The organism is Rhodoglobus aureus, assembly GCF_039527955.1.
Lineage (GTDB): Bacteria > Actinomycetota > Actinomycetes > Actinomycetales > Microbacteriaceae > Rhodoglobus > Rhodoglobus aureus.
The window spans coordinates 1-57,671 of the sequence record NZ_BAAAKW010000035.1; the positions used below are offsets into that span (position 1 = coordinate 1).

The window sequence follows — 57,671 nt, forward strand, 5'->3', positions numbered from 1 at the left end:
CATCAAATGTCGGTATTGTGCGGTCAAGGAAGTGCAACCCTTCTCGGAGTGATCTCAATAACCACAACTTAGAAGGTGTTGCACTTCCGACTAGAACCCGGGGACGAAGTAGCGAAGCGCCCACAGCGCGTAAGCTGAAGGGCTATGTCCGCTTCCGAGGTCCACTCCGCCAGCACCGCAGCACCGCTGCCTGCTGGCGTAGCGATAACGTTCCCGCCTGAGCTGCCCGTCAGCCAGCGCCGGGATGACATTGCGAAGGCCATCCGCGAAAACCAGGTGGTGATCATTGCGGGGGCCACCGGTAGCGGAAAGACCACCCAGCTGCCCAAGATTCTGCTGGAACTGGGCAAGACATCCATTGGCCACACCCAGCCTCGTAGGATTGCTGCCCGCACTGTTGCGGAGCGCATTGCCGAAGAACTCGGCAGCGAGCTTGGCGACGTCGTCGGATATCAGGTGCGGTTCACCGACCGCGTGGGCAAAAACACCCGCGTGAAGTTGATGACCGACGGCATTCTGCTGAACGAAATTCACCGCGACCGCGACCTCACAAAATACGACGCGATCATCATCGACGAGGCCCACGAACGCAGCCTCACCGTCGACTTTCTGCTCGGCTACCTCAAGCAACTTCGCGCACGTCGCCCCGATCTCAGCATCATCATCACGAGTGCCACGATCGACCCCGAAAGCTTCTCGAAGCACTTCGATGGCGCGCCCATCATTGAGGTGTCTGGTCGCACCTTCCCCGTCGAGATCCGGTACCGTCCGCTCGTCGCCGAAGATGTGTCTTCTGAACAGCTTGAGGCTGAGGATGCCGAAGAAGCAGCCGCGAACCGCGTCGACCGCGACTACCTCGAAGGCATCAACGACGCCCTCGACGAACTGGCTCGCGAGAGCGATGGCGACGTGCTCGTGTTTCTCTCTGGTGAGACCGAGATTCGGGATGCCGAAGAGGCGATCCGCGGACGCATCAACGGTGGCGCCCTGCCCGAAGGCACCGAGGTGCTTCCGCTGTACGGGCGCCTGAGCTCCGCCGAGCAGCACCGAGTGTTCGAGTCTCGCCGCACGCCAGGCACACGTCGCAGAATTGTGCTCGCCACCAACGTCGCCGAAACCAGCCTGACGGTACCCGGCATCCGCTACGTCATCGATGCCGGAACCGCACGCATCAGTCGCTACAGCACGCGCGCCAAAATTCAGCGCCTGCCGATCGAGGCCATCAGCCAAGCCAGCGCGAACCAGCGCTCGGGCCGCTCGGGACGAACGAGTGACGGAATCGCGATCCGCCTCTACTCCGATGAAGACTTCGCTGCGCGCCCCGAGTTCATGGAACCCGAGATTCTGCGCACCAACCTTGCCGCCGTTATCTTGCAGATGATCTCGCTTGGCCTCGGCAACATCGCCGAGTTTCCGTTCTTGCAGCCGCCAGACTCTCGCGGCATCAAAGACGGCCTCGACCTGCTCACCGAACTCGGCGCCGTCGAGAACGCGATGGTCGGCCAGACCAAAGCCGGACACAAATCGGCCGGTGCGAATGCGGCAGGCGTCGCTAACGGTTCGAACGGACCGGGAGCAGTCGGCGGCAACGGCGCCAAAGATGCCACCCCGCGCATCACCCGCATTGGCAAGCAACTCAGCCAACTGCCGATCAACCCTCGCCTTGCGCGCATGGTCATCGAATCCAAACAGCACAGCACCACCCGCGAAGTCATGGCGGTTGTCGCCGGGCTGAGCATTCAAGACCCCCGCGAACGCCCCCTCGACAAACGCCCGCAAGCCGACCAACAGCACGCACGCTTCGTCGATCCCACGAGCGACTTTCTCACCCTGCTCAATCTCTGGAACTATCTCGAAGAGAAGCAGAAAGAACTCTCGGGCAATCAGTTTCGTCGTATGTGTAAAAACGAATATCTCAACTATTTGCGGGTGCGCGAATGGCACGATGTCTACCGCCAGTTGAGCCGAATGGCCAAGCCACTCGGTCTCGTCATCGGCGACGCGCACTCGAACCCTGACGGCATCCACCGCTCACTGCTTGCCGGGTTGCTCAGCCACATCGGCCTCAAGGATGCAGCCAAGCGCGACTACATTGGCGCCCGCCAGACCCGGTTCGTCATCTTCCCCGGCTCGGCTCTCGCCAAGAAACAACCCAACGCCATTATGAGCGCCGAACTCGTCGAAACGAGTCGACTCTTCGCCCGCATGAATGCGTCGATTGATCCGGTGTGGGCCGAGAAGCTTGCCGGCGATCTTGTGAAACGCAGCTACTCCGAACCACACTGGGAGAAAAAGCAGGGCGCGGCAGTCGCATTCGAACGAGTGACGCTCTATGGAGTGACGCTCGCCGCCCGTCGGCGCATCCAGTTCTCCCGTGTTGATCTTCCGGCCGCCCGCGAACTATTCATTCGCCACGCACTCGTCGAGGGAGAAGACGATCTCACCAAGCGCGACAAACGCGTGTGGGGTTTTGACGCCAGCAACCGGGCGCTGCGGCGCGACCTCGAACAGCTCGAAGAACGCAGCCGTCGCCGCGACATCTTGCACGACGACGAAACAATTTTCGAGTTCTACGACAAGCGCGTGCCCGCCACCGTCGCCTCCGTGCGTGACTTTGAGGGCTGGTGGAAGAAAGCCCGCCACGACTCCCCCGACCTGCTCACCCTCACAACCACCGACCTCATTGAGAACGCGGATGATGCCGAAGTTGACGACACCAAGTTTCCCACGACGTGGGTGCGTGGCGACCAAACTCTGAGCCTCAGCTACCGCTTCGAGCCGGGCACCGACGATGACGGTGTGACCGTTGCTGTTCCGCTGCCACTACTCGCCGGGCTGCGCCCCGAAGGTTTCGACTGGCAGGTTCCCGGACTGCGCGACGAACTCGTAACCGCGCTGATTAAGTCGTTGCCGAAACCGATTCGCCGCAACGTTGTTCCGGCCGCCGACTGGGCTCGCCGCCTGCTCGAGGCTGCTCCCGACGATCCGGCGACTGTCGCCTTTGAGGACGGCGCCGGGCTGACCGAATTCTTGGCGAAAGAGATCGCTCGGCTGACGTACGCCACCGTGTCGACATCCGACTTCGACCTCGACCGTGTGCCCGGGCATTTGAAGGTCACGTTCGCGGTGATTGATGAGAGCGGCAAGAAGGTGGGCGCCAACAAGTCGTTGCGTAGCCTGCAAGCGAGCCTGAAACCGGTCGCCCGTGAGAGTGTTGCGCGTGCTGTTGAGGGCGCCGCTCACAGTTCCGCTGAACAGCCGGCCAATACCCTCGAACGTTCCGGAATCACGAGCTGGGATTTCGGTGAGCTCGACCGGACTCGCGACACCAAGCACGGCGGCAACACCATCCGCGCCTACCCTGCGCTCGTGGATGACGGCGACTCGGTCTCCATTCGCCTCATGTCGACCCCGTACGATCAGTACATCACCCACAAAGGCGGTGTGCGTCGCCTGCTGCTGTTAGCGATTCCGTCACCGCTCGGGTACATCAATGAACACCTCACCGGCAACGAAAAACTCGTACTCGCCCAGAGCCCGTATCGCTCAACGAATGCTCTCTTCGATGACTGCCTGCGCGCGTGCATTGACTCCGTGATGGGCGAGCGCGAAGTGTTCTCACAGAGCGAGTTCGAGGCGCTGCGCAAGGAGATCTCGGCAGGGCTGGTCGACTCGCTATTCACGACCGTCTCGCTCGTGGCATCCATTGTTTCTGGCGTCCGCTTGGCCGACAAAGCAATACGTGCCGCAACAAGCATGCATCTTCTTGCACCCCTGGGCGATGCGCGTGAACAGCTCGATTCGCTCGTGTACCCAGGCTTCGTTTCGGCCACCGGGCTCACCCAGTTGCGACGCCTGCCCGTCTACCTCAAAGGCATTGAACACCGCGTGACGAAACTCACCGAGAATCCAGGCAAAGACCGCGGATGGATGTCAGAAGTCGAGCTAGCCACCCGTCGCTATAAGGATGCCGGCGGCACGCTCCCGCTCGAAACCCACCCCGAACCGCAGATCGCTCGCGCCCGGTGGATGCTCGAAGAACTGCGCCTGAGCCTCTTCGCCCAGCACTTGGGAACCGCCGAATCGGTCAGCGTGCAACGCATCGCAAAAGTGCTCGCCTCCTAGCTCACCTGTTTTCTGCGGTACCCAGCCCACACCGGGTATCCTTGAGGCTGCGAGTGGCACGAGAATGTCGCCTCTCTTCTGAAAGAAAGCAGCTACCGCGTGTCCGAAAGCAACACCAACCGCCCAACCACCCACGATGTTTCCGCAGAGATTGCACGCTCGTGGCTTCTGGTTGCGGCGACTCGCCCTGAAGAATTCGATCGTGCCGAACAGTCACGTGCCGACCAGATCATTCTCGACGTCGAAGACGCTGTTGACCCGCGTCTCAAGTCGTCCGCTCGTGACGCCGTTGTCTCATGGTTGAGCAATGGCGGCAGCGGTTGGGTGCGCATCAACGACCGCACTTCTGATTTCTGGTCAGATGACGTGGATGCTCTCGCCGGGCTCCCTGGCCTGCGCGGTGTCATGCTCGCTAAAGCTGAGGCAGCAGCTCACGTCTCCGAAACTTTTGACCGCCTCAAGGGAATCACGCCCGTGATCGCCCTCGTCGAGTCCGCACTCGGCATCGAGGAAGCGGTATCTATTGCTCGGGCCCGCGGAACGTACCGGCTCGCTTTCGGCAGCGGCGATTACCGTCGCGACACGGGCACCAGCTCCGACGACCTCGCGATGGCCTACCCTCGTTCGCGCCTGGTTATTGCCAGCCGCGTCGGAAACCTGCCCGGCCCCATCGACGGTCCAACGGTCGGCACAAGCCACCCCGTTCTGCGCGAGCAGGGCAGCATGGCTGTTTCTCTCGGCATGACCGGAAAACTGTGCCTCGACCTCGAGCAGCTGCCGACCATCAACGAAGTGATCAGCCCCACTCGCTCAGATGTTGCCTGGGCTCGCGAGTTCTTAGAAGACTTCGAAGCTCGTGGCCGCGTCATCCGCGACGGCAGCGACCTGCCCCGCCTGGGCCGCGCCCAGAAGATCGACAAGCTCGCTCGTGCGTTTGGTGTTGAACCGGCCTAGTCTTGACGCATGACAACGGCAGTCATCGTTGATGCGATTCGCACGCCTTCGGGCCGAGGTAAACCAGGCGGAGCACTCTCACAAGAGAACCCGGTCGATTTGCTCGCGACGGTTCTGCGTGGGCTGCTCAGCCGGCACGACCTCGATCCGGCCACCATTGATGATGTGATGGGCGGCTGCGTCACCCAATCTGGTCAGCAGGCCGTGAATGTGACGCGCAACGCTGTGCTCGCGGCAGGATTGCCCGAGTCAGTGCCAGCGACAACGATTGATCGCCAGTGTGGGTCAAGCCAGCAGGCGGCCCACTTCGCAGCCCAGTCGGTGATGGCCGGGGTCAACGATGTCGTAATCGCGTGTGGTGTTGAGCTGATGAGTTCGCACCCCATCGGGCAGGCAACGCTTGGTCAGAGCACGATGAGCCCGTTGCTGCGCGAACGCTACCCCGAAGGTCTCGTCAATCAGGGCATCTCCGCTGAACTGATCGCGGCCCGTTGGTCGCTGAGGCGTGACGATCTGGATGTCTTCGCCGCTGTCTCCCACGCGCGCGCAGCTCTCGCCGACTTCAGCCGAGAGATCCTGCCGATTGGCGACCTGCGCCGAGACGAAACCGTGCGCCCGGGCACCACCGCTGACAAACTCGCCGGCCTCCCTCCCGCCTTCTACGACGAAGAAATCGCCGCACGCTTTCCTGAAATTCAGTGGCGCGTAACAGCAGGCAACTCGTCTCCGCTCACCGACGGCGCCTCTGCCGTGCTCATCATGAGCGAGGAGCGCGCTGCCGCTCTTGGCCTGAAACCTCGCGCGCGTTTTCACTCTTTCGCTGTGGTCGGTTCTGATCCCATCGAGATGCTGACCGGAATCATCCCGGCGACGCACCGCGTGTTGGAACGCAGCGGCATCCGGCTCGACCAGCTCGACAGCATTGAGGTCAATGAAGCGTTCGCCTCTGTCCCTCTGGCGTGGATGCGCGAGTTTCCCGTTAACCCCACAATCGTGAATCCGCGCGGTGGGGCAATCGCGCTCGGCCACGCCCTCGGCTCCTCGGGCACACGCCTACTCACCACCCTCGTCAATCAGCTCGATGCCACCGGCGGCCGCTACGGACTTCAAGTCATGTGCGAAGGCGGCGGCATGGCAAACGCAACACTCATCGAAAGGCTTGCATGAAGATTCAGGATGCCGCAGCACTGATCACCGGCGGCGCCAGCGGTCTCGGCTTGGCCACCGCTCGCGCTCTCGCCGCGCAGGGTGCGTTAGTCACCATCGCTGACCTTCCCGGCTCCCGTGGAGTCGACATCGCCGCCGAACATGGCTTCCGGTTCGCGCCCACCGATGTTCGCTCCGAGGCTGACGTTCAGGCTGCCGTCGCCCTCGCCAGCTCGGTTGGCCCACTGCGTATCGTTGTGAACTGTGCCGGTGTTGCTACCCCGGGCAAGACCCTCGGCCGCAAGCGCGTGCTGCCGCTCGAAACCTTTGAGACCGTAATCGGGATCAACCTCACGGGCACGTTCAATGTGATCCGTTTGGCTGCGGCAGCGATGGTGGAAACCGAACCCATCGATAGCGAGCGCGGCGTGATCGTGAATACGGCATCCGTGGCTGCGTTCGATGGTCAGATCGGTCAGCCAGCGTATGCGGCATCGAAGGCCGGCGTAGCGGGGATGACCCTGCCGTTGGCGCGCGAGTTCGCTGCAGCGCAGGTGCGCGTGATGACGATCGCTCCTGGCATCTTCGAGACGCCGATGATGGCAGGCCTGCCGCCGGAAGCGCAGGATTCCCTTGGCGCTCAGGTGCCGCATCCGTCACGCCTGGGTCGCCCCGACGAGTATGCCGCCCTCGTGCAGCACATCGTCGAGAACCCGATGCTCAACGGTGAGGTTATCCGCCTCGATGGTGCGATCCGGATGCAGCCGCGCTAGCGAGTACACCCGGATCGACCGACGGCTACAGAACCGCCCGAAGTTAAAGAACCTTCGAGAGAAACGCTTTCGTGCGCTCGTGCTGCGGGTTGCCGAGTACTTTGTCGGGGTCACCAGATTCAACGACAACGCCGCCATCCATAAACACGAGTTGATCAGCGACTTCGCGAGCGAAGCCCATCTCGTGGGTGACAACAATCATGGTCATGCCTGATTCGGCGAGACCCTTCATGACATCGAGCACTTCGCCGACCAGTTCAGGGTCGAGTGCAGAGGTCGGCTCATCAAACAGCATGAGCTTCGGCTCCATCGCGAGAGCGCGAGCGATTGCTACTCGCTGCTGCTGGCCGCCGGAGAGGTGCGCCGGGTAGGCGTCTTCCTTTTCCGCGAGTCCGACCTGAGCGAGCAGTTCCCTGCCCTTAACGACTGCGTCATCCTTCTTCAATTTGTTGACCCGGATGGGCGCCTCAATGATGTTCTCGAGGGCCGTCATGTGCGGAAAGAGGTTGAAGCGCTGGAACACCATGCCGATATCGCGGCGCTGGCGAGCAGCCTCACGCGGCTTGAGCTCATAGAGCTTGTCTCCACGCTCCTCATAGCCAACCAACACGCCGTCGACGCTGAGGCGGCCGGCATCCACACGCTCCAGATGATTGATGCACCGCAGGAATGTTGACTTGCCCGACCCGCTGGGGCCCACCAGACACATCACTTCGCCCTGGGGCACCGACAGCGAAATGCTTTTCAGCACCTCGTTGGAGCCGAAACTCTTCGACACACGGTCGGCATGCACCATAGGCATGTCGCTTACAGCTGCGTTCGTCATCGGTGCTCCTTTCCTGACGGATCGGTACTGGAGTCGGTTCCGGCAGCAGAGTCAGTTCGGGCAGCAGAGTCGGAGGTCGCACCCGGCGTCTGAATGACACCGGTCTTCAGCGTGATTACTCCGGTCTCAGTGCCCGCCTTTTCGGGGCGTGCCTGGCCAACTCCGCGAGAGAAACGCTTCTCCAAGAAGTACTGGCCGACCATCAGAATCGAGGTGAACAGTAAGTACCAGGCGGAGGCTACGAGTAGCAGCGGGATTGGATCAAAGATCACTACCGAGATATCGCGTGAGCGTCCGTAGAGTTCCAGACTGAACGGAATAGCCGTAACCAGGGACGTGGTCTTCAGCATCGAAATAACTTCGTTGCCCGTTGGCGGAATGATGATGCGCATTGCCTGCGGGATAACGACGCGCGTCATCGTCTGCAGCCACGACATGCCGAGGGCAGTTGCCGCCTCGTCTTGTCCCTTATCCACCGAGAGGATTCCGGCACGCACGATCTCGGCCATGTAGGCGGACTCATTCAGAGCCAGACCGATCACGGCAAGCCAGAAGACGCTGATGAGGTCGTTGGTCTCTACCGAAAGCCACGGCTCAGTGAACGGGGTGCCGATCTCGATCGTCGAATAAATCGTGGCGAAGAGGCCCCAGAACACAAGCTGCACGTACACGGGCGTTCCGCGGAAGACCCAGAGGTACAACCACGCAATCCCCTTGACGACAGGGTTATCAGAGAGACGCATAACCGCGAGGGTCACGCCAAGAACGATCGCGATGATCATCGAGTACACCGTCAGCAGAATGGTGTAGCCGGCTGCCTGCGAAATGCGCCTATCGAAGATGTACTTGCCGAAGTTATCCCAGCCGTACGCCTCGCGCTGCGAAGCGTCCACAACAAAGAGAACAAGCACGGCTAGGAGGACGACCGCAACCACATTGCGCCACGGATGGCGAAGACGAATCGCTTTGATCGCCTCTGCTTGGTCAGCGCCGTTCGACGACACGCTTACGGGTGTCGCCGAACGGCCAGAGTCTGACACAGCCATCTACCTAGCTGGTTGTTGCCGCGTTGATGGTGATCGACGCGACAGCACCGCTGAAGACGCCCCAGTCTTCGAGGATCGACTTGTAGGTGCCGTCGTCCACCATCGACTGCAGCGCAGCCTGGAGTGCGGCGGCGAGATCTGAATCCTTCTGCACGACAATGCCGTACGGTGCGGTGTCGAAAGACTCGCCCGCGAGCTCAATCTTGTCGGCTACCTGGCTCACCGCGTACTGCGTGATGGGTGAGTCGGCGCTCATGGCGTCGGCACGGCCCAAGGCGAGAGCGTTGGTTGCTTCGTCTTGCGTGTCGAACTTGAGGATGTCGATGGGTTCCTTGCCAGCATCCGTGCATTCCTGCGACTTAGCGGGCAATTCATCGGTCTCTTCGTACGTTGCGGTCTGCACAGCAACCGTCATGCCACACGCGTTAGCGGGGTCGACGTCGGCACCGATTACCTGAGCCCACTGGATTCCGGCCTCGTAGTAATTGACGAAGTCAACGATCTTCTCGCGCTCTTCGTTGTCGGTGAAGGAGGAAAGCCCGATGTCGTAGCTGCCACCCGTGACGCTGGGGATGATCTTGTCGAAGCTAGACGGCTGGTACTGCGTCTCGAGACCAAGCTTGGCTGCCATGGCGTTGCCGAGGTCAACTTCCCACCCGATGGGGTTTCCGGCGTCGTCTTTGTATTCGTTTGGCGCGTAGGTCGGGTCAATGCCGATAACAAGCACGCCGGCCTCTTTGATGTCGTCTGGCAGCAGAGCAATGGCTGCGGCGTCAGTGCCGACATCAAGGTTGCCCCCGCCGTTGTTTGTGCTTGGGGTGCTGTTGTCAACACAGCCCGACAGCATTAGGGCCGTAGCAACGACCAGTACTGGCAGCGCGAAATTGATTCTCATGGTCCAACCTTTTCTTTATCCCGATGAAAGCTGTTGTCGGTGACGAGGTGTGAATCCCAGACGGGCGCACCTCGTTGAAACGCCGACGTTGCGAGCCTACCCTCGGCTGCGCGCAAGTTTCCGCCCACTTGCGCGGCGTGGTTGCGGTGCCGTGGAAAATTCGCCCAATATGTGTCAAGAACGCGATCTGGCGGGAACCCGAGCAAGATGCGGCGGCATTGTGGCAGTCGCGTTTTTAGTATTCGCCCTTGGCCGTAGCTTCGAGTTCAGCAAAGTTAATGGTGCGCAGTTCGCGCAGCCGCCGCTTGCGTTGCGCTTCGTACAAGGGGTCTTCCAGAGGCAGATAGGCGACGCGGAGTTTGGCGATGATGGCAGTGCCGATTTCGCTCCAAGCGAGCTCGCGAGCCTCATCGATGATTCCTGAAATCAGTACGCCATCCATGGATGCTTGGCGCAGTCCTTCTGCGAGGCCCTCTTGCACGGCGCGATTGCGGGCAGTGTGCGATACCCGAAGTAGACGTTCCGCCTGCTCGGCCAGTTGGTCAAACTCGACGTGCACGAGGCCCGCAAGGGCACCGTCGTCATAGTCGAGGTGATCGCGGGCGGCATCCACGATTATTCGGTTCTTGACCGCCATGCGCACAGCATTGCGGGCGATAAGCACGCCTTCTTCTACGACGCGTTCAATTGGCGCCTCTTCTACAGGCTCGGGCGCCCTAAATTTGCCCAGATTAAGGCGCGGGCGCCGCCGAAAAAGTCTCACAGTGCAATTGTTTCGGATCGAGTAGATGAAGGGTATCCTCCATCTGGTTCAGCTTAGATTGCCTACCTGAACAAACTACAAAGTCTTCTCGTAGCAAACGCTGAAAGGGATCGCGGCGTAGGCACCGAAAACATAGATGCGTTCATAGCCGAGACTCTCATAGAGCGCCATCGCCGGCGTTTGCAGGTTGCCCGTCTGCAGGATCAGAGAGTGCGCTTTCGATTCGCGAGCAACGTTCTCTAGCTCGATCATCAGACGACGCGCTGCACCTTTGCCACGGTGACGGGAATCGATGAATACCTTTTTCACCTCAAGCGATTGTTCGAAGGGGCGAAGAGCCGCATGCCCAATCACTCTGTCGCCATCGAGCACTAACAGCGTGTGGCTGATGGCGTCAGCGGAGACCGTCAATGCAGCATTAACTGCGGTGCGCCCGACATCATCAAGAGCGGCTTGACGGCCGGCATACATTGCGCCCGTCTCTTCATCCATCGCCGCTCGCTGTTCGACCGCCCGCGGGTCGAACCAGTCGACCCGCGCAACGGTCAGGCTCACTCGACTTTGGCTTTGGTCGTTGCCGACGCGTTGGCCTCATACGAGGTGTTGGTCGACTCAAAGAAGTTCACGAGCTCGAGAGTGTCGTTGGCGGTTGCCATCCACTTGGCCGGGTTTGTGACCTTGTAGTGGGCCTCAAATCCGAGTTCCTCAAGACGACGATCAGCCAGGTACTTGACGTACTGGTTGATGTAGTTGGCATTGAGGCCGAGGATGCCACCGGGGAGAAGGTCGTGGTTGTAGGCCTCTTCCATTTCCACAGCATCCAAGATCATCTGGCGAATTTCGTCAGCGAACTCTTCGGTCTGAATCTCGGGGTTCTCTTCGAGCACCGTGAGGATCAGGTTGATGCCGAACTTGAGGTGCAGGCTCTCGTCGCGAACAACCCAGTCCATGAGCGAACCGAAGTTGCGCAGCAGGTTGCGCTGACGGAACGACAGGGCAACCATGAAGCCCGAGTAGAACCAGATGCCTTCGAGCACCACGTTGTAGGCAACGAGGTTGCGAATGAAGTCTTGCTTGCCTTCGATGCTGTTGATGTCGAGAGTCTGCTCCGTCATGCGACGGATGTACTTCATCTCAAACTCTTCTTTGCGAGCCATCGATGGTATTTCCACGTGAGAGTTATACGCAGCCTCGCGGTCGATCGGGAACGTCTCGAGCACGTACTCGAAGCTCATGCAGTGGTTTGCTTCTTCCCACATCTGCTTCGCGAGATAGAGCGAGCACTCAGCAGCCGAAACGTAAGGGTACACACCGAATGCGAGTGCCTTGTTGACGAGCAACTCGTTGGGGTTGAAGTAGCTCATGAGGAAGGTCACGGCGTGACGCTCTTCATCAGTCATCTTCTTGAAATCGGCGATGTCTTCGCCCAGCTGGATCTCGTTAGGGAACCACGTGTTGGCCACGGCCTGGTCGTACAGGTCCATCGCCCACTGGTACTTGATCGGCTTCAGCAAAAGGCCGTCTTGCAGGCCTGTTCCTAGAATTCCCATTACTGGCAGCTATCGCACTGGAGGTCGTCCATGGGATCGACGGGTACGAAGTAATCCTCGATGGTGTTCTCGCGGTTCATTATGAGTCTGCTTTCTTTGCGAATCCGCCGAAGCCTCGGCGTGCGGGTGCTGAGCCCGCAGTTGATGATGTTGCCGAGGCAGATGCTGCCTTGGACGATGAAATTTCTTCTGACTTGTTGACCTTCACCGTGGACTGTTCTGCCTGGTGGCGCGGCTTCATGTGCAGGTAGTACGTGGTCTTCACTCCGCGCGACCAGGCATCGAAATAGATGTCCATCATGTCGCCGAGGTCACGCGTCTCGAGGTACATGTTGCGGCTGATGGCCTGGTCGATCCATTTCTGGGCACGAGCGGCAACCTCGATGAAGGCGTACGGCGACAGCTGGAAGCTGGTCTTGAAGACGGCCTTGATGTCGTCGGGGATACCGTCAACATTTTGGATGTCACCCTGGCTGCGCAGAATCGCTTCGCGGTTCTTCTCCCAGAGGCCATGCTCCTGAAGGGTCTCAACGAGGTTGCGGTTCACTTCAAGGAACTTGCCGTTCGAGGTGGAGCGGCTGAAGATTTGCGAGAACTGCGGATCGAGACCAGGAGTGGTGCCAGCAACGAGACCAATGGATGCGGTCGGTGCGATCGCCATGAGGGTTGCGTTGCGCATTCCGCCCTTGACCTTCTCGCGCATGGCACCCCAATCGAGGCGCGTCTTGCGGTTGACCTTGATCTCCATGCCACGGTCTTCTTCGGTGAGCGCGATGGAGTCGAGAGGCACGAGGCCCTCCGACCAACGGCTGCCTTCGAAGTTCGAGTACGAGCCACGCTCTTTGGCAAGCTCGGTGCTGGCATCGATGGCGGCGTAGGAGACGTGCTCCATGATTTCGTCGATGAGGTCGTAGGCCTCTTCGCTCTCGTAGCTGTAGCCGAGCTTCTCGATGATGTCAGTGAAGCCCATCACGCCGAGGCCAACAGCACGGTTCTGCTCGTTGGAGAAGTCGGCCTCTTTCACGCTGGAGCGTGTGATGTCGATGAGGTTGTCGAGCTGGCGTACGGCCAGTCGTGCGCTCTCTTCGATCTTCGCAAAGTCGACTCCGCCTTCGGGCAGGAGGTGACGCGAAAGGTTGATCGACGCAAGGTTGCAGACGGAGACGTTGTCTTCGTCTTGCGGAAGCGTGATCTCGGTGCAGAGGTTGGAGAGGTGGATCGTGCCCGTGTTGTTGTTGAGCGCACGGTTGTTGATCGTGTCTTTGAAGGTCAGCCACGGGTGGCTGGTGGTCTGCAATGAGATGAGGATCGACTTGAACTGCTCGCGAGCACCGATCTTCTTGAACATGTGCATTTCGCCGGCATCCGCCATCGCGACATATTCGTTGTAGCGCTTCGAGAATGCCTTGCCGTAGAGCTCGTTGAGGTCGGTGACCTCGAGCGGGTCAAAGAGGTACCACGCGTCGTCGTTCTGTACGCGCTTCATGAACTCATCGCTGATCCACACTGCAGTGTTGGCGGTGCGGGTGCGGCGGTAGGGGTCACCAGAGTTCTGACGTAGGTCAAGGAACTCGGGGAAGTCCATGTGCCAGTTCTCCATGTAGAAGCAGAGGGCACCGAACTTCTTACCACCACGGCTTACCGCACGCAGGATCGAGTCGATCGTGTGCATGAACGGGATAGGCCCAGTTGAGGTGGTGTTGTTGGAGCGAATGGGCGAACCCTGCGCACGCAGCTTGGTGACCGAGAGGCCGATTCCGCCGGTGCCCTTGGTGAGCCACATGACATCGCGCGTCGTCTTAGCGATGTGCTCCATGTCGTCTTGCATTTCCATGACGAAGCAGTTGGCGAGCTGCGGGTAGATGGTGCCCGCGTTCACGAGGGTGGAGCCGGCAGCCAGATATTCGAGGCTGGACATTTTTTCGTAGAACTTGAGCGCAGCCTCGTTGGGGTTCGCTTCATTGAGCGAGAGGCCCATGGCGATGCGCATCCAGAAGTACTGAGGAACCTCAAGGGCATCGCCGTTGCGACCCTTGATGCCGTAGCGGTTGTTGAGCGTGACGACACCGATGTACTTGAGCAGTTCATCGTGAGCTGGCTCAAGGTGCTCGGCTAGAGCCTCCAAGTCGAACATGCTCGTGAGGCGCGGGTCGAGTAGACCTTCTTCAACACCACGGATGACGTTGGGACCGAAGTGCTCTTTGTGCAGTCGCTTGAGGTCGGCAGCATCGGTGTAGTCACCGAGCACGCGCTTGTAAATCGTCTTGAGGAGAAGACGCGCAGCAACAGTGTCGAATGCGGGATCGTCTTTAACGTTTTGGAGAGCAACCTGGATGACGGCTTCGTCGAGCTGCTGGGTCGTGATGCCGTCGAACAGCGTCAGTTCGAGCTCGGATGCGATCTGCGTAACCCACGTGATGTTCTCGTCGAGACCAGTCGCTGCATCTTCAATTGCGAGGTTGATCTTGTTGGCGTCATACGGCTCTCGCGTACCGTTGCGCTTAACGACTGTGATTGCCACAAAAACTCCCTCAAAATCCCCGAAAATTGTTCAATCCGCGACCCCCGGCCAAGCGGTTCCACCACTATATATCGTGGGTGACTCTCGTCGCCAACCCTAGATGTAGTGGGCGTGTCATCCACAGGTGTGGATAACTTCGCGGACTTTTCCACAGCCTATGGATAACCTCTGACACCCGAAAAAGCCCGGAAATCAGCCCCTCTTTTGCCACTCGTTGACGGCGAAGCTTGAGTTCTTGTGAATCCTTACAGCGACCTGTTCATAACTCTGGGTGCCGCCAGAGCTATCGCTGCACAACTAACCGCACGACTGCCCGGCGGCATGCTCTCGTTGGCGAGGCTGGCCCGCAGGCTGGCATCATGCGTGCATTCTGGGCCGTGGCTTCGCTCACTGGCGGCCTCGCGACGCTAGTTCAGCGCATCGAGAAGGCGTTGGACGATCATGCGACCGATCGGGATGGACGAGGTCGCGGCTGGCGACGGAGCGTTGCCGACGTGGATCTGCCTGGCCGTGCTCTCCAACTGGAAGTCCTCGATGAACGTGCCGTCGCGGCGCACCGCCTGCGCGCGGATGCCCGCCGAGCGCGTGCCGAGATCATTCAGGGTCAGCGTTGGTGCGTACTTTCGACATTCCTGCAAGTAACCAGACTTGAGAAGCGAGTTCTTCATCTCGATGACAGCGGGATGCACGTTATTCGCCACCATTCGCCAGAAGCCGCCGTACGTCGCGAAATCGAGCACGTCAGACGGCCGTACCGAGCCGCGCGGGTACCCCTCGCGCGCCCAGCCGAGCACCGCGTTCGGGCCGACGGTGACCCGGCTGTCGATCGTCGGGCTGATGTGCACGCCGAGGAACGGCATCGAAGGATCCGGCACCGGGTAGATGAGGTGCCTCACGAAATCGTGACGCTCCGTGGGCAGCTCGAAGTACTCGCCGCGGAACGGGACGATTCGGAAGTCGATGGGGATTCCGGCGATCCTGGCGATGCGGTCGGCCTGAAGTCCGGCGCAGGCCACCAGGCGCCTCGCGGCCCACTCGCCGCCGTCGGCCGTGCGTACGCGCACCGCGCCGCCGTCGATCCCCTGCTCCTCGACGATCGAGGTCACCTCCGCGTTGAAGCGCAGCGTGACCCCCGCGGCCTCGAGCTCATCGCGCATGGCCGAGGTGATACGACGGTAGTCGACGATGCCCGTCGTAGGTGAGAGCAGAGCATCCACCCCCTGCACGTTCGGTTCGAGCTCGGCGAGGCCGCCAGCGCCGATCCGTTTGACGACGATCCTGTTCTCGATCGAGCGGCGCTGAAGATCGTCGAGCCGTGCCTTCGAGGTCTGGTCGGTGGCGACGATGATCTTGCCAACTAGCGAGTACGGGATGCCGTAGCGCTCGCAGAACTCAACAGTCTCGATCCGGCCCTGGCGGCAGAGCTCGGCCTTCAGCGATCCCGACGCGTAATAGATACCAGCGTGGATGACGCCAGAGTTATGTCCACTCTGCCCGGTCGCGACATCCGCGGCCTTCTCGAGCACGGTGATGTGCGCATCCGGGACCCTCTCCAAAATGGCCCGAGCAGTGGCCAGACCAACGAGGCCGGCGCCGATCACCAGGTAGTCGTCCATTCCGCACTGTCCCTTCCGCAATGTCACCTGATCGAGCGACTTCTCTGTCACAGGGAGTGCGAATACGCTAGCATTCATGCAATCCTCAACCCCGCCGCGGATGGGCACTCACGCCGCATCAGCCGGTGAGAGCTGAGACTCTCCACTCCCGATCGGCATCTCGTGTCCACCCAACCCGCCCCGCGCATCGCTATCACCGCACAGGTGGATGACGGGGCGCGCCTCGAACCCGGCGTAATCGTTTGGGAACTCGCGCAGGTGCGAGAAAACGCCGTTATCGGCGAAGGCTCGAGCCTCGGCCGGGGAGCGTATGTGGGGCCGGGCGTAACCCTGGGTCGCAATTGCAAGATCCAGAACTACGCACTTGTCTACGAGCCCGCGATTCTCGAAGATGGCGTCTTTGTGGGGCCCGCCGTCGTGTTTACCAACGACCTTTACCCCCGCGCAATCAACCCAGACGGCTCACGAAAGTCAGGCGACGACTGGCACTCGGTGGGCGTGACCGTGCGCACCGGAGCCGCCATAGGAGCGCGCTCGGTCTGCATCGCGCCCGTCGAAATCGGCGAGTGGGCACTCGTCGCCGCTGGCGCCACCGTTACCCGAGATGTGCCCGCGTATGCGCTGGTCGCAGGAAGCCCCGCTCATCAGATCGGCTGGGTCGGCCGCGCGGGCGCTCGCCTGGTCCCCGACGGGCCTGACTTCCGCTGCCCGCTCACCGGGGAGTTGTATCGCGAAGTCGATGGTGCACTTTCGATGGTCGAATTCGGCCCATGAAACGGGTCAGGTGGCAGCGACTCCCGTACATCCTCACCGGTGTACTGGTGTTGCTCGCTGTCGCGGCGATCGGAATATTCCTCGCCCTCGACAACACGGCGCAGACCACAGCACCCACCCCAACCCCGACTGGGCTCGGCGGCTCGGTGATTCCGCAGCCAACAGCCACACCGACCGCCCCTCAACTGGGTATCGAGACCACACCGCTCATTACTGGGCCACTTCCAGAGTCGGCGACCGCCGTCGGCGAGCTGGTGGCCGGGTTCCCAACATCCATCATCTCGCTGCCAACCGGGGCCGAGGTGGTCAGCAGTGCGATCGCCACCGAGGGCGACCGCATGCAGGCGACGGTCGTCGCGACCTCTACCGCCTCCCAGGACGAGGTGCACCGTTATTTCGAGCGCGTCCTCACTCCCCTCGGACTCCGAGGCGCCGAGACGCCGGCGGCACCCGGCACCACGGCTACGACCTGGTCGAGCGGCACCGACAGCATCGTCGTAGCCACGACAGCGGATGAGGACGTGACGCGATTCAGCGTCTTCGCGCTATTCACGGCCGGAAAGAGCTGACGCCGTGTACATCTCCCTGCGCAATAAGCCCCAAGACCCCGAGGGCACTCCGAAGGGAACGAAGGCAGCAAACGGCGTCTCGTCGGTCGTTATATCGCTGGGCGTTGTTAGCATGCTCACTGACATCTCGACGGAATCGGTGTCTGCGATTCTTCCGCTCTATGTCACCGGTGTGCTCGGGCTGTCAACGGTGGCGTATGGCGTACTCGACGGGCTGTACCAAGGTGTCAGTGCGATCGTGCGAATCGGCGCGGGATGGGCATCCGATGTCGGGGACCAGCCAAAATGGGTGGCCTTCTTCGGGTACGGGCTGTCGGCCATCGCGCGCATCGTGCTGCTGTTCGCGACCAACTTCGGAGCGTTGGCCGCTGTACTGACCGCCGACCGGCTAGGTAAGGGAATCCGAACTGCACCTCGCGACTCTCTCATCACTGCGGCCTCGAAGCCCAACAATCTCGCCGCCTCGTTCGGTGTGCATCGCGCCCTCGACAACACCGGAGCCGCGATCGGACCACTGCTCGCGTTCGTCATACTGTTGTTGATCCCGAACGGTTTCAGCACAGTGTTCGTGATGTCGCTCGCGTTTGCTCTCGTCGGAGTCGCCGTGCTCGGAATCATCGTGCCGAACCAAGGTTCGAGCGCCCGCGCCGCCGAGCCGGCCGCAACCCCCGCGATTCCGCGCGCGAGCCGTCGCCGTTTCCGCTGGCGCGAGTTGAACAACCCGGGGCTCAAGCGCCTGCTTCTCGTGGCGGGCCTGCTCGGGGTGCTGACGATCGGCGACGGTTTCATCTACCTGGTGCTCCAGGACCGCAGCTCGTTTGCGGCGCAGTACTTCCCTCTGCTGTATGTCGGGACCAATGTGGCGTTCCTGATCTTCGCTGTGCCGGTCGGCAAACTCGCCGACCGTTTCGGTCGCGCGCGCACCTTCGTACTCGGCCACGTGTTCCTGCTTGCCGCCTATGTCTCAGCCTCCCTCCCCATCACCGGCGCCGCCATCACAATCCTCTGCCTCGTGCTGCTTGGCGGGTTCTATGCGGCGACCGACGGCATTCTTTCTGTGTTGGCCACCCAATTCACCACCTCCGATACCCGAGCCACGTCGATCGCGGCCGCACAAACGGTTGTGGCGCTCTCGCGTTTCATCTCGGCTGCTGGGTTCGGCATCCTATGGTTCGCTATCGGACGCGAGTGGTCCATGATTCTGGTGTCGATCGCCATCGCGATCGCTATCCCGATCGTCGCGGTCATCCTTCGCGGCGCGAGACCATATCGGGCTGACGTATGACGTCCCGGCAGCGCATCATCCTGCTGAGCGTGATCTCGGCGGCCGCACTGATCGTCGTGATCGCGTTCGGCACACTCGCCTACCTGCGGTCGCAGACGGCGCTGAGTACACCGAGCTCAGTCTCGGTGATCCCCGTGACGAGATTCACGGGAGACCGCGTCGAGTTCCGCAACACGGCGTCCGGGGCGGACTACGGCAAGGTAGCCAGCGTGCCTCTCGACGATGCGGGCGGCGCCCGCTCCGTCTCCACACAACTCTGCGATCGGGTCTATTCCACCCCGAAGCTCACGATGTGCCTCACGACGGATGCCGGCATAGTGACCACCTGGACCGCCCTGCAGTCCGGGGAGACGGGCGCGCAGGAGCAAAGCTGGTCGCTACCAGGGGCGCCAAGTCGCACCCGGATCTCCGCGAACTCGAATCTCGTCGCCGAGACGTCATTCGTGACGGGCGTCTCCTACGCGGGAGTGGGCTTCTCCACCGAGACGATAATCGCCACCGCCGCCGGCAAGAGTTTTGGCAACATCGAGCGGTTCACCCTGTTGGTGGATGGCGAGCAGGTGACGGCCGCCGATCGCAACATCTGGGGCGTGACTTTCACCGATGACGACCGCTACTTCTACGCGACCGCGGCGAGCAGCGGCTCGACCTGGCTCGTGTACGGGGATCTCCTCGATAAGACTTTGACGTCGGTGTACGAGAACGCCGAGTGCCCGTCGCTGTCACCGGACGGCAACCGGGTGGCTTTCAAGAAGAACGCCGGGACGCTCAACTCACCGGACTGGCGCATCGCCGTGCTCGATCTGACGAGCATGGTCGAGACCGTACTGTCGGAGGAACGCAGCGTCGATGACCAGGTCGAGTGGCTCGACGATGCGACCCTGCTCTACGGGCTCCCCCGCGCCGATGTCGTGGGCGACAGCGACGTGTGGAGCATGCCTGCCGACGGCTCGGGCTCGCCAACGCTGTTCATCCCTCACGCCTGGTCGCCCTCGGTGGTGCGCCCATGAACACGATGCCCAGAGTTGCGATTTGTGTCGTGACCTACAACAGCGCACTGCTCATCGCAGACCTCGTGAGCTCGCTCGGGCGCGGGACTGAAGGCGTTACGTTGTCTCTCGTCTTCGCCGACAATGCCTCAAGCGACGACACCGTGTCCGAGATTGAACGCCATGCTCCCCACGCGACAGTGGTGCACAATGGTGGAAATCTCGGATACGCAGCCGGTGTCAATGCGGCAGTGCGTGCAGCGGGACAACAGGACGCATACCTCATCCTCAATGCGGACGTCAGGCTCGACCCGGGATGCGTGCTGGCCCTCTACGAGACGCTCACTCCCGACATCGGCATCGTCGTTCCGCGGTTGACGGATGCCCACGGGATTCTGATCTCGTCGCAACGCCGCGCACCCACCGTGCTGCGCGCCTGGGGAGACGCGATCTTAGGCGCGGAGCGCGCCGGCCGGTTCCCACAGCTCGGGGAGATCGTCACCGACCCGAAGGCCTATCAGAGCGAGCACACCACCGATTGGGCCGAGGGATCGACGCAGCTGATCAGCGCCGATTGCTGGAGAATGTGTGGTGAGTGGGACGAGTCATACTTTCTCTACTCCGAGGAGACAGAGTATGACCTCAGGGTGCGAGACTTCGGTTTGGTGACCTGGTACCAACCCCGTGCCACAGCTCAGCACCTTGAAGGTGGATCGGCCGGGAACCCGCGGCAGTGGTCCCTGCTGATTGCCAATCGGATCAAGCTTTTCGGAGCAGACCATGGAAGGGCTTCGACCCTCGCATTTTGGTGCGCGACGATGGTTCGAGAAGGAACCCGCTCGTTGCTCGGCAGGCGCACGAGCCGGGCAGCGTTTCGCGACCTCATCAGCCCGGCGAGGCTCCGCGAACCGCGCGGCCCGCAATGGCTCGCCGATGTGAAAGTGTGACGCAGCCCTCGCAACTTACGTCAGCGGTCTTCGCGGGGCAGCGGGCACTGCGTCAGCGGAACTGATCGATCTGATAGCCCCGCAGAGTCCGACGATCAGGAAGAACATTCCGCCCGACTGCGGGAATGACAGCCCATCGAAGAAGGCAAACAGGACGGCGATATTGACCACCGATGCGGCAAGCGCGTACCCGAGCAGCCTGGTTCCGGGATCGGTAGATCGCCTCCGGGCGCCGAAGCCACTCCAGATCGCGGTCAGGAAGATGCCGCCGAAGGCGATGATGCCCAGCGCCCCCAATTCGATCGCGATCAAAACCCACTGGTTATCGAAAATGTAGTATCGCGGCAGGAAGGTGCCGAAGCCAACCCCCACCACGGGCGATGCGGCGATGAATCCCGGAACCCGAGCGAGGCCACCCGTTCGAGACTGGGTGCTGGGATCGTTTGATGCTCCCGCGAACAGATTCAACGTCGTGGCAAGTAGGCCCGGAATCGCAATGATGGCGCCTGCGGCTAGGACAACTCCGCCGATGATCACGACGGCGCGATACCGGCGGGGAAGCTCGGGGAGCATTGTCAGCGCAGCGACCGCGAACCCGATGATCGCCGATCGAGACACCGCGATCAACGCGGACAGTGAGATCAACGCGACCGGGATCCACCAGCCAAGCTTGCCCTTCGTAAGCCGCCAGTGGAACCCGTGGGAAACCGCTGCGGCGATGACGAGGGGGAGGGCCGCATTGAGGGTGGTTGCATATTCGAGAGGGTGGATCGCCGTTCCGGGAACACGGGCCACTCCGCCGCGCTCGGCGACGTCGACGAAGGGCATGGTGATGCCAGGAATCTGTCCGAAGAACTCGAGAAGGGAACTCTTCGTGATGAATTGTGCGATGCCCAGCACTGCCAGCAAGCCGGCAGCAATTCCGATGCGTCGCACAATTCGCTCAAGATCGCTCGAGGTCCGGATTCCATCGATCGCGATCAGGAGCACCCCGGCCCACGACATCAATCGGACTAGGGCGGTAAACGCTGGACTGACCTGGTCGGCAGGCTGGCCTCGAAAAATGGCCACCGCGAAGCTGATGAGGGCGACGACAATAAACGCAACGTACGCGAACCGGATGAGGTCGCGAGAGGCGCGCACGTCGGCGACGCGCGACTGGAGTTTTGCCACGACCCACCACACGAGCATCACGATGCCCCAGAGCATCGCCGGTCTTCCCAGGGATCCGAGCGCACTGATGGCCGCGCTTGACGGGATCGCGATCAACAACACCAGGTACACGGTGAGCATCGTGACCGCACGCCCACCGGCCCACCCCAGCGTTTGCTGTTCCTGAAGCACCGGTAGCGCCCTCGGTGCTGGGTGATCCCTCTTCACGGTCACCGCAATCGACGAAGATGTCGCGATCGTCGCGATCGTCGCGAGAGTGACTGTGTCGCCGCTCTCCGATCTCGGCGTGTTCCAGCTGACGATGGCAGGCTGTCAGTCTTCTTCCCTCCAGCTTTGCCGTCGCGGCGTTTTCGCGTGCTCAGGCCCTCTACGAGTCCAGCCGTTAGGAGGGTAATCAGCAGCATGCCCAGAGTGGCGCCGCCCGTCCCTAGCAATCTCGTTTTCTGAACCAGGGTGCTCTGATTGTCGACCGTGATCGATTCGATGCCAATCCGGTTCCGCGCGGTAATCCCATTCACATTCTGCAATTCGCCGAGCACCTGTGTCGTCCTGACCATGGTCTCAACAAGGATTTTGCCCGCTTCCGCATTACTTTTCGCGGTAACGGTAGTGAGAATCTGTGGACCGGAGGTCAACGGGTCTCGCGTGATGACGATCTCGGCACCCGGATAGTCCCGCACGAGGGCGTCAAGCTCGCGCTCAGACGACATCGCGGTGACGACAACGTCGGCCGCTTGCGAAAGCCCGCCAAGGTAGAGATACGGATTCCCCGACTCGGGAATGCTCGCCAACCCGGGCAGCAGAAGCTGAGTTCCCTCCCGCTCATAGTCAGGCTCGATGTATTGCCACGCCGCAATAGCCACCGCTATCGTCAGAATCAGTCCAGGGACGACGATGTACCACCGTCGCCAAAGACCCCTCAGCGTGTCCGCAAGATTCACTGTTTCGACCCTTCATCCGCGTCGCGATGCAGCCCTCGCCGCCTCGATCCCACCTTCCGCCTGAGAATGGCGCTATCCACAACAACAGCCGCTCCGCCGCCGACGATGAGAGCCGCGAGAAGCAGCGCACCATACGCGGCGATCACGGCAGAGCGCGACGGAACGACATGAAAAATCTGCTTCGTCAACGCCACGGGAGACACTTTGATGCGGGAATTGGCGGCGGTAACGGCAGATTGTCGCTCGGCTGAAACCTGCACAATCCTCGACAGCACGTCGCTCTGCTGTTGTGCTACCCACTCCTCGGTGGGGCCAACTATTTGCAGTACGAGCTCAGCGCGCAGATAACTCGTCGACCATTGGTTGCCGCCGTTCGGCAGAGATACGAGCACACCTTCCCGGAGTCCCGCGCCATATAGCGGCGCATCATCCGTGGAGTACCGCACCGGCGCACTGCCGTCGTTCACTCCCCGGGCGATGACACCGGCAAACGCGATCACGCTCAGATCGTCGATGCCGCTGTTGGGCGAAAGACTCGACTTGTCGGGAAGGAGAAAGGACACAACTGTCCTGGAGGTATAGAGGCCTGCGCCATTCTGAAGGAGATAGCCTCCAGCGACCGCGAGGATCAGCGCGACTCCCACAACGTACCACCGGCGCAGCATGGCCGATCCTACGTCGCGTATGGTCATCGAGTCACCCCCACCCAGCTAGAGTATCGGGTTAGCGTCTACTCAGGCGGGGTGGGAGCGAATGATTCCGCTTTACTCAGAGCGGAGGGTTAGTTTCCTTGGCCGGCGCAAGCGATGGTCTTGCCGGTGCTGACCGGCTGGCCGGCCGAATCCAGCGTGACGACCTGCGCCTGGAACGCGGAGACAACTGAACAGTTGACGTCGACCGGGCCATAGACCCAGCTGCCCTCAATGACATTCAGATTCTTGACCGGCCCTGGCATTCCACTCCGGAACGGGTAGCCGCTCGATCCACCAACGAGCAACCCGTCGATATCCACCGCTGTGTTGCCCTGGTTCTTCGGGTAGAAGAACGGCGCGGTGCCGTAGCAGTCGTCGACAACATCCATGATGAGGGTGGTGTTTCGCACGGTGAGTTTGTCGCCACCGTAACCCTGGATGCCGTCTCCGTGCCAACCATCGGTGCACACGTCAGGCGACTTCACCCGGATGAAGGAATCAGCCACAGTCACTGGTCCACAACCGATGTCAGATCCGCCAACACGTAAGCCCTCGGGCACGCCGTCGATAACAATGTTGCGCGCCGTGTATCCACCGAACTGGATGACCGGGCTGTCATTGTCCCTGGTCGTGCCATTAGCCGTGAACTCTGAGTCTTCGATGAGCACATTCGGGAAGCAGGTCGGACCGGCACCATTGACCAGACTCGACCCGACGAACTGGACCCGGCGAACTGTCACGTTCGCAGCCTCGATGACAATCGTGCCGTTCGTAATGCGGAGATCCTCCACGACGGCGCCCGCCTTGCGAACGTAGTAGTTACCACTGACCTGCTTGGTGGGCTCCCAGCCGCTCGGGAGTCCAGCACTGGTGCGTGTCGGGAAGCCTGACGTCGAGGCCGTTGGCGGGGCCGTTGGCGGTACCGGTGGCACGGTCGGTGTCGGAGTTGCCGTCGGCTCGGGCTTCTCGGGCACAACTACCTTTTCCGCGCCATTTTTAACGAAAGTGACGTCGGCCCAGTATTGGCTCGAGCGCCATTGTGAACGGGGGTGAGATCCCGCAGACGAGTATGTGTAAAAGCCTGAGTTGCGCTTGGAGACCGCAAGGACCGACGAACTGGACTTGCCCGAGAAGTTCTCTGTTGCCGCGTAGCGGCCGCCGGCAGGAACTCGGTACGAGACGACATAGGAGCTACCCGATTTCACTGTCAATGGCTTCGACAGGGTTGCAGTCTGCCATCCTGCTGCGCTTTCGTTCTTGAAGGTCACTTTCGCGAGTCGGGTGCCATCTGCCGCCCAGATCGAACCGGTGTGCACGCCGGTTTGGCCGGTCACCTTGTAGAACCGGATCGCTGTTACCCGGCCGTTGGTTGTGGGAGTGAATTTGGTGCCGAGCTCGACGGCCTTCTTATCTGTATCAAGGGAGGCGCCAGTCGGCTTGGAATTGCCCCAGATGCTCGTGGACGATGTGGCTGTCGCGCGGTCAGTAGGGTCAGTAGGGTGGGCGACCGCTCCAGCGCTCAGCGAAACCGCCCCAGCGATGAAGATTGCCGCCGTGACGAAGAGCGCGATAATACTGCGTGGTCTAGTAAAGATCATGAGGCCCGATATTCGCACACATTGCCCTTGCATTCAAGGCTCTCAGATGATACACAGGTCGCCGGCTCATACGAGACACGGCATTACCCGGGAAGATGATTCGGCCTCATGGCAACCGTCAAATATCCGTCACTTTTTACCCCTAGCCCAAGTTGACCTCGGCCGCGGCTCCAAAGCGCCGTAGACTCGGCTCAGGAGGGCTGCACCGCAGTCCTACTCTCGCGGATGCGTGCACCGGTTCATTCGTTCGCGAAGTCCAGAGCATCGTGTAGGAGTACGAGGCAATGAGCGCATCAACCAAATTGCGGGCGCCGGTTTCGATCGTGTGCGTTTTCAACGACCCTGATGTGCTCGAGAGCTGTTTGACACGCTCCGTGGTGACTGGACTGAGCGACGCACCTCAGACTGAATTCCTGCCGGTGGACAACCGCAATGGCGAGTTCTCCTCAGCGGGAGCTGCGCTCAATCATGGGGCGCGCCTAGCCCACAACTCCGTCGTGGTCTTCGTGCACCAGGACGTCATCCTGCACTCTCTAACCGAGTTGGAGCGCGCGGCACACATCCTTCTCAGTGATACCGGGATCGGCGTACTCGGCGCCGTCGGAATCGATAGCCAGCGTCGCATAGTCGGGCGCATGCGCGACCGCGTGGTTCAGATCGGTGAGTCGGCGCCCGTCCCGCGCGATGTCGAAAGCCTCGATGAGGTGCTGTTCATGATTCGGAAGGAACTCGTGCTGAACAGCCCCCTCACTGAAGACCCGCTCCTGGCCTGGCACGCCTATGGAGTTGAGTACGCGGCTCGCGTGCGCCGCGCAGGAATGCGCGCGACCGCGATGGATCTTGCGATCACCCACAACAGCCTGACCACCAATCTTGCTCACCTCGATCTCGCTCATCGCAAGGTGGGCGACGACTACCCGGAATTGCTCCCCATACGCACCACGTGCGGCACGGTACACAAGAGCGACGGCCCTGGCGGACTGAGCCGAGCTATGCGGCGCACGCGGGGTGCTGCAATCTGGTGGAGTGAGTCGTTGGAGGCTCGTGCCATCGAGCGGCAATCGCATGCGCCGGTCGTGCTCGCCGATATCCGGCTCGTCATCGACGAAGCAGTGCGACATGGCGAGAAGCGCGGGTTGCGAGTGTTGGACGTCGCTTCCACCCCCGAGACCTCGGCGAGCGGCCTAGCGCGATTCGACCGGGAATTCGAGGTGAATGCGGTCACCGTCGCCGACGCACAGAAGCTGATCGACGAGCGATCCCCCGATCAGGCCATTCTCGTGTCAGGCCTGCTTCGCATGCACCTCCCGGCTCTACACATTCCTCGAGACACTTCGCGCACCGTCGGCTTCTGGCGTGCCACAGGAATATGGGTGTTGGTGGGCATCGAAGCCGAAGCTCTCGCTCCGCTGTGGTCAACTGTTCGGAGTCGGCCATTCGCTGGAATTCTTCCAGAGCGCCGGTTAAGTGCGAGCGCTGAGTGAAGTGAGACGCGCACTCGTGGGACCTCGCCTTCGAGCGTCATTCTTCGGCACAGTAGTCACACTGACCGACCTTCTCCCCCCACGGTTGCGATATGGGTATGTGCACCGCATTACCCGGATGATGTTTTCGGGTTCGCTCCCCGTCGTAGCTCGAGTCGTCGTGCGCAGCAGCGCATCAGGCGAGGTGCGCGACGCCCGGACACCGGATATCACCTGCGCGATCCTCGCCGACCACTTAGATGTCGGCGGTATCGGCGCTGTGGTCGAAATGCTGGCCACCAACTTCGAGACCGTGGGGGTGCAACCCGTCATTATTTGCCATGGAGACGGTGAGCGCGCACGCACGCTTCGTCGGCTTGGCATCGAGGTCCGCAGTGTTACCGACAGCGCTTCGGCGCATGCTGCCTTGGCCAGTTCCGGCGCGGGAGTTCTCCAGCTGCATAGCGCGCCAGAGTACCTAGAGCACGCGGGAATGGCGACGAACCTCCCGATCATCACGGTTATGCACAACACCGAGATCCACTACACAGCGAACAAGTGGAAGTCGTTCACGGCGTTGCTTGAACGTTCGACCGCAGGCGTAGCGGTGAGTGACACTGTGCGCGAATATCACGCGCGCCACCTGTCGCCCGAACTCGCCCGACGGATCGCCGTTGTGCCGAATGGAGCCCCATCGCTCTCGTCCGCGACTGCTGAGGAGCGACAGAAAGCGCGTCTCGCAGTGTCACAGGCGATTGGCGTGGACATCGGCAACGAGGTGCTGTTCATCTGCCTCGCACGGTATGACTCGCAAAAGAACACTGCCGGCACGACCGCGGCATTCGCTCGTGCAGCGCGACTGCGCAACGACCTCCATCTGATCTTCGCTGGCGATCCATCCGACTGGGCGGAGCTGCGTCGCGCGCAAGCGCTGCGCGACCTGGCTGATGGCCCGCGCCGCATCCACTTCCTCGGCAACTCTGATGCAGGCACACTTCTCACGGCCGGAGATGCGTTCTTGCTCGACTCATTCTTTGAGGGGTGGCCTGTCGCCGCAACGGAGGCGTTGGCGGCAGGACTCCCCTTGGTGCTGAGCGAGGTGGGTGGCGCAAAAGAACTCGTGGCGCACGATTCCGAATTCTCGATCATGACCACCAACCCCGCTGGCGAAGCAGCAGGGATCAGCGACGAGTCCGTCCGGCGGGCGCGCAGACGAACCCGCGAACAACCGGGGGCAAACGTGTTCGAAGCCGCCGTGCTCACCGTCGCTGCACGAGTGAAAGAGGCGACACGTCCACGTTCGCCGCGCTCAACGGCGGGCGTTGCAGACATGCTGCACGCCCACGCGCGGATCTTGCGAGACGTAGTTCAGGCGCGGTCTAGCGAATCCTCTTCACAAGACTTGCCGTGACATTGCGTGCTTCGGGAACTGAGACCCGACCCATGAGCATGGTGCGCACAGTGTCTACGGTGTCTGACGCCGTGACGCTGTAGCGTGCCTGCAGCCAGGAGGCACTGCGTGCCCGGAATCGATCGCTGGTAAACACCGTGCGATAGTTAGCGTCCCGCAACTGAGAGAGCAGCCGCCGATCGTAGCGACCTAGCGGCAACGCCGCGTCCAGAATCACTCCCCCGCTCGCCTCGGATAGCGCCTCGCGCGCGTCGATGAACTCACGACGCGCGACGTCGTGCGATAGTCCCCGCCATGGGATGTGTGACCATCCGTGAGTTCCAATACCCATGCCATTGTTACGGAGGTCGTGCAGGTCAGAAGAGTTAAGACTCGCTGGATCCTGAAGTCTCCCGGCGAGCGCAAAGAAGGTGGCGCTCAGGTTGCGTTCCCGCAGGGCGGGAAGCGCAACGTCGGCGTCAGATCGGTTCCCGTCGTCAAAGCTGAACGTCACATCCGGCCGACCGAGCGCCAGGTCGAGGATGCCTTGGAAGGCGTCATGCGTGACCCAGTACTTGGCTTCGCCGTCCTCTCGCTCGTGGGTGCACACGCCGATTCCGTGGAAGCAAAGATTCGTAATCATCTGCTGCCTTTTCCTGACCCTGCTGGGCGTACGCGCGTGCTTTCATCCCGGCCCCAGTCTGAACTCGACGCCGTCCGGCGAGCCCGCCGTGCTGCAATCACCGTAATCGCGACATAGGGGAACGCCGCGAGGAACAAGCGGGGCTCCCGCCCGACTACTCGCAGCCAGGCACGCTTATCGGACCTTCGCACCGACAGGTCAATTTCGCCCGACCGAGCAGCATCACGCATCTGGCTGTTCCCTCGCCGAACGCGGACCAGTCGCCGGATTAGGTCACCCACAGTGAACGGTGCTTCAACAGTGACCTCCACCCCTGGTACGGTCACCTTCTCCTCGGCCAGGAAGAGTGAATCCAGGAAGAGATCGTCTGCGACCATCTCCGGAAACGTGCCGAATCTGGCCCGTCCCTCGGCGGATAGTGCGATCAATCCGCGACCGAAGAGACCGTCAGTGAAAGCCGGGAGGCGTTCGTTGATGGAGAAGTATGCGCGCACGAGCCACGGACGCCCCTCAGTGTTCAACCTTCGCCGGGGCACGGCCGCGAGCGCGCCGGGGGTTCGGTCGAGCGCTGCGGTGAGGTCGGCAATGGCGTTCACGGGTGCCACGATGTCAGCGTCGAGATAAATTCGGGGGAATCCGTGCGCGACCAACTCGCCCGCATTGAGCGCGGCGGCCTTGCCGGGCTGCGGTCGATCGACGACTGTCACCTGTTGCGCGCGGGCGATCTCGGCAGTGGAATCGGTGCAGGCATTAGCGCTCACGACGATCTCGAGCGAATCGGTCAGCGCCACCTGCTGCAAAAGCGCATCAAGGCACGCCCCAATCACGGATTCCTCGTTGTGAGCCGCGATAACGACACTGGTCACCTGACTCCCCCTAAGCTGACGGCATGGCGAATTCCGGCGTCTCGACGCACCCGATCACCCCGGAGGATGCCGCCTCGGTCAGCGAGTTTCTGCACGAGCACCTCGACGATCGGGTGTCCTCCGCGGCATGGAAGCAGCTCATCCTGCCGCCGTGGAAACACGTCGGCCCCAATCACGGATTCCAGCTCGTCACCGACGATGGTGTCGTCGTCGGTGCGTATGTTGCCATCTATTCGAAGCGCGACGTCGATGGAGTCACTATCGATGTCTGCAACCTCGCGGCGTTCTGCGTACTCGAGGCCTTCCGCATGCACAGCCTGAGGCTCATCCGTGCACTTCTCAAGCAACCCAACTTCGTCTTCACCGACTTGTCGCCCAGCGGGAATGTCGTTGCGATGAACGAACGATTGGGGTTCCACCGCCTCGACACAGCCACCCGACTCGTGGTCAACCTCCCCCATATTCATGGTCGTGGTCTTCGGCTGACGAGCGATCCGGTGGCCCTCGATCGCGTTCTCGTCGGTCGTGATGCACGCGTCTACCGCGATCATCGCGACGCTGCCGCCGCGGAACACCTGCTCGTCGAGCGAGAGGGAAACTACGGGTACCTGATGTTCCGGCGCGACCGCCGGAAAGGACTGCAGCTGTTCGCCACACCGCTGTACGTCGGCGGCTCCAGTGAGTGCATCGAATCCTCGTGGGGAGCGGTCCGATCTCACCTGCTGAGCAGTGGGCTGGTGTTCACGCTCGCCGAACACCGAGTTCTTGGCTTCGCCCGAGGGCTCGGCACGACGTTGGCTAACCCACGATCCAAGATGTTTCGTGGAAGCGGCATTCAGGCCGATCAGGTCGACTACCTGTACAGCGAACTCGCGCTCGTTGAGTGGTGAGGGGAGCACGAGCGCGCTAGGCTGACGCACGCTTGGCATCAACGAAATCCGTCAGGGTGCCCACTGTCTCGAAGAGTTCGGCGCCGAACTCCTCGTCATCGATCGTGATATCGAAATGCTCCTCCAGCTCAGCGACCAGCTGCACGACACCGAAAGAATCCAGTTCGGGTAACGCGCCAAACAGCGGCGTATCTCGGTGAAGATCCGCTGGGTGCTGCGTGAGCTCCAGCGTTTCGATCAGCACGTTGCGCACGGCGTCGAGAGTATTGGTCATGGCTGCTCCGTTCGATTCAGACGAGCACCTCTGCGGGTGCAGGGTGTCCTAGGAAAGCTGTAGGGCTGGCGGTCAGACCGTAGGCGCCCTGTTGAAAGATGACGATGAGGTCGTCAATTACTGCGTGCGGCAGCTCGATGTCGTCACCGAGCAGGTCGAGTGGCGTGCAGAGACAGCCCACGACCGTGGTGTTCTCCTCGACGGGTGTGTCAGCACGGGTTCCCACGATCACAGGATAGTTGCGCCGAATCGCCTGCCCGAAGTTGCCGGACGCGGCCAGCTGATGGTGCATCCCCCCGTCAACCACCAGATAGGTCTTGCCGCGCGAGACCTTGCGATCCAGTACACGGGTGACGTACACACCGCACTCGCCAACGATGTAGCGGCCGAGTTCGATAACCGGCTTCGCCTCGGGCAGTCTCTGAGCGATAGGTCCGTCGACGAGCGCGTGGAGGTCGGCAGCCACGGCATCGAGATCGAGCGGCTGATCCTTTTCCGTATAGGGAATGCCGAAGCCGCCACCGAGATTCAGATACCGCACGGGGGTCGCTAGGTGCTCGGCGAGGTTGCTCACGAGATCCACCGTACGGCGTTGCGCCTCAGCGATGATGGCCGCATTGAGGTTCTGCGAGCCAGCGAAGACGTGGAATCCCAGGATGTCGAGACCCGCAGACGCGTACTCACTCAAAACGTCTGGCACCAGCTCCGCATCGATGCCGAATTGCTGCGGGCCGCCGCCCATGCGCATGCCCGACCCTTTCACCGCGAAGTCTGGATTGACCCGGATTGCGATTCTGGGGGTCAGACCAAGCTCCTCACCAGCCTTGATCACACGCTCGAGCTCGGTGGTGGATTCAATTTCGACGATGATTCCGGCCGCGACTGCCTGTCGGATCTCGGCCGGCGCCTTGCCGGGCCCGGCGAAGCTAACTCGGTCGGCACTGATCGTGCTGTCCAGTGCTGTCTGCATCTCCAGAGCGGATGCCACGTCGATGCGGTCGACGCGCGCCGCAAGGTGCTGCACCATCGCGGGCATCGGGTTGGCCTTCATCGCGTAGCTGAGCTCGATGCGACGCGGTAGCGCCGCGCGCAATCGATCCACCCGCGCGTCGAGAATGTCGCGGTCATACGCGAAGAAGGGTGTCGATCCCACTCGTGCCGCAAGCCTCGACAGTGGCATGCCCCCCAGACGGAGCTCTCCGTCCAGTGTGCCGAACGCGGCCAGGTGCTCGTAGGGCTTCATGTGGACACCTGTGCCTTCATAAGATTCCGATCGAACTTCCCGTTGGGTGACCGTGGCAGCTCGTCGCGGACATCAATCTGCGTCGGCACCATATACAGCGGCAGCACCTGTCGAAGCGCACTGAGTAGTAGTGCGGTGTCGAGGATTCCGTCCACCGCCGTCGCAATCAGAACAATACGGTGTCCGATACCGACTTCCTCGATACCGAGGGCGACCGCATCCCGAACCACACCGGTCGCGTACGCCGCCTCCTCGATCTCACTCGGGCTCACGCGGTACCCCGATGTCTTGATCATGTCGTCGGTTCGGCCGACGAAATAGAGAAAACCTTCCATATCGGCGACCACGGTGTCGCCCGACCACACGGCCCTTTCCGGTGCGCGCCACGGCTGATCCTGATGATGCACCGGGCGGTATCGCTCCGCTGTCCGCTCCGGGTCGTTCCAGTACCCCAGCGCGACGAGCGCCCCGCGATGGACGAGTTCGCCTTCTTCACCCGGCGCGCAGCGTGTCCCATCGGGATGCAGAACGAGAATCTCCGCGTTGGGGATCGCCTTTCCGATCGAGTCTGGGTGGCGGTCTACCTCGCTCGGGTCGAGGTAGGTCGACCGGAACGCCTCGGTCAGCCCGTACATCAAATACGGATCGGCATTCGTGAATATGCTGCGAAGTCGATCAAGAACCGTGCGCGGCATCCGGCCACCCGTGTTGGCCCAATACCGCACCCGCGCGGCGGCCTCCTCTGGCCAAGCCACGTCCGCGATCTGGAGCCAGAGCGGAGGCACACCGGTAATGCCGGTCACACCGTGCAGCGCGCACAGTTTCGGTACATCCCGCGGCAAAAGATAGTTCACCAGAACGCAATGTGCACCAACGGCGAACGCTGTCGTCACCTGACTGAGCCCCGCATCGAAGCTCAACGGCAGGATGCTCAGGATCACGTCAGCGCTCGTGTTTCCGAGATACGTGCTCACACTCTCGGCACCGACGATGAGGTTGCGGTGGCTCAGCACGACGCCCTTGGGCATTCCCGTGCTTCCCGACGTGTAGAGGATCGCCGCCGGGTCGATGTCGATTGCGGCAGACCCGCTCGCCTCGGTCGTCCCATCGGTGGAGTCCCGCAGCGGCGAGACACGGTACCGGACAGAATCCATACCCTCCGCCGCGCCGACCACCAGGACCTGCTCCACCGATCCGTCCACGAGGACCGCGGGAAGCTGGGCGAGCCGATCTGCCGATGTCACCAGGAATCGCGCGCCGCTATCGTTCACGATGTGACCGACCTGCGCCGGCTTGAGGACGTGATTTATCGGAACGAAGATTCCCCCGGCCGCGGACGTCGCAAACATCGCGACAACCGACTCGATGCGTTTTTCGAGGTAAATCGCCACCCGGTCACTGGGCTGAAGGCCGAGTTCCTGCAGCTGCACAGCAGCAGCGCGCACCGACTGCCAGAGAGGGCCATAGGAGACGGTCTCCTTCTTGTAGGAGAGCGCCGCGGACTGTGGGGTCGTCTCCGCCGCCTGCTCGAGAAGATGATGGATGTTCGTACGAATCGGTGTCACGGTGCCCTCCGCTCGCGAATATATCGTGCGAACTCCTCGCTGTCATTGAGGTTAACGTACCGGCGCCCCTGCGCATCGGTTTCGGGGTTCGTGCCGTCATCCGGCACGGCCCGCCCTGGCTGAGTGAACCCGGATACCTCGTCAAAAACACTGACATAGGCCTCGGCCTGCGGACGCCAGTCGAGCTGCGTTGACACCCTCTCGCGCGCTTTCTTTCCCAGATCCACGCGAAGGGCTGGGTCATCGATCAGCCGTTCCACCGCATCCGCGAACGCTCCGATGTCGCCCGACGGTACGTAGAGCAGGGTGTCTCCACCAGACACCCGCGTCTCCACGAGGTCGAAGGAGACGGAGGGGAGGCCGTACGACATGTACTCCATCGTCTTGTTCATCGTGGACAGATCATTGAGTGGTGTCTTTAAATCGGGGCACAGCCCGATGTCGGCGCTGCTGAGATGTTCTGCGATCGCGACCCGATCGACGCGTCCCGTGAACCTGACGTGATCGTCGAGCCCCAACGCCGTCGACTGCCGTTTGAGGTCTTCGAGGCAGTCCCCGAACCCGAGCAGGGTCGCGGTGACGTGAGTGCGGCCGCGATTGTGGACGAGCTCATCCATGACCAACAGCACCTGATCGACACCATCCTGCGGCCCCATGATGCCGAGATAGGCGAGGTTGATTCCGTTGGTCGGGCGAGGATTCTCCGGGTAGATCGGGCGCATCTGCTTCGTATCAGGCCCACTGCGCACGACGGTGACCTCGTCAGGCCGACGTCCTCCCCGACGCACAGCGGTCGCCTTGTACGACTCGTTTGTGGAGGTGATGCGGTCGGCGGTTCGGAATGATCGTCGCTCCAGCCACCTCAATCCGGCGTACTGAAGTCTCTGCCCGATGCCCTGCGGTGCCCCAAAACGAGAGACGAACAGCTCAGGGTTGAGGTCGTGATGATCGAAAATGAACCGCACTTTTCGAACCCGCCAGATCAGTGCCAGTAGCCAGAAAGTGTCCGGCGGGTTGCACGCCTGAATGATGTCGAATCGGCGGTGGCGCCATGCCGCGAGCGAGAGCCAAGCCGTTCGCACCCAGCTGTACGCGAACTCCCAGACGAAGCCCAGCAGTCCCTGCGCCTCGGGTGCCGGCGTGTACTTGTAGATGTCGACGCCGTCGATGCATTGGCGCGGGGGGTCGCCAGGGCCCTTCGGGCAGATCACGCTCACGCTGTAGCCTCGCGCGGTCAGAGCCTGACACTCCAACCACACCCTCCGGTCGAGGGGCACGGGAAGGTTCTGCACGATGATCAGAACGTGGGGGCCAACGGGATAGTACTTCATGAGTGTTCCTCTCCATTGCGCAGGAAGGGGATACGTTTGCCCCACTTGGAGCGAGCCACAACCGCCAGCCCCTCTGGGATCACTCTCGGTGCGATCAAACGCGTCACGATCAGGTGGATTACGGTCACGGTCGCCGCGATCACGAGGATCGAAGCCCAATCGGGAAGGCTTCGTGTGAGCAACATGGAACCCCATCCCGCCGCACCGGAAGTCACGACGGCGGTGATGACGAACATAAACGGGCCAGCAACCGTGCGCACTGGCGCCGCCAGGATCCGCGCGACCAGAAACCATCGACTGACGGTGGCAACGACGCACACTCCGAGGAACCCCCACGCCACGGCCACGAGTCCGAAGCGAGCCAGAACCGCGGTGGTACCGAGCGTAAGTCCATCAATGACGAGGGCATATGCGAACCATTTGCCCGGCTTGCCGATGCCATAGAACAGGCCGTGGTCGAGCCATGCCCCGACCGTGAGCGTGCCCGCAATGGCCAGGATCTGTGCGATGGGATAGCTCGCCGACCAAGCCGCGCCGAACAGTATCGGAACCATCATCGGAGCTGCCACGGCAACGATCGTGAGCGGTAGCGACAGCGCGGCGTACGACATGCGCGATGCGCGCAGGTACGCGTTGAGCAAGCGTTCCTTATTTTCCCGGATGCGTGCGAACGCGACAGTGGTCACCGGCACGATCGCGCTCCCCGTGAGATCCTGAACAACTTGCACGAGACGCTGCGCGATATTCATGTAGCCCAGTGACGCTACCCCGAGCGTCGACGAGATCACGGCGGCCTCGCCAGAGGCCCGAATCATCGCGACGAATTCCACGCCCAAGACTTGCCCGCCGAACCGTGCCATGGTCGCGAACTCGCGCCGATTGAACATGAGGTTCGGGCGCCACCCGGCGGCGATCCACGCCAGAATCGCCGTGATCGCGGGGGCGACGAGGCTCTGTCCGACCAGCGCCCACACTCCCAACCCGCTGAACGCCATCACCATCGCGACGACCTGCGCGATGACGGCAGCGACCGCACCCTGGGCGGCGAGCACAGAGAAGCGCATTGTGCGCCGGAGTATCGCCATCGGTACGGAACCGAAAGCAGTGAACACCACCCAGAGTGACAGTGTCTGCAGCACCGGCACGACGTCGGGATTGCTGAAGAGGATCCCCATTAACGGCGCGATCGCGATGAGTGCGACCCCCAGCACCACGCCGGCGCTGAGTGAGAACCAGAATGCCGTGCTGAGCATCCGCTGGTCCGCTTTCGCCACTTGCACGATGTAGGCGGCGAAGCCCAGATCCGACAGTAGGTAGAAGAACGGCAGGATCGTCGACGCCGCTGCGACGGTGCCGAAGTCTTCCGGGCTCAACAGGCGCGTCAGCACCGCGATCGTGACGAAGCCAAGAAGGCGAATCACCCATTTCTGCGCGGTGAGCCACAGCACACCCGAAGCCGTCTGCCGCCCGACGGCATCCTCAGGGCCCTGTTCGTTGGGCGAGACGCGTGCCGTGGTCTTCACGTGGCATCCCGTCCAACAGCGCGCTGGATGCGTCGCATAACCTTCTCGACCAGGCGGCGTGCCTCGCGGGGAAGGTCAGCGATCCACGCTCGACGGCCATAGGCAGAAACCGCCTCCCGATAAAACGTTGCCAGCCGAGCCGTCATCGCCTCAAGGCCGAAGCGCTTGGCCGCGAACTCCCGACCGAATTCGCCCAGTTCTGCACGGCAAGGAGCGTTCGACAACAGCTCCCGAACGGCACGAACGAGGTCGCCGACCGGATCGGAGACAGCATCGGGGCTCCAGTAGCTCGATCGCGCGAGCGACTCGGCTGTTGACGGTTCAAACAGCTTCGACCAGCCCGCCTCGCCCTGCACGATCAGCGGCCGGCCGAACGCGAGCGAACGGGCAGCAGAACCACCCATGCCGAGCATGATGTCGGCTGCAGCGTACGCCGGTCGAGGATCGACCAGAGCACCGAGCATCCGCACAGCGTCGCGACCAACGGCCGTGTTGACATCACGCGCTCGAGCGCCCAGTCGCTCTCCCCCATCGCCAGCGCCGACGACGAACAGGGTGACATCCTCGGTCGCGAGCAACCGCATGGCATCGATGGCGGCCTCGATGGAGGTCGCCTTCATGTTGCTGTCGAGCCGACTGACAATTCCCAGCAGCAGACCGTCGCCCAGATCGTTCTCGCGACGGAACGCCCCGGCATCCCCCGACGTCGGTGAGTCCCGCGCCATGTCGACGGGGGGTGAGATCAGAATGGTCGGCCCTGGCCGATCGACGAGCTCATCCACGAGGTATCCGGTGCCGACGATCAACGGCATGTGGCGCAGCACGATGGGGGCGATGCTCATCTCGTACACCGTCTGCACCCAGGGCACTCCCCCGAAACGCGCCGGGCCCCAAAAGACCTGACGGGCCAGGCTCCACATCCCATAGACATGGATGAGGTCGACCTGCAGCCGCCGGGCCATCGAGGAAAGTTGAGCGGCGTGGGCCCGCATCCCGGGCAGCGCGTCATAGATCTCGATGGAGACGCCCTGCGCAGCCGCGTAGGTGAGCAGATTGGGTTCGGGAGCCAGCGACGCACGTTCGCCGACCAGCCAGGATTCCACGCCGTGCGCACGCAGCGCGACCGAGAAATCAACCGCATTAATCTGGGTGCCACCGAGTTCGAGGCTGTTCAGAAGGACAAGTACCCGCATGGCTTCCCCGCTCAGCGAACCACGGAGGATCGCAGAACGTCGGCGACGCGCTCCTGCTGGGTCTGGGTCAGGTGCGGAAACATTGGTAGTGACAGGATGCGGTCGGCGGCGGCCTCCGCTACGGGGAACCGACCGCGCTGATAGCCGAGCTCGGCGTACGCCTCAGTCAGGTGCACCGGCGTTGGGTAGTGGATGCCAACACCGATGCCCGCTTCGGACAGCCCAGCCATGACGCGGTCGCGGTCGGCGACCCGCACCACGTAGAGGTGCCAGACATCGGTGTTACCTGGGCGCGACGTGGGGGTGCGCACGCCCTCGATATCGGCGAGCAATGCGGAATAGAGATCTGCCGCAACCCGGCGCGCGGCGTTCCACCCGTCGAGCCGCTTCAGCTTCGCCCGCAGCACGGGAGCCTGAATCGCATCCAAGCGGGCGTTCATACCGATGTGATCGTGTACGTATTTTATAGAGCTGCCGTGGCCGGCCAGGTTGCGGATGTACCCCGCGATACTCGCATCGTCCGTCATGACGGCGCCTGCGTCTCCGGCTGCGCCGAGATTTTTGCCCGGGTAGAAACTCGTCGCCCCTACCCCGGCTAACGCGCCTGCCCGCCCAGCGGTCGACGACGCCCCCTGTGACTGGGCGGCATCCTCAACCACAACGAGACCGTGTTTGTCGGCGATCGGCAGGATGCGCTCGACGGGGGCCGTCTGGCCGAACAGGTGCACCGGCACGATGACCCGCGTGCGCTCGGAGATGGCGGCCTCAACGGCGTCGGGGCCGATGAGCAGGTGCTCCTCGTCGACATCCACGAAGACGGGCACGGCACCGATGCGCGAGACTGCCTCCGCCGTCGCGATAAAGGTGTTCGCCGGCATGATGACCTCGTCGCCAGGACCGACGCCGACAGCACGGAAGGCGAGCTCGAGAGCATCCGTGCCATTCGAGACACCGATCACGTGCTCGACCCCGATGTACTCGGCGTACTCGTGCTCGAAGGCGTCAACCTCGTCGCCACCGATGAATCCGGCGGATTCGAACTGGCGCTGCCACACAGGCAGCACCTCGTCGGCGATCTCGGCCTGCTGGGCAGCCAGATCGATGAACGGGATGCTCACTCTGTCACCCCCAGCTGCCGAGCGGGAACGCCAGCCCATGTCTCTGAATCGTGGATGTCGCTGAGCACGACCGCCCCCATGCCGATCGTGGCTCCGGGCCCGATCGATAGTCCCTGCCGCACCGCGGAGTTCATCCCGAGATACGCCCCGCGCCCGATACGGACTCCACCGCCGAGGGCGACGCCCGCCGCGAGCGTGGCAAAATCGTCGATGAGGCAGTCGTGCGTGATGGTGACCCGCGGCATGGCGACGACATGCTCGCCGATCTCGGCATCCGCGGTGAGTACAACACCGGCGAGGAGGATCGAGCCGAGGCCGACCGGGCACGCGCCAGGGTTGCGCACTGAGGGATCGATGACCGTCGCATACCGCTCTGACTCGATGCCGAGCGCGCTGAGCCGCTCGACGACCCGCTCGCGGCCCAAGCCAGACCCCACGCAGACGAGTACATCGGCATCCGGATAGAGCGCGATGTCATCGATGCCGCCGAGTATGGACGCACCGGCGATGGTGCGCGGAAGCTCGTCATGCCGATCGTCGAGGAACCCCAGAACCTCCCCGCCTGCTTCGCGCACCACAGGCAGCACCTCGCGGGCGAGGCCGCTGGCGGCGATGAGAATGAGCGGACGGCTCATGCCGCTGTCCCCGCTTCGCCGTTCGCCGCGCCGGTCAGCGCGTCAACGACCTGCGTCAGCTCGGCCTCGGTCAGCTGGTGGAATACGGGCAAGATGAGCGTGTTGTCAGTGAGGTGCTCCGTCACCGGCAGCGGAACCGATCCGGTATCGCGGTCGGCATACGCCGGCTGACGGTGGGCGGCCATGATGCCGCGGCGCGCCGAGACATCGGCGTCGGCGAGCGCCTCGAGCAACTCTTCGCGGGTCAGCGGGAAGCCCTCCTCGACTTCCACCCACAGCGACTGAAAATTGGAGGTGCCGTACTCCGGGTCAGTCACGATCCGCAGTCCCGGGATGTCGGCGATCCGATGCGCATACTCCGCCGCGATCTCGCGGCGCCGGGCCACGATCTCGGGCAAACGGCCGAGTTGCACGATACCGACGGCGGCCTGCATGTCGGTCATCCGATAGTTGAATCCAACCTCACCGAATTCCTCGGCCGGGGCAATTACGTTGGCCGCGCGGTCAGCTGCGGAGACGCTCATGGCATGTTCGCGGAGCTGGCGGGCACGGGCGGCCCATGCCGCGTTCGAGGTGGTGAGCATGCCACCCTCACCGGTCGTCAGAAGCTTGCGCGGATGGAACGACCAGGCGGCGATATCTGCGCCCGCTCCCACCGGGCGTCCCTTGTACGTCGATCCTGCACCGCAGGCGGCATCTTCGATGACCAAGATGCTGCGGGGGTCGGTCACAGCGCGGATCGAGTCGAGGTCAACGGGCATTCCGCCCTGATCGACGACAATTACGGCGCGGGTGCGATCGGTGAGCGCGGCACGCACGGTCTCTGCCGTGACGTTGCCGGTCAGCGGGTCGACATCTGCGAATACTGGTCGCGCCCCAACGTAGGTAGGCGCATTCGCCGTCGCGATGAAGGAGAAGGAGGGAATGACCACGTCGTCTCCCGCCTCGATCCCGCCCACCACGAGCGCGAGATGCAGCGCCGTGGTGCAGTTCGATGTCGCGACGGCGTGCTCAGCCTGCATCGCCTCGGCGAAGGCAGCCTCGAACGCGGCGACCCGAGGGCCCTGCGCGACCCAGCCGGAGGCGATGACCTCGGCGACCGCCTCTGCCTCCTCGGTGCCGAGCCACGGCTTCATGACGTTGACCCGGCTCATATGACGGCCTCCGACTTTCCGGCCGAGATCTCCTCGCGCAGCGGACGCCACCACTCGACGAGCGAGCGGAGGCCATCTTCCAGCGAGACCTCGGCGGTGAATCCGAGGTCGACTTGGGCCGCGACAGTGTCGGCGAGCCGACGCGTCACTCCGTTCACCGCGCGCTCGGGGCCGTGTTCGACACTGAGGTCGGAGTCCATGGCGCGCAGCAGCGCCTGGGCGAGTTCGAGCAGGCTCGTTTCCCGGCCGCTCGCCACGTTGTAGACGCCGTCAACGATGTCGCTCTGGGCGGCGAGGATGTTGGCGCGGGCGATGTCCTGGGTGACGACGAAGTCCATCGTCTGCTGGCCGTCGCCGAAGATCAGCGGGGGCTTGCCGTCGGCGATGCGCTCCATCCAACGGACGAGCACCTCGGTGTACAAGCCGTGCACGTCCATGCGGGGGCCGTAAACGTTGAAGTAGCGCAGGATGACGAAGTCGAGGCCGTTCATCGCACGGAAGCTGCGGATCATGCCCTCGTTGAATGACTTGGCCGCGCCGTAGAATGTGTCGTTGTTGTGGTGGTGGTGACGCTCGGTGGTCGGAAACTCTTCCGCCAAGCCGTAGACGGAGGCGCTCGATGCCGAGATCAGTTTGTTGACGCCGAGTTCGGCAGCGGCCTCCACAACGTTGAAGGTGCCATCCACGAGAACCTCGAGGGCGAGGCGCGGGTCTTCCGCGCACTGGGTGATGCGGATGGCGGCCTCGTGGAAGACCAGGTCTTTGCCGACGGTGAGTTCGCGAACAAAATCCTTGTCACGGAGGTCGCCCTCGTGCACGGTCACCTTGCCGGTCTGCATAGCGTCATCGAGGTTGGCACGACGCCCTCGCACAAGATTGTCGAGCACGTCGACGTGAGCGGCGCCGGCGTCCAGCAGCTGATCGACGATGTGCGATCCGATGGTGCCCGCCCCGCCGGTGACGAGGATGGTGGTTCCGGAAATGTCGCTCATGATGCGTGCTCCTTTGACAGGGGGACGGAGTCAATCGGACTTGGGGCGCCCGACAGGGCGAGACTACGGCTCGCAGCTTCGAGCACGGAAAGTACGCGCAGACCGGCGCGGCCGTCGGTGCGCGGCCGTCGGCCGTCGCGGATGCTCTCAGCGAACTCGGTGGTCATCGCCCCGAGGGCTTCGCGCTCAGGCAAGGCGGGAGACCAAGTGTCACCGAGGCGGTACGAGACGGTCGCTGCCGCGCGGTCGGCGGCGCTCGTCGAGACCTGCGTAAGGTCGACGCCCCGGTCGTAGACGCTCAGGCGTTGCTGCGGATTCAGATCATCCCAGACGAGGGTCTGCTTGGTTCCGCCGACGACCATCTGACGGATCTTGGTCGGGCTGAGCCAGTTGACGTGCACGTGCGCCATGGCGCCACCCTCGAGCGGAAGGCTGAGGTAGCCGACGCAGGACTTGCCGGAACCGAGCGGGTCTGCGCCCTGAGCGGCGGCGGTCGTTGCGGTGAGACCGCCCGGAAGGATGAAATCCATGATCGAGAGATCGTGCGGGGCGAGATCCCAGAAGACGTCAACGTCGGGCTGAATCAGACCGAGGTTGATGCGTACCGAGTCGATGAACAGGATGTCGCCCAGCATGCCGTTTGCGATCAGCTCGCGGATCTTCATCACGGCAGGGGTGTAGCAGTATGTGTGGTCGGCCATCAGCACCAGGCCGCGCTCGTCGGCCTCGCGGACCATTTCGAGCCCACGCTCACGGCTGTCGGCCAGCGGCTTCTCGACGACCACGTGCTTGCCTGCGCGGAGCGCCTTCAGCACGATGGGGTGATGGGTGCGCGCGGGAGTCGCGATGGCGACAGCGTCGAGGTCTGGATTGGTGAGCAACTCATCGAGGTCTGTGACGACCGGCACTCCCCCAAGCGAGGTGGCGAGCTTTTCGGCGCGCCCCCGATCGAGATCGCAGATCGCGATCAACTGCCACTGGGGGTTCGCGCGAAAGTTTCTCGCGAGGTTCGGACCCCAGTAGCCCGCACCGACGACAGCTACGCGCAGTGGATTATTCACCATGCCCCATTCTGGTCTCCGGAGGGCTGCCAGCGGCAGCCCTCGATCCGGGGTCACGAGTTCGGAACGAATCCCACGTCGACCCAGTAGTTGTGAGGCGAGGCGTTGCTCATGAACCCGCTTCCGTAAACATAGGCGCCGCCGTTCGCGGGCGTACTGAGGGATCCGCTCGTGGTAGCCGCCGCCAGGCCGTTCAGGTCGACAGCGTACCTGCCGGAGGTACTCAGTAGTCCGACCCGGTACTCCGTTCCTGCCGCTATAGCGACCGGTGTACTCAACGTGGCGGTCTGCCATCCGCTTGCAGTCTCACCGGTGAACGACACTGTGCCGAGAAGGCTCCCCGTGCCAGACCAGAGATATCCGGTGTGGGTGCCGGTATTCGTCGGTCCCTTGTAGAAGCGGATCGTCTTAACTGTGCCAGCGACCGATGTCGAGAAGCGTGTGCCGACCTGCACGGTGGCAGGGTCGTTCCAGTTGACGTTGGCTGGCACCGCGTTCTCGGCGAAAATGGATTGCGCGGTCACCTCAACGGGCTGTGACGTCGTCGTGAATGACCAGGATGTTCCAATCTGTGTGGAGCCAGAACTCACGCTCGCGGTGTAGCTCGTTGACCAGCCGAGCGGACTCGCTGGCACAAAGGTCACGTTGCTGGAGCCGGCCGAATAGCTGCTCGTTCCAGCGACCGCTCCCGAGGGACCCGTCAGCTGAAGAGTCGCCGTCGCGGCATCTGCGCCCGTGACCTCGGCGGTGACCGACACGGTTGGTGACACATCCGTCGCGTTAGCCCCTGGCGACACCACGCCCACGCTCACCGCGGGAGGAGTCGGCGTCGGGGTCGGGGTCGGCGTCGGCGTTGGGGTCGGCGTCGGCGTTGGGGTCGGCGTTGGGGTCGGCCCGGTTGCGAAGACGACATCCACGAAGTAGTTCGTCGAGTTCCACACCGAGGTGGGCATGCCACCCGCCGCCCCGTAGAGGTACCGTCCGTTGCTTGCCTCTGCGGTGAGGGGGCCGCTCGTGCGTGTGCTGGTGAAGTAGGACGGTGTGGCGGAGTAGCGGCCCACGGGCGCCAGGTAAGACACAATATATGTCGTCCCCACCGTGAGCGCGTATGGCGTCGCGAGCGTCGCCGTCTGCCATCCGCTTGCCGTCTCACCGGTGAAGCTGACGGTGGCGAGTCGGGTACCCGACGTCGACCAGAGCGAACCGGTGTGCGTTCCGGTGTTGCCCGCACTCTTGTAGAAGCGGATCGCTGTGACCGAGCCAGCCTGTGAGGTGCGGAAGGCCATACCGAGCTCGACAGCAATGGTGTCAGGGTCTTGGGTGATGCTCGGGGTACCAGAGATCAGAGAATATTCGGGGTCGGGAGCGGTGTTGGTTCCGGTCGTGAACGACCAAGTTCCGCCGCTCGGCGTGGTTGATCCGATAGTCACCGTCGCCGTGTACGACGTGGATTGCGCCAGCGCCACTGTCGGAGCGAAGGTCACCGTGCGGGTGGAGGTCGAGTACGTCGAGGTGCCTGCGACTGATCCGCTCGGGCCGGCGAGAGCCAAAGAAGGCGTTCCTGATGTGCTTTCCCCGGACATCACCGCAGACACCGACGTTGAGGTCGCTACTCCGACCGCCCCCGCTACTGGTGTCTTCGACACAACCGTCACCGGGACGGGTGCCGAGGTCACGAATGTCACGTCGACGAAGTAGTTCGTCGCCTTGAAGGTTGAGGTCGGGAATCCACCGGCGGGGCCATAACGGTATTTGCCGTTATTTGCCGCCGGTGCCGTCAGCGGGCCACTTGTTTTCGCAGTGCTGAAATCGTTCGCGGTGGCGGAGTACCTCCCGACCGGCGCCAGGTAGGAAACAACGTAGGTTGCTCCCGCGGTGAGGGCCAGAGGGTTCGAAAGCGTCGCAGTCTGCCATCCGGTCGCCGTCTCACCGGTGAAAGTGACAGTGGCAAGCCGCGTGCCGGTTGACGACCAGATCGACCCCGTGTGCGTGCCGGTGTTTCCGGTTCCCTTGTAGAAGCGGATCTGGGTGACCGAGCCGGGCTGCGATGACGTGAAGGCCATCCCGAGTTCGACGGCGCTGGTGTCATTAGCCGCCACGGTGACCGGAGTATCCAGAATCAGATTGTAGGCAGTTCCGGTTGGCGCGGTTCCCGCGGTCGTAAACGACCAGCTTCCGCCTGAGAGCGCGGTCGATCCCGACGCGACGACGACGGAATAGGTCGTGCCGCTGGTCAGCGCTGATGCAGGCATGAACGTCAGGGTCTTGGTTGCGGACGCATACGTCACAGTTCCGGCAACAGCGGTGGCGCCAGTGGTGACGGTCACGGTGGGCACAGGTGTTCCCGGATCGGCGGAAAGAGTGGCAGTAATCGACGTTGAGGTGGCGACGCCGGTCGCACCCCCCTGTGGCGTCCGTGAGGTGACCGTGGGAAGCGGGGTAGCACCACCCGCAGTGAACAGCACGTCGACGAAGTAGTTGGTCGTCGACGGCGAGGACGGGAAGCCGTTGCTGTAGTTGAAGACGGCGCCGTTGGCAGGAACCGTGAGGAATCCGCTCGTGTATGGCTGGCTGAATGCTCCGGCGGTAGTGGAGTAGTTACCGCTCGTTGCCCGGTACGAAGCGACGTACTGAGTGCCCGCCGTGATGTCGACCGGCTGGCTGAAGTAAACGGTCTGCCAGCCGCTGGCGCTCTCACTGACGAAGGTCGCTGTTGCCAGCTGCGTTCCGGTCGATGACCAGAGGGTGCCCGTGTGGGTGCCCGTGTTCGTCGAGCCCTTGTAGAAGCTCATGCCGACGATCGAACCGTCGGTGCTTGAACTGAACGAGACACCGAGGGTGACCGGGCTATCGGCAACGTGCAGCACCTCCGGCACCGCCGACGACGAGAAAATCGACGTCGGGCAGGATGCGCCGCTTCCCTGCGCTGCAGTCGTGAAGGTCCAGGTATTGCCGGTTGACAGCGGGCCGGCCGGGCCGCTCGCCACAATGGTCGCCGTGTACGAAGTGCTCGCGCCCAGCGCCGCGGTCGGTGTGAAGGTGGCCTTCATCGTGGAGGCGTTGTAGGCACTGGTTCCCGCGATCACAGCTCCGGCCGCAGTCTTGAGTGACAGGCTGACCGTGGATGCAGTCACCGAGCCCGCCAGCACTGCATCCACCACGGTAGACGTGGCGGCACAGGTGGAGTTCGCGAGCGGGTAACGCGACGCCACCGATACCGGTGAGTTGTTTTGCGTCGAGAAGATCACGTCAACGTAGTAGTTGCTGGCCTGGTAGCTCGCGCTGGGGAAGGTGCCAGGGTTGCCGTAGACACCCGGCGATGGCTGCCCGTACCCGTATGCCACCGTCAACGGGGGCGAAAGTTTCGACGAGTAAGCCCAGTAGTAGCTGGCCGAGGGGTAGCGACCGACGGGCGCGGTGTACGACACCGTGTACTTCTGCCCTGCGGTAACGCTGACCGGGTTCGAGAACTGGGCAGTCTGCCATCCACTTGCCGTCTCGTTCGTGAATGTCACCTGCGCCAGGCGAGCGCCGGCGGCGTTCCAGAGGGAGCCGGTGTGGGTCCCGGTGTTCGCCGTGCTCTTGTAGAAGCGCACGCCGTTGACGAAACCGCTCACATCAGGGCTGAAGTTAAGGCCGAGCTCGACTGCGCTCGTGTCACCGGAGTCAGCGACGCGCGGGGTCTCTGCGCCGAAGACGCTCGCCGGCGCGGTGACGGTTACCGTCACCGTCGTCGGCACCGAGGTGTTCGCGCTGTCATCGGTGGCGCGCACCCGGACCGGCTGGGAGCCGAGACCGGTCTGGCTGTAGGAGTAGCTCCACGACGAGGTGCCCGTAGCGTGATGCCAGGCTGTCCCGCCGTCCGTTGAAACCTCGACGCCAGCGACCACACCGCCTGAGTCCTGCGCGGTGCCCGAGACCGTCACCATTGAGCCGTTGCTCTGCGTCGAATTCGCCGCGGGAGAGACGATGGTGACCGTGGGCGCCGTCGTATCGGTGCTCTTGGCGGCAGGCACGAGGCCATCCATCAGGGTTAAGGGCTGCGCCGACATGTCGGCAAGGATGTTGACCTGTGCCTGCTGCATGCGAGCATCGGCCGGGGCGCCGTTGCCATCGTGATTCTGGGTGAGGCCCCACGCCCACTGGATGGAACCCGCGCCGAAGACGAGCGCGCCGCTGGGGGCGCGGTAGAGGATCAGGTTGTGCGTGGTGGTTCCCGGGGCTACGACGTTGCCGAAGTCCTGGAGTATCTCTGGCGAGGGGCCCACTGTCGTCGAAAGTTTGACCAACCCGGCGGGGCTGAAACCGTTGTCGCTGACCTCGTTCGACTCGTAACCAACGGTGTGCGGGGCGAGAGCCTGGCTCGTTCCTGCCGCCAGATTTGTGAGCGAAGTACCACGCCAGAGGCGGGTCTTCCCCTGATCCGCCGTCACGGTGACCGGCAGATCGTCGAAGTTCGCCATGTACATCGTGCCCGAGAGGGCGTTCTCCGGAACGCCGCCTCCCGCGCTGGGCGGCGCAAAGCGCGGATCGCGCCAAGTCCCCGTCCATGCCGGGCTTGGGTCGATCTTCGCGTTCGCCCAGGTCTCCTTGTACGAGACGAGCGTTCGATAGCCGTTGGAGCCAGGGTCGACAGCGGATGCCTCATACCTGGTTTTCCAGTAGATCTCGTTGCCGGACAGGAACTGGAGGTTGACCCCGGCGTCCCGGGCTGCTTCGACATTGGCTCGTTGACCCGCCGACCAATATTCGTCGTGGCCAACGGAGAGGAATACCTTGTGATTCAGAAGCAGCGAACCATAGCGGTCGGTGTCAACGCCGGCTGCGTACGTCATGTCGTAGCCGTTGCGCTCTAAGAACTGCACCTGGGCGAATTCGTTGCTGAAGTAGAAGTCGCGCGCTGTTACGCCGTCCCTCGTCGCGAACGGACGGTTGTAGCTGAGCTTGTACGCCCTCCCGGCGCCACCACCTTGGTAGAAGTTCGCGCCGCCATACTTATTATAAGCCTGCCAGGTCGTATCGGATGTCTGGAAAAGCACATCGGACTGGCTGGAATCGTCGCGCACGACGAAGATGATATGGCTCGCTCCACCGGTGTCGGTGCGGGTCAGGAGAGCGACGTAGACACCCGAAACGGCCGTGGAGGGAACCGCCCAGGATGCGGAGAGCCCCCAGTTGCCGCAATCGGTTAGCGAGGTCGCCTCGTCGTAGGCACACGGCGGCTGGTTCTGCGGGAGCGACGCGGAGGGCGAGAAGCTCGTGATGAATCGTGCCCCGAGGCCCTGGTAGTACCCGGTGCGGTAGATGTCCAACCGATAGCTTGAGGCTGGCGTTGAGATCTTGAAACCGACAGTACTGCCCACGTTGACGCTGATATCTGTCGCGAAGCCCTGGATGGTCGAATCGCCCGCGCCCGAGATATCCCAGGTCGACGGATCGGTGCCCGGCTTGCTGTTCTCGCAGGCGATCTTGTTCGAGCTCGGTCCACACAGGTCCGTCACGGCCGCCGCCGGCACTGCGGGCACGCCGATGAGGGCGCTCGCCAGCAGCGCGATAGCGGCCACCATGGCAGTCGCTGGCGTCGAGATGGGTCGCCGCTGCATGGTCGGCCCCTTGGCGGGCTGGCGATCGAGCATCCGTGAGATCTTCGTCGACAAGGTGAACATGGTCATCAGAACGCTCCCACTGGCGCGATAACGACTCCGACGGAGCGCCACATTATTCGAAGGCCACCGGTAGTCGACCAGTTCTCCACGTAGTGCGGGGCGAGGGCAACCTCACCAGCGCCCGCCGTCATAGGCTCGATTCCGCTCACGGCGCCGCTCCTAGTGAAGAGGGCATTGCCGAGCGGTGCGTGGGCGATGGATGTTTTGGGTTCTTCGAGCCGAGTTCGCGCGAAAAACATTTCGGGAGAAATTCGCATGGGTATCTGCCTGTTGGGTACAGGTGGTGCTCGAGCCAGCATCATTTCTTGGGTAGCTCTTGCTGGCGCCTCGGTGGGGGGTTCCGAAGTGTTGTTAGGTTAGCCGGGAAGACTCGAGCAGTCAAGGACTGCACTACACTAACGCCGCGATCTTTTTTGATTCGACACGCTCATTATGCGAATACCCCCAGCAAAGGTGGCGATGAATTCACCAGCGGTGGTGAATTCATCGCCACCTTTCCACAGCCCACAGATAGCCTTCGACGCCCGAAAAGCCCGGAAATCAGCCCCGCTTTGGCCACTCTTCGACGGCTAAGCTTGAGTTCTTGTGAATGCTTACATCGACCTGTTGAAAACTCCGGGCATCGCCAGAATTATCGCGGCACAGCTAACCGCGCGCCTGCCCGGCGGCATGCTCTCTTTGGCGATCCTTCTCCACGTTGAACAGATCCACAATTCTTATGGCGCTGCTGGTCTTGTGCTCGCCGCAACGAGCGTTGGCCAAGGCGTCGCTGGGCCTCTTACAAGCCGATGGATGGGCGTCTGGGGAATGCGCAAAGTGCTCATCCTCACCCTCATCGTCTCTGCTGCCGCGATTTTCACCATCGCGCTCGCACCCCTCAGCGTCGGAATGTTCATGGTTGTCGGTCTCATCGCCGGACTCAGCAACCCGCCAGTGCAGCCCGCGGTGCGCACGATCTATCCCAAAATGGTGAACTCGAAGCAGCTCACCCCGCTCTTCTCCTTGGATGCCTCAGCTCAAGAAATTATTTGGGTTGCTGGCCCAGTGGCTGCCACGTTCATCGCCGTGCAGATCTCCACGACTACGGCGATCGTGGTTGCCGGCGCGTTCCTCCTCGGCGGCGGCGCGTGGTTTATTGCAAGCCCCGAGGTCGGTCAGGTGCGCATCCCGCGCAGCAAACGTTCTTTCGGTACCGTGCTGCGCAACCGTCCCGTGCTCTTGGCAACAATCACCGGTTTCCTACTGGTTGGCGCAGCCGCAGCAGTAGAGGCATCCGTAGTGTCAGTGTTTGGTCACGATGGCCCACAGGCAGGTTTCGTGCTCGGCATTTGGGCCATTGGCTCGCTCTTCGGTGGCCTGTCCCTCGGCCACTTACCGATCGGCCCGTGGGCTCTTGCCCGCCGCATGCTCATTGTGTTTGTCGGCATGGCATTGGCAATGATCCACCTCGATTTCTGGTGGCTCGCCATCATGCTGCTCATCGCTGGTATAGGCATTGCGCCGGCCTTCGCCGTGATTTTTGCGATCGTTTCGGCGAGCGTCAAGTTCAGCGATACCGCCGAGGCTTATGGATGGGTCGGCACCGGTCAGCTAATTGGTGCAGCCCTCGGCTCCGCTGTCGCCGGCTTTCTCATTGACGCCCACGGCCCCATCGGTGGATTCTGGGCTGCCACCGTGATCGCCGCGTTGGGCGTACTCGTGCCAACGCTGCTGCGCGGCTGGCACCCCGATTTGCGCGGCAAAGACGCAAGCCCGATTCCCGACACGGAGCCGATCAGCACGCTGCGCATGTAATTCCGGCATCGGTTGCGCTGAGCGTGCACGCCGTGATCTGATACGACGGCACCAGCAACAGCCCTACCAGCGTGGATGCACGGCGGCGCGGAAGTGGCGGTCGTAAATCTCGCTCACTCCGGCCATGAATCCTTCGCTCAAGGTGGGGACATCCCCGGCACCAGCATTGGACTGTGCCTGTGAAACATTGCGCGCACCAGGAATCACCGAGCTCACTCCAGGGTGCTTAGCAACCCACGCTAAGGCCACCTGTGGTGTCGAGAAGTCGGCAACGGCAGGCTCACCCGCAATGAGCGCAGCGAACTCGTGAACCGCCGCAATGCCGGTCTCGAAGTCGACGCCCGAGAAGGTTTCGCCCACATCGAACGCTTCGCCGCCACGGTTGTACGTGCGGTGATCATTCTCGGCGAAGGTGGTGTCGACGGTGTACTTGCCACTGAGCAGGCCTGAGGCGAGCGGCACACGGGCAATGATTCCGACGCCAGCATCGAGCGCTGTCGGCAGTACCGCATCCAAGGGCTTAAGGCGGAACGCGTTGAGGATGATCTGCACGCTCGCAACGTTGGGGCGGGCGATGGCGGCGAGCGCCTCTGCCGCCGTCTCAACGCTCACACCATAGGCTGCGATTGCACCCTCAGCGACGAGAGTGTCGAGGTCATCGAAGACGGCATCCATGCTGAGAACCGCGGTCGGCGGGCAGTGCAGTTGCACAAGGTCAAGAGTGTCAGTGCCGAGGTTGCGGCGCGAGCGGTCGGTCCATTCACGAAAGTTCGCGAGGGTGAAGTTGCTCGGGTCTTGCTCTGCACGGCGACCCATCTTGGTCGCAACGGTGATGTCGAGCTCGGGGCGGTCGGCGAGATACCGACCGATGAGTGATTCGCTGCGACCATCACCATAAACGTCAGCGGTGTCGAAGAAGGTGACTCCCCCGTCAACGGCGGTATCGAGCACGCCGCGCGCATCCGCTTCACTCACATCGCCCCAGTCGGCGCCGAGCTGCCAAGTTCCGAGGCCGATTGCTGAAACGGAGCGGCCAGTGCGACCGAGAGTGCGAATGTCCATGCAACAACGCTACTCCCTCTGTGATGGCGTAGATCGCGAAGTGTAGTGAGAGAATTCGGGGATGGATGACCTACTCGCTTCCCTTGCTCGCACGACACCGGTCGCGATCTCCCCCACCTTGTTGATCGTGATCGTGGCAGCAGCCGCGGTGCTCAGCATCCCGCAGCCGATCTGGAAATGGTTTGGGCTCTTCACGACGCTCGTGCATGAACTCGGGCACGCGGTCGGCGCGATCCTTACCGGTCGCTTTGTGCATGGCATGAAGATTCGGATGAACCATTCGGGCGAAGCGGTCAGCAGCGGTCGCGGCAAGCTCGGCTCGTCGATCAGCGGATCGCTCGGCTACCCCGCGCCGGCAATCGTCGGCGCAATCCAATTGTGGTGTGTCACGCAGGGCTACACCGCTATGGCCCTGTTTGTCGGCGGCATCGTTCTCGTGCTGACTCTGCTCGTGATTCGCAACCTCTTCGGCTTCTTAGTGGTCGCAGTTTCGGCGGCGGCGAGCGCAGCCCTCTGGGTGTGGGCGACGCCTGAGCAGCAGAGCTACGTGCTGCTCGTCATCGCGATTGCACTTCTCGTCGGTAGCGTGCGCGGTCTCGCCACCGTGATCGGCGTGCACACTCGTCGCCGCGACCAACTGAGCACCTCGGATGCCTACCTACTCTTCAAGCGCACCGGCATCCCGTCAGTCGCCTGGCTTCTCCTCTTCAGCGCGCTGATCGGCGCGAGCGTCGTGTGGGCGGTAACGACCGTGCTCGAGACCTACTAGCGGCGCAGCCTCCCTAGCGGCTCTCCCTGCTAGCTGCCCGCCCATGGGCAGTTCGACTACCTAGCGGCGCGGCTTCAGCACGCCGCTTGCGATGCGTTCCGGGCGAAAGCCGTAACCAACAATTCTGGCCAAGATTGGGCGGATGCGCGGCAGCACGACCGCGATGACGAAGCGTTCCCGCAGTCGTGGTGGGTTGTGGACGACGGTGCGGCTCGTCGCGCTGTTGATTAGCCGGTGGGCTACCCGTTGCATTCGCTGCATGAGTGCTGTGGGGAGGGCGCGGCGGCGTTGCACGGCAGCACATACCGAGTCGATCGCTGCGGCATCCGCCCCCTGCTTTCGCAGTGCCGGAACAAGGGTATTGGCCAGCGCCACCGCGTCTTGGATCGCGTAGTTGATGCCAACGCCGAACGCGGGCGACATCGCGTGCGCTGCATCGCCGATACACAGTGCTCCCGGCACCGACCACTGGTGCAGGCGATTGATCTGCACAGAAAGCAGCTTTACGTCGGTGAAGTTGCTGATTGCTGCAGTCACGTCGGTGAGCCGAGGTGCAATGCTCCCGATTTTGCAGCGGAACGCTGTGATGCCTGCGCGTTGAAACTCAGGAAAAGTGCCCTTCCGGATGAGAAGCCCACATTGAAAATAACCGGGGCGGGGGATGGTCACAAGCGCGGAACCGCCCCGTATATTCGCCAAGGTGTCCCGCATCGGTTTCGTCGGCCTCGGCACCCGGAACCACAGCACATCAATGGGCACACCGTAGTCAGCAGGCACCAAGCCGAGGGAGTCGCGTACTGCTGAGGTGCGGCCATCCGCCGCCACCGTCAGTACCGCATTCACGCGCAGCGGGCCATCGGGTGTCGTTGCTTCAACACCGACTACTCGACCATTTTCCTGAATTACCGAATGAGCATTCGCCTCGAGCATCAACCGGAACGACGGCTGCTTCTGCGCCTCCGTTACGAGCATGCTCAACAAATCCCACTGCGGCATCAACGTGATGTAGCGATGCGGTGCCGGAAGCGACGTGAAGTCAACAGCACGCACGCGGATGCCGTCAATCACCGCATCCAGTGTCGACAGTTCGCTGTGCTCGATTGCGCTCGCTTCAGCGCCCAGCCCCAGCTGGTCGAGGAGGTTCAGGGTTGATGGGTGCACGGTATCGCCCCGAAAGTCACGCAAGAAGTCGGCGTGCTTCTCCAGGACGACAACATCGACTCCGGCACGGGCAAGGATGAGCCCCGCCACGATTCCTGCTGGGCCGCCGCCCGCAATGCACACGGTGGTGTCGAGTTTTTCGTCCATGAGACGCTCCGTCCTTCAGCGTCTACGGTACTCCTGCGCATTGTGCAGGAGCGAGGCCCTGGCCAGAAAAAGCAACAGGCGGCACCGCGTGCCACGCGCTAGTTTGCTTTCGCAGAAACCTCACGGTTGGCCGAAATTACCTCTACGAGTCGGCGAGCGAGTCGCTTGCGTACGAGGTGGTCGTTGGCGTCAACCTTGTGCATTGTCACGTGACGCATTTGCTCGATAATTCGCATGGTTCCTGGTGTGATGAACTGATCGAGCGAGCCATACACAACATCAATGGGCACACGCACTGAGGCAATATCGCTGATGGTGGTCTGCTGCTCGATGCAGTTTTTCAGGCTCAGAACGAAGGCACGCCAGTTGTGTTCGGAGACGTCGAGGATGTCGTCAAGCTGAAAAAGCCGGCGCAACGTGTCAGCCGTTGCCATTGTGAAGTCTTTATTCAAGCGCAGGAATTCATACGCCCGCATGTAGGCGCCGACGCGTGCGCGAACTATGGGATCGCCGATCGAGCGTGGCGGAACATAAATTGGCGGGCTCACAAGAATCAGGCGGCTGATTTGGTTGGGATGCATCGCGGCAAAGCGCGCCGCCAGAAGGCTACCCAGGGAATGCCCGACGAGGATGAACGGCGCGTTGAGTTTGAGAGAGCGCACAGTCGCGGCGATCGAGGCGACGTGCTCTTCGATCGTAAAAGTCGCATCTTCAGGGCTTGGAGAGTCCCCGAAACCGAGCAGATCAATGGATATACAGCGGTAGTTGTCTGAGAGCTGCGGAACCACGTGCGCAAACGTCGCCGCCGAGGAGGCGATGCCGTGTACAAGAATAATCACGGGGCCTTCGCCCACATCGCTTGCGATGTTCAGCAGCGGTGCCCTCGGCGGAAAGAGCACCCGCCGAATCGTGCGCCAGAAACCCATAGCCCTAGTATCCCAGCCCTAGTGGCCGGGATACCGGGCGTGGGTAACTAATCAGCGCAAATCTTCTTTGTATTCGTTCTTGACCTTGGTGGCTTCGCGCTCGGCTTCCGCGCGCTCAAGGTCGGCTTGCGCCTTTGAGACCTCGGCGTCTGCTTTGGCCTGATCGGCGGCGTCGCTCACTCGCTCCTTGGTGTCGTCGACGAATTCACCAACCTTCTTAGCGGTTGCTTCGCCGGCATCCTTTGCGTTATCGATGAGACCCATGATTCCTCCTGATAGTGGGTAAGCCGCGCCTTGCTGCGCCCAGTTTTTGAGCACAACGTCACGATACCTACGCGCGCTACCGCCAGTCGCGGTTCCCATTGAAGGCCAAGCTTTCTCCCAGAAGACCTCAAGCTCGCTCGCCGTCACAATTTCCGTCGACGGCAGTCGCCCTCTCCCTGTGACGACCGAAAAGTCGAAAACGTTGGGTAGTTTTTGAGGGTGTTGCGGCTCTACGGTGACACTATGAGGCGCACACTATTTATCACGACAGCACTGGCCCTATCGGCCCTGACACTCTCCGGATGCTCGGCAGGAGTCAGCGAGATGGCCCCGGGCGATACGCAAGAGTATCTAGTCGAGGGGGCGACAGACGGGCGAGCCGGAACCGCCGAGAGTCTGGCCGAAGGCGGAATCGCTTTTGACGCGGCGGTTCCTGACGCCAGTCGGGACGTCATCACTACCGGGTACATGTCGGTGACGGTGAAGAGCCCGGATGAGGCGAGCGCAGACGCGATTCGCATCGCCGAGTCTGTTGGCGGCCGCGTAGACGGTCGCAACGAATACGCGCCGCGTGACGGCAACCGCGGCAGCGCGACGCTAACGCTACGCATCCCCGCATCCGAACTAACCGCAACTCTCGACAAGTTCAAAGCTCTCGGCACGTTGCAGGAAGTTTCGATCAATTCGAACGACGTCACCATGCAGTCTCGTGATCTCGAAGCTCGAATCACCGCGCTCGATGCCTCAGTAGACCGTCTACTGGCGTTGCTCACTAAGGCCGAAGACACCGACACGCTCATCCAATTGGAGACCGCTATTTCGGGTCGCCAGGGCGAACTCGAAAGTCTGAAGTCGCAGAAACGCTACTTTGATGACCAAGTTGCGATGTCGACGCTGACGCTAAGTCTCATCTCTGAGGCCGATGCCCCCACCATCGAGCCCGGCAACTTCATCGACGGACTCGTCACCGGCTGGAATAGTTTCGTCGCATTCTTCGCTGGAGTGCTCGTCGCGCTCGGAGTGCTCGTGCCGTGGCTCATCCTTGGTGCCATCATCGCCGGCATCATCATGCTGATCGTTCGATCGAAGCGCCGCTCGCGTCGCAATGCGGCAGCAACATCGTCACCCGCCGCTGGCGCATCGGACACCAAGGTATCGAGCGCCAAAAGCCTCGACTAGACGCCCTCGGCCAGCAACTCCCGCACCCGCGGGATTACCTGGGTTCCGTACAACTCAATACTGCGCATCATCCGCTCGTGAGGCAGAGTGCCCGCGCTGTACTTCATGTCGAATCGCTGGATACCGAGTGCTGAGATGGTCTTAGCTATCTTCTGCGCTACGGTCTCTGGCGATCCGGCATACATCGAGCCGTGATGAACCTCCCCCATGAACTCATCCACGCTGGATTCTGGCCACCCCCGGTCGCGACCGATGCGATCACGCATGACGCGGTAGTGCGGCCACAGTTCCTCGGCGACGTGATCGTCGGAGTCGGTGATGTAGCCCGGCGAGTGCACCGCGATCGGCAGGTCGGGCTGGCCCAGCTCGGCGAGTGCACGGTGGAAGAGTTCGGCATAGGGGGCGAATCGTTCGGGTTGGCCACCGATGATGGCAAGCACCAGAGGCATACCGTAGCGGGCTGCGCGCACGACGGATTCGGGGCTTCCGCCCACACCGATCCATGTGTTGAGTTTTCCCGACTCGGTGCGCGGAAAGACTTCTTGGTCGGTCAAGCTGGCACGCAGGGTGCCGTTCCAGGTGACTGGTTCCTCTTTGATGAGTTCGGAGAAGAGGTCGAGCTTCTCTGAGAACAATGTCTCGTAGTCGCCCAGGTCATAGCCAAAGAGGGGGAACGATTCGGTGAACGAGCCGCGGCCGAGAATGATCTCTGCACGTCCGTTTGAGAGGGCGTCGACTGTCGCGAAGCGTTCGTAGACGCGCACCGGATCATCGGAGCTCAAGACGGTGACCGCCGAGCCCAGGCGGATGTTCTTCGTCGCAACCGCGAGTGCCCCGAGAACCGTCTCGGGTGCGGTGATCGCGAAGTCATCGCGATGATGCTCGCCGACACCGAAGAAGTCGATGCCCAGTTTGTCGGCCAGAACGCCCTCAGCAACAACGTTGCGGATGACCTGCGCCTGGCTCAGTGGCGTGCCGTTCTCATCTACTGTGACGTCGCCAAATGTGCCGAGTCCAAACTGAACCTGTTGATTCACGAGCTCCCTTTCACTGTGACGCCGTGCGCGTCCCTAGCCAGAACCGTAGCCGTGCATCCGCTATTCCACGATGCTTGTGAGCAACACCGCCAAATGGCGGGTTAGCGGACGCGGGACACGCGAATGCCACCGCACGCAACAGTGCCCCGGTCAGGATGTTGACCGGGGCACTGTCTGAATCCGATCAGAGGATCGGAAAAGCTGTAGTTACGTTGTACTTACGCTGCGGTGAGCGTGTTCGTTACCGAGATGAGGGTAACGATCGCTGCGTTGATGAAGCCAGCGATGTACGGGTTGTTCGTCTCACGGTAAATCTTGCGCGAGATGACTGCGGTGACGGCCAGGATGAGAATGACCGGGAACAGCCAGATGCTGAAGATTCCGCTGAAGCCGTCGATCGTGTACCCAGTGACGAAGAACGTCGTGTACTGAACGACAACCAAAACGATCGGTGCAAGAGCGTTGAAGAACGCGAGCAGTGCCGTGTTGATCCATTCCTTGCCACGAATCGAGAAACGGTTGAAGGAGTTGACGGCAACCGAGTTCGCAACAAAGTAGATGGCGAACAACGGCAGGTACATGAGCGCGATTCCGACCTTGTCCGGCGTGAACGCCTTGACGGCGATAACCCAGAAGCGGAAGTCGGTCTTCAAGAAGTAGTCGAGCACGAATACGAGCGCGTAGGCGGCAACAACGACAACAAGGCTGAGTCCGAGTCCGTGGAAGAACTTCTTCCAACCAGGCAGAACGCCGGATGCACGAAGGTCGAGACCGTTCTTGCGTCCGAACAGCAGGTACGAGATCGTCATGATGATAATCGCTGCGATCGCGTTCAGCGCGGCCCAGAAGGCTACGAAGAACACTGCACCCTGAGGCATGAAGAACGTGCCAACGTTGAAGGCGATAGCGCCGACCCACGGGGTGTTTGCGAGTACCAACCAGCTCCAACCGGAGATGAATGCTGAAACGCCCATTCCGCCCCAGAACCAACCGAGACCCTTACGGGTTGTCGGTGCGACGACCGCAGCCGGTGTACGCAGTGCAGCGAAGGCACGGGTTGTGAGCAGTGCACGGGTGAAGGCGAGCAGGAAGATTCCGAAGCCGATCAGACCAATGAGCGTGAAGGTTTCTTTAACCTGCCA

The 57,671-nt window shown here is 62.2% G+C and carries 48 protein-coding genes (1 of these 48 running past the window's edge); 15 read left to right on the forward strand and 33 right to left on the reverse strand.

Translation table 11 applies throughout. The features are described 5' to 3' along the window. Positions 1–144: 144 nt before the first annotated feature. The 4 genes from hrpA (at position 145) to ABD112_RS11065 (ending at position 6,998) form a co-directional block, all read left to right on the forward strand. Entirely contained in the window at positions 145–4,125 is a 3,981-nt protein-coding gene (gene hrpA, locus ABD112_RS11050; RefSeq protein WP_343925854.1) for an ATP-dependent RNA helicase HrpA, read from the forward strand. Between the two features lie 99 nt (positions 4,126–4,224). After that, positions 4,225–5,079: an HpcH/HpaI aldolase/citrate lyase family protein gene (locus tag ABD112_RS11055; RefSeq protein ID WP_343925856.1), complete on the forward strand. Its 855-nt coding sequence runs from the start codon at positions 4,225–4,227 to the stop codon at positions 5,077–5,079. A gap of 9 nt (positions 5,080–5,088) precedes the next feature. Next, positions 5,089–6,246, forward strand: coding sequence for a thiolase family protein (locus tag ABD112_RS11060; RefSeq protein WP_343925858.1), 1,158 nt, complete (start codon positions 5,089–5,091; stop codon positions 6,244–6,246). Beyond that, entirely contained in the window at positions 6,243–6,998 is a 756-nt protein-coding gene (locus ABD112_RS11065; protein ID WP_343925859.1) for a 3-hydroxyacyl-CoA dehydrogenase, read from the forward strand. Before ABD112_RS11060 ends, ABD112_RS11065 begins: the two co-directional genes overlap by 4 nt. A 43-nt stretch (positions 6,999–7,041) precedes the next feature. Here the strand turns inward: ABD112_RS11065 and ABD112_RS11070 are convergent, their stop codons facing one another. The 8 genes from ABD112_RS11070 to lhgO all read right to left on the reverse strand — a co-directional run bounded on the left by ABD112_RS11070 (position 7,042) and on the right by lhgO (position 16,215). After that, entirely contained in the window at positions 7,042–7,824 is a 783-nt protein-coding gene (locus tag ABD112_RS11070; RefSeq protein WP_343925861.1) for an amino acid ABC transporter ATP-binding protein, read from the reverse strand. After that, on the reverse strand, positions 7,821–8,870 hold the full coding sequence (locus ABD112_RS11075; protein WP_343925863.1) for an amino acid ABC transporter permease: 1,050 nt from the start codon (positions 8,868–8,870) through the stop codon (positions 7,821–7,823). Before ABD112_RS11075 ends, ABD112_RS11070 begins: the two co-directional genes overlap by 4 nt. 4 nt (positions 8,871–8,874) lie before the next feature. Continuing rightward, entirely contained in the window at positions 8,875–9,765 is an 891-nt protein-coding gene (locus ABD112_RS11080; protein WP_343925864.1) for an ABC transporter substrate-binding protein, read from the reverse strand. A gap of 235 nt (positions 9,766–10,000) precedes the next feature. Continuing rightward, on the reverse strand, positions 10,001–10,528 hold the full coding sequence (locus ABD112_RS11085) for a hypothetical protein (RefSeq protein WP_343925865.1): 528 nt from the start codon (positions 10,526–10,528) through the stop codon (positions 10,001–10,003). A 75-nt stretch (positions 10,529–10,603) separates the two neighbouring features. Further along, on the reverse strand, positions 10,604–11,083 hold the full coding sequence (locus ABD112_RS11090) for a GNAT family N-acetyltransferase (protein WP_343925866.1): 480 nt from the start codon (positions 11,081–11,083) through the stop codon (positions 10,604–10,606). Further along, entirely contained in the window at positions 11,080–12,078 is a 999-nt protein-coding gene (locus ABD112_RS11095) for a ribonucleotide-diphosphate reductase subunit beta (RefSeq protein ID WP_343925867.1), read from the reverse strand. The genes ABD112_RS11090 and ABD112_RS11095 overlap by 4 nt, the downstream gene beginning before the upstream one ends. A gap of 79 nt (positions 12,079–12,157) precedes the next feature. After that, positions 12,158–14,599, reverse strand: coding sequence for a ribonucleoside-diphosphate reductase subunit alpha (locus ABD112_RS11100; RefSeq protein WP_343925868.1), 2,442 nt, complete (start codon positions 14,597–14,599; stop codon positions 12,158–12,160). Positions 14,600–15,006: 407 nt separating this feature from the next. Continuing rightward, positions 15,007–16,215 (reverse strand): L-2-hydroxyglutarate oxidase, encoded by a 1,209-nt coding sequence (gene lhgO, locus ABD112_RS11105; RefSeq protein ID WP_343925869.1) that lies wholly within the window; start codon positions 16,213–16,215, stop codon positions 15,007–15,009. Between the two features lie 162 nt (positions 16,216–16,377). Here lhgO and ABD112_RS11110 point away from each other — a divergent pair, with 162 nt between their 5' ends. Genes ABD112_RS11110 through ABD112_RS11130 form a run of 5 tightly spaced genes read left to right on the forward strand, consistent with a single transcriptional unit; the run spans position 16,378 to position 20,779 of the window. After that, complete coding sequence (locus ABD112_RS11110; protein WP_343925870.1) at positions 16,378–16,989, forward strand: acyltransferase; 612 nt, start codon at positions 16,378–16,380, stop codon at positions 16,987–16,989. Next, positions 16,986–17,558, forward strand: a complete 573-nt coding sequence (locus ABD112_RS11115; protein ID WP_343925871.1) for a hypothetical protein — start codon at positions 16,986–16,988, stop codon at positions 17,556–17,558. The genes ABD112_RS11110 and ABD112_RS11115 overlap by 4 nt, the downstream gene beginning before the upstream one ends. Positions 17,559–17,562: 4 nt before the next feature. Then, positions 17,563–18,843, forward strand: coding sequence for an MFS transporter (locus ABD112_RS11120; RefSeq protein ID WP_343925872.1), 1,281 nt, complete (start codon positions 17,563–17,565; stop codon positions 18,841–18,843). Continuing rightward, positions 18,840–19,853: a TolB-like translocation protein gene (locus ABD112_RS11125; protein WP_343925873.1), complete on the forward strand. Its 1,014-nt coding sequence runs from the start codon at positions 18,840–18,842 to the stop codon at positions 19,851–19,853. Before ABD112_RS11120 ends, ABD112_RS11125 begins: the two co-directional genes overlap by 4 nt. A gap of 5 nt (positions 19,854–19,858) precedes the next feature. Beyond that, positions 19,859–20,779 carry a glycosyltransferase family 2 protein gene (locus tag ABD112_RS11130; RefSeq protein WP_425563833.1) on the forward strand — a complete coding sequence of 307 codons (921 nt, stop codon included), beginning with the start codon at positions 19,859–19,861 and terminating at the stop codon, positions 20,777–20,779. Between the two features lie 15 nt (positions 20,780–20,794). Here ABD112_RS11130 and ABD112_RS11135 read toward each other — a convergent pair whose 3' ends face one another. The 4 genes from ABD112_RS11135 to ABD112_RS11150 form a co-directional block, all read right to left on the reverse strand. Then, positions 20,795–22,123, reverse strand: a complete 1,329-nt coding sequence (locus ABD112_RS11135; protein WP_343925875.1) for an O-antigen ligase family protein — start codon at positions 22,121–22,123, stop codon at positions 20,795–20,797. Positions 22,124–22,161: 38 nt separating this feature from the next. Then, entirely contained in the window at positions 22,162–22,893 is a 732-nt protein-coding gene (locus ABD112_RS11140) for a hypothetical protein (protein ID WP_343925876.1), read from the reverse strand. Next, positions 22,890–23,585, reverse strand: a complete 696-nt coding sequence (locus tag ABD112_RS11145; protein WP_343925878.1) for a hypothetical protein — start codon at positions 23,583–23,585, stop codon at positions 22,890–22,892. The genes ABD112_RS11140 and ABD112_RS11145 overlap by 4 nt, the downstream gene beginning before the upstream one ends. A gap of 89 nt (positions 23,586–23,674) precedes the next feature. Then, on the reverse strand, positions 23,675–25,201 hold the full coding sequence (locus ABD112_RS11150) for a DUF4082 domain-containing protein (protein ID WP_343925879.1): 1,527 nt from the start codon (positions 25,199–25,201) through the stop codon (positions 23,675–23,677). A 266-nt stretch (positions 25,202–25,467) separates the two neighbouring features. Between ABD112_RS11150 and ABD112_RS11155 the strand changes: the two genes are divergently transcribed. Together ABD112_RS11155 and ABD112_RS11160 are read left to right on the forward strand one after the other, a co-directional pair. Next, a complete protein-coding gene (locus ABD112_RS11155; protein ID WP_343925880.1) occupies positions 25,468–26,667 on the forward strand; it encodes a glycosyltransferase in 1,200 nt (399 codons plus the stop codon). A 16-nt stretch (positions 26,668–26,683) separates the two neighbouring features. Continuing rightward, positions 26,684–28,057 (forward strand): glycosyltransferase family 4 protein, encoded by a 1,374-nt coding sequence (locus tag ABD112_RS11160; RefSeq protein ID WP_343925881.1) that lies wholly within the window; start codon positions 26,684–26,686, stop codon positions 28,055–28,057. Here the strand turns inward: ABD112_RS11160 and ABD112_RS11165 are convergent. Together ABD112_RS11165 and ABD112_RS11170 are read right to left on the reverse strand one after the other, a co-directional pair. Beyond that, positions 28,026–28,679, reverse strand: a complete 654-nt coding sequence (locus ABD112_RS11165; RefSeq protein ID WP_343925882.1) for a polysaccharide deacetylase family protein — start codon at positions 28,677–28,679, stop codon at positions 28,026–28,028. The genes ABD112_RS11160 and ABD112_RS11165 overlap by 32 nt on opposite strands. Continuing rightward, positions 28,676–29,545, reverse strand: a complete 870-nt coding sequence (locus ABD112_RS11170) for a glycosyltransferase family 2 protein (RefSeq protein ID WP_343925883.1) — start codon at positions 29,543–29,545, stop codon at positions 28,676–28,678. Before ABD112_RS11170 ends, ABD112_RS11165 begins: the two co-directional genes overlap by 4 nt. Positions 29,546–29,568: 23 nt before the next feature. Between ABD112_RS11170 and ABD112_RS11175 the strand changes: the two genes are divergently transcribed. Beyond that, positions 29,569–30,435, forward strand: coding sequence for a GNAT family N-acetyltransferase (locus ABD112_RS11175; RefSeq protein ID WP_343925884.1), 867 nt, complete (start codon positions 29,569–29,571; stop codon positions 30,433–30,435). Between the two features lie 16 nt (positions 30,436–30,451). Here the strand turns inward: ABD112_RS11175 and ABD112_RS11180 are convergent, their stop codons facing one another. From ABD112_RS11180 to ABD112_RS11240, 13 genes are read right to left on the reverse strand one after another with little or no spacing between them, the layout of a single operon-like run. Beyond that, positions 30,452–30,709: an acyl carrier protein gene (locus ABD112_RS11180; protein WP_343925885.1), complete on the reverse strand. Its 258-nt coding sequence runs from the start codon at positions 30,707–30,709 to the stop codon at positions 30,452–30,454. Positions 30,710–30,725: 16 nt separating this feature from the next. Then, positions 30,726–31,952, reverse strand: a complete 1,227-nt coding sequence (locus ABD112_RS11185) for a pyridoxal-dependent decarboxylase, exosortase A system-associated (protein ID WP_343925887.1) — start codon at positions 31,950–31,952, stop codon at positions 30,726–30,728. Continuing rightward, positions 31,949–33,517, reverse strand: a complete 1,569-nt coding sequence (locus tag ABD112_RS11190; RefSeq protein WP_343925889.1) for an acyl-CoA ligase (AMP-forming), exosortase A system-associated — start codon at positions 33,515–33,517, stop codon at positions 31,949–31,951. Before ABD112_RS11190 ends, ABD112_RS11185 begins: the two co-directional genes overlap by 4 nt. Continuing rightward, positions 33,514–34,848: a glycosyltransferase family 4 protein gene (locus ABD112_RS11195; RefSeq protein WP_343925891.1), complete on the reverse strand. Its 1,335-nt coding sequence runs from the start codon at positions 34,846–34,848 to the stop codon at positions 33,514–33,516. The genes ABD112_RS11190 and ABD112_RS11195 overlap by 4 nt, the downstream gene beginning before the upstream one ends. Then, positions 34,845–36,371 carry a lipopolysaccharide biosynthesis protein gene (locus tag ABD112_RS11200; RefSeq protein WP_343925893.1) on the reverse strand — a complete coding sequence of 509 codons (1,527 nt, stop codon included), beginning with the start codon at positions 36,369–36,371 and terminating at the stop codon, positions 34,845–34,847. Before ABD112_RS11200 ends, ABD112_RS11195 begins: the two co-directional genes overlap by 4 nt. After that, complete coding sequence (locus ABD112_RS11205) at positions 36,368–37,564, reverse strand: glycosyltransferase family 4 protein (RefSeq protein ID WP_343925895.1); 1,197 nt, start codon at positions 37,562–37,564, stop codon at positions 36,368–36,370. Before ABD112_RS11205 ends, ABD112_RS11200 begins: the two co-directional genes overlap by 4 nt. An 11-nt stretch (positions 37,565–37,575) precedes the next feature. After that, on the reverse strand, positions 37,576–38,682 hold the full coding sequence (locus ABD112_RS11210; RefSeq protein WP_425563831.1) for a DegT/DnrJ/EryC1/StrS family aminotransferase: 1,107 nt from the start codon (positions 38,680–38,682) through the stop codon (positions 37,576–37,578). Continuing rightward, entirely contained in the window at positions 38,679–39,317 is a 639-nt protein-coding gene (locus ABD112_RS11215; RefSeq protein ID WP_343925897.1) for an acetyltransferase, read from the reverse strand. Before ABD112_RS11215 ends, ABD112_RS11210 begins: the two co-directional genes overlap by 4 nt. Further along, positions 39,314–40,471 (reverse strand): DegT/DnrJ/EryC1/StrS family aminotransferase, encoded by a 1,158-nt coding sequence (locus ABD112_RS11220; RefSeq protein WP_343925899.1) that lies wholly within the window; start codon positions 40,469–40,471, stop codon positions 39,314–39,316. The genes ABD112_RS11215 and ABD112_RS11220 overlap by 4 nt, the downstream gene beginning before the upstream one ends. Next, positions 40,468–41,463 carry an NAD-dependent epimerase/dehydratase family protein gene (locus ABD112_RS11225; RefSeq protein ID WP_343925901.1) on the reverse strand — a complete coding sequence of 332 codons (996 nt, stop codon included), beginning with the start codon at positions 41,461–41,463 and terminating at the stop codon, positions 40,468–40,470. The genes ABD112_RS11220 and ABD112_RS11225 overlap by 4 nt, the downstream gene beginning before the upstream one ends. Continuing rightward, positions 41,460–42,527 (reverse strand): Gfo/Idh/MocA family protein, encoded by a 1,068-nt coding sequence (locus tag ABD112_RS11230; protein WP_343925903.1) that lies wholly within the window; start codon positions 42,525–42,527, stop codon positions 41,460–41,462. The genes ABD112_RS11225 and ABD112_RS11230 overlap by 4 nt, the downstream gene beginning before the upstream one ends. Positions 42,528–42,577: 50 nt before the next feature. Next, positions 42,578–48,196, reverse strand: coding sequence for a DUF4082 domain-containing protein (locus ABD112_RS11235; protein ID WP_343925905.1), 5,619 nt, complete (start codon positions 48,194–48,196; stop codon positions 42,578–42,580). After that, on the reverse strand, positions 48,196–48,447 hold the full coding sequence (locus tag ABD112_RS11240; RefSeq protein ID WP_343925906.1) for a hypothetical protein: 252 nt from the start codon (positions 48,445–48,447) through the stop codon (positions 48,196–48,198). The genes ABD112_RS11235 and ABD112_RS11240 overlap by 1 nt, the downstream gene beginning before the upstream one ends. A 328-nt stretch (positions 48,448–48,775) precedes the next feature. Here ABD112_RS11240 and ABD112_RS11245 point away from each other — a divergent pair, with 328 nt between their 5' ends. Continuing rightward, positions 48,776–49,984, forward strand: coding sequence for an MFS transporter (locus tag ABD112_RS11245; RefSeq protein WP_343925908.1), 1,209 nt, complete (start codon positions 48,776–48,778; stop codon positions 49,982–49,984). A gap of 63 nt (positions 49,985–50,047) precedes the next feature. Here ABD112_RS11245 and ABD112_RS11250 read toward each other — a convergent pair whose 3' ends face one another. Next, the gene (locus ABD112_RS11250; protein ID WP_343925910.1) at positions 50,048–51,046 is read right to left on the reverse strand and encodes an aldo/keto reductase; all 999 of its coding nucleotides are present in this window, start codon (positions 51,044–51,046) and stop codon (positions 50,048–50,050) included. A gap of 61 nt (positions 51,047–51,107) precedes the next feature. On the opposite strand from ABD112_RS11250, the gene ABD112_RS11255 reads away from it, so the two are divergent. Continuing rightward, a complete protein-coding gene (locus ABD112_RS11255) occupies positions 51,108–51,815 on the forward strand; it encodes a M50 family metallopeptidase (RefSeq protein WP_343925912.1) in 708 nt (235 codons plus the stop codon). Between the two features lie 60 nt (positions 51,816–51,875). Here the strand turns inward: ABD112_RS11255 and ABD112_RS11260 are convergent, their stop codons facing one another. From ABD112_RS11260 to ABD112_RS11270, 3 genes are all read right to left on the reverse strand, one after another. After that, complete coding sequence (locus ABD112_RS11260) at positions 51,876–53,123, reverse strand: FAD-dependent oxidoreductase (RefSeq protein WP_343925914.1); 1,248 nt, start codon at positions 53,121–53,123, stop codon at positions 51,876–51,878. Between the two features lie 98 nt (positions 53,124–53,221). Then, entirely contained in the window at positions 53,222–54,049 is an 828-nt protein-coding gene (locus ABD112_RS11265; RefSeq protein ID WP_343925916.1) for an alpha/beta fold hydrolase, read from the reverse strand. 51 nt (positions 54,050–54,100) lie between these two features. After that, a complete protein-coding gene (locus ABD112_RS11270; protein WP_343925917.1) occupies positions 54,101–54,313 on the reverse strand; it encodes a hypothetical protein in 213 nt (70 codons plus the stop codon). 243 nt (positions 54,314–54,556) lie between these two features. Between ABD112_RS11270 and ABD112_RS11275 the strand changes: the two genes are divergently transcribed. Further along, on the forward strand, positions 54,557–55,492 hold the full coding sequence (locus ABD112_RS11275) for a DUF4349 domain-containing protein (RefSeq protein ID WP_343925919.1): 936 nt from the start codon (positions 54,557–54,559) through the stop codon (positions 55,490–55,492). Here ABD112_RS11275 and ABD112_RS11280 read toward each other — a convergent pair. Together ABD112_RS11280 and ABD112_RS11285 are read right to left on the reverse strand one after the other, a co-directional pair. Next, positions 55,489–56,529: an LLM class flavin-dependent oxidoreductase gene (locus tag ABD112_RS11280; RefSeq protein WP_343925921.1), complete on the reverse strand. Its 1,041-nt coding sequence runs from the start codon at positions 56,527–56,529 to the stop codon at positions 55,489–55,491. The two genes, ABD112_RS11275 and ABD112_RS11280, sit on opposite strands and share 4 nt — an antisense overlap. 218 nt (positions 56,530–56,747) lie before the next feature. Then, positions 56,748–57,671: the 3' end of an alpha/beta hydrolase family protein gene (locus tag ABD112_RS11285; RefSeq protein ID WP_343925923.1), read on the reverse strand. The gene runs 927 nt beyond the window's last position; only the last 924 of its 1,851 coding nucleotides appear in the window; the start codon falls outside the window, past its right edge; it ends in the stop codon at positions 56,748–56,750.

Excerpts from the sequence above, each read along its gene's own strand:
- ABD112_RS11195 (WP_343925891.1), bottom strand. The coding sequence starts at position 34,848 with ATGAAGTACTATCCCGTTGGCCCCCACGTTCTGATCATCGTGCAGAAC.
- ABD112_RS11095 (WP_343925867.1), bottom strand. The coding sequence starts at position 12,078 with ATGGGAATTCTAGGAACAGGCCTGCAAGACGGCCTTTTGCTGAAGCCG.
- lhgO (WP_343925869.1), bottom strand. The coding sequence starts at position 16,215 with ATGGACGACTACCTGGTGATCGGCGCCGGCCTCGTTGGTCTGGCCACT.
- ABD112_RS11255 (WP_343925912.1), top strand. The coding sequence starts at position 51,108 with ATGGATGACCTACTCGCTTCCCTTGCTCGCACGACACCGGTCGCGATC.
- ABD112_RS11080 (WP_343925864.1), bottom strand. The coding sequence starts at position 9,765 with ATGAGAATCAATTTCGCGCTGCCAGTACTGGTCGTTGCTACGGCCCTA.
- ABD112_RS11145 (WP_343925878.1), bottom strand. The coding sequence starts at position 23,585 with ATGACCATACGCGACGTAGGATCGGCCATGCTGCGCCGGTGGTACGTT.
- ABD112_RS11230 (WP_343925903.1), bottom strand. The coding sequence starts at position 42,527 with ATGGTGAATAATCCACTGCGCGTAGCTGTCGTCGGTGCGGGCTACTGG.
- ABD112_RS11125 (WP_343925873.1), top strand. The coding sequence starts at position 18,840 with ATGACGTCCCGGCAGCGCATCATCCTGCTGAGCGTGATCTCGGCGGCC.
- ABD112_RS11130 (WP_425563833.1), top strand. The coding sequence starts at position 19,859 with ATGCCCAGAGTTGCGATTTGTGTCGTGACCTACAACAGCGCACTGCTC.
- ABD112_RS11065 (WP_343925859.1), top strand. The coding sequence starts at position 6,243 with ATGAAGATTCAGGATGCCGCAGCACTGATCACCGGCGGCGCCAGCGGT.
- ABD112_RS11215 (WP_343925897.1), bottom strand. The coding sequence starts at position 39,317 with ATGAGCCGTCCGCTCATTCTCATCGCCGCCAGCGGCCTCGCCCGCGAG.
- hrpA (WP_343925854.1), top strand. The coding sequence starts at position 145 with ATGTCCGCTTCCGAGGTCCACTCCGCCAGCACCGCAGCACCGCTGCCT.
- ABD112_RS11240 (WP_343925906.1), bottom strand. The coding sequence starts at position 48,447 with ATGCGAATTTCTCCCGAAATGTTTTTCGCGCGAACTCGGCTCGAAGAA.
- ABD112_RS11265 (WP_343925916.1), bottom strand. The coding sequence starts at position 54,049 with ATGGGTTTCTGGCGCACGATTCGGCGGGTGCTCTTTCCGCCGAGGGCA.
- ABD112_RS11220 (WP_343925899.1), bottom strand. The coding sequence starts at position 40,471 with ATGAGCCGGGTCAACGTCATGAAGCCGTGGCTCGGCACCGAGGAGGCA.
- ABD112_RS11250 (WP_343925910.1), bottom strand. The coding sequence starts at position 51,046 with ATGGACATTCGCACTCTCGGTCGCACTGGCCGCTCCGTTTCAGCAATC.
- ABD112_RS11235 (WP_343925905.1), bottom strand. The coding sequence starts at position 48,196 with ATGACCATGTTCACCTTGTCGACGAAGATCTCACGGATGCTCGATCGC.
- ABD112_RS11115 (WP_343925871.1), top strand. The coding sequence starts at position 16,986 with ATGAAACGGGTCAGGTGGCAGCGACTCCCGTACATCCTCACCGGTGTA.
- ABD112_RS11205 (WP_343925895.1), bottom strand. The coding sequence starts at position 37,564 with ATGCGGGTACTTGTCCTTCTGAACAGCCTCGAACTCGGTGGCACCCAG.
- ABD112_RS11075 (WP_343925863.1), bottom strand. The coding sequence starts at position 8,870 with ATGGCTGTGTCAGACTCTGGCCGTTCGGCGACACCCGTAAGCGTGTCG.
- ABD112_RS11155 (WP_343925880.1), top strand. The coding sequence starts at position 25,468 with ATGAGCGCATCAACCAAATTGCGGGCGCCGGTTTCGATCGTGTGCGTT.
- ABD112_RS11070 (WP_343925861.1), bottom strand. The coding sequence starts at position 7,824 with ATGACGAACGCAGCTGTAAGCGACATGCCTATGGTGCATGCCGACCGT.
- ABD112_RS11185 (WP_343925887.1), bottom strand. The coding sequence starts at position 31,952 with ATGAAGCCCTACGAGCACCTGGCCGCGTTCGGCACACTGGACGGAGAG.
- ABD112_RS11270 (WP_343925917.1), bottom strand. The coding sequence starts at position 54,313 with ATGGGTCTCATCGATAACGCAAAGGATGCCGGCGAAGCAACCGCTAAG.
- ABD112_RS11225 (WP_343925901.1), bottom strand. The coding sequence starts at position 41,463 with ATGAGCGACATTTCCGGAACCACCATCCTCGTCACCGGCGGGGCGGGC.
- ABD112_RS11165 (WP_343925882.1), bottom strand. The coding sequence starts at position 28,679 with ATGATTACGAATCTTTGCTTCCACGGAATCGGCGTGTGCACCCACGAG.
- ABD112_RS11175 (WP_343925884.1), top strand. The coding sequence starts at position 29,569 with ATGGCGAATTCCGGCGTCTCGACGCACCCGATCACCCCGGAGGATGCC.
- ABD112_RS11260 (WP_343925914.1), bottom strand. The coding sequence starts at position 53,123 with ATGGACGAAAAACTCGACACCACCGTGTGCATTGCGGGCGGCGGCCCA.
- ABD112_RS11275 (WP_343925919.1), top strand. The coding sequence starts at position 54,557 with ATGAGGCGCACACTATTTATCACGACAGCACTGGCCCTATCGGCCCTG.
- ABD112_RS11180 (WP_343925885.1), bottom strand. The coding sequence starts at position 30,709 with ATGACCAATACTCTCGACGCCGTGCGCAACGTGCTGATCGAAACGCTG.
- ABD112_RS11060 (WP_343925858.1), top strand. The coding sequence starts at position 5,089 with ATGACAACGGCAGTCATCGTTGATGCGATTCGCACGCCTTCGGGCCGA.